The organism is Micromonospora musae, assembly GCF_003626635.1.
In the GTDB taxonomy this organism is placed as follows: domain Bacteria; phylum Actinomycetota; class Actinomycetes; order Mycobacteriales; family Micromonosporaceae; genus Micromonospora; species Micromonospora musae.
In genome coordinates, this window is record NZ_RAZT01000007.1 from 1 (window position 1) to 56,415 (window position 56,415).

General features: G+C 72.4%; 52 protein-coding genes. 33 read left to right on the forward strand and 19 right to left on the reverse strand.

From position 1 onward, the window contains the following. The first annotated feature begins 267 nt into the window (after positions 1-267). The 3 genes from D7044_RS14580 to D7044_RS14590 all read left to right on the forward strand — a co-directional run bounded on the left by D7044_RS14580 (position 268) and on the right by D7044_RS14590 (position 2,877). Positions 268-1,212 (forward strand): ATP-binding cassette domain-containing protein, encoded by a 945-nt coding sequence (locus D7044_RS14580; RefSeq protein WP_120673799.1) that lies wholly within the window; start codon positions 268-270, stop codon positions 1,210-1,212. Then, complete coding sequence (locus tag D7044_RS14585) at positions 1,212-1,952, forward strand: ABC transporter permease (RefSeq protein WP_120673798.1); 741 nt, start codon at positions 1,212-1,214, stop codon at positions 1,950-1,952. The genes D7044_RS14580 and D7044_RS14585 overlap by 1 nt, the downstream gene beginning before the upstream one ends. 88 nt (positions 1,953-2,040) lie before the next feature. After that, positions 2,041-2,877: a DUF4097 family beta strand repeat-containing protein gene (locus D7044_RS14590; RefSeq protein ID WP_120689274.1), complete on the forward strand. Its 837-nt coding sequence runs from the start codon at positions 2,041-2,043 to the stop codon at positions 2,875-2,877. A 3-nt stretch (positions 2,878-2,880) separates the two neighbouring features. Here the strand turns inward: D7044_RS14590 and D7044_RS14595 are convergent, their stop codons facing one another. Then, positions 2,881-6,012, reverse strand: a complete 3,132-nt coding sequence (locus D7044_RS14595; RefSeq protein WP_120673796.1) for a BTAD domain-containing putative transcriptional regulator — start codon at positions 6,010-6,012, stop codon at positions 2,881-2,883. Positions 6,013-6,228: 216 nt separating this feature from the next. On the opposite strand from D7044_RS14595, the gene D7044_RS32150 reads away from it, so the two are divergent. Continuing rightward, a complete protein-coding gene (locus tag D7044_RS32150) occupies positions 6,229-7,017 on the forward strand; it encodes a hypothetical protein (RefSeq protein ID WP_147434669.1) in 789 nt (262 codons plus the stop codon). 56 nt (positions 7,018-7,073) lie between these two features. Here the strand turns inward: D7044_RS32150 and D7044_RS14610 are convergent, their stop codons facing one another. Further along, positions 7,074-8,519 (reverse strand): serine/threonine-protein kinase, encoded by a 1,446-nt coding sequence (locus tag D7044_RS14610; RefSeq protein ID WP_120689447.1) that lies wholly within the window; start codon positions 8,517-8,519, stop codon positions 7,074-7,076. Positions 8,520-8,574: 55 nt separating this feature from the next. Here D7044_RS14610 and D7044_RS14615 point away from each other — a divergent pair, with 55 nt between their 5' ends. After that, positions 8,575-9,123, forward strand: a complete 549-nt coding sequence (locus tag D7044_RS14615; RefSeq protein ID WP_120689277.1) for an RNA polymerase sigma factor — start codon at positions 8,575-8,577, stop codon at positions 9,121-9,123. A gap of 43 nt (positions 9,124-9,166) precedes the next feature. Here the strand turns inward: D7044_RS14615 and D7044_RS14620 are convergent, their stop codons facing one another. After that, the gene (locus D7044_RS14620; RefSeq protein WP_120689278.1) at positions 9,167-10,096 is read right to left on the reverse strand and encodes an NADP-dependent oxidoreductase; all 930 of its coding nucleotides are present in this window, start codon (positions 10,094-10,096) and stop codon (positions 9,167-9,169) included. 50 nt (positions 10,097-10,146) lie between these two features. On the opposite strand from D7044_RS14620, the gene D7044_RS14625 reads away from it, so the two are divergent. Next, a complete protein-coding gene (locus tag D7044_RS14625; protein WP_120689279.1) occupies positions 10,147-10,791 on the forward strand; it encodes a TetR/AcrR family transcriptional regulator in 645 nt (214 codons plus the stop codon). Between the two features lie 93 nt (positions 10,792-10,884). Next, entirely contained in the window at positions 10,885-11,967 is a 1,083-nt protein-coding gene (locus D7044_RS14630) for an NAD-dependent epimerase/dehydratase family protein (RefSeq protein WP_120689280.1), read from the forward strand. Positions 11,968-12,108: 141 nt separating this feature from the next. Here the strand turns inward: D7044_RS14630 and D7044_RS14635 are convergent, their stop codons facing one another. From D7044_RS14635 to D7044_RS14645, 3 genes are all read right to left on the reverse strand, one after another. Next, entirely contained in the window at positions 12,109-13,266 is a 1,158-nt protein-coding gene (locus D7044_RS14635) for a hypothetical protein (RefSeq protein ID WP_120689281.1), read from the reverse strand. Between the two features lie 132 nt (positions 13,267-13,398). After that, complete coding sequence (locus D7044_RS14640; protein WP_120689282.1) at positions 13,399-14,598, reverse strand: GNAT family N-acetyltransferase; 1,200 nt, start codon at positions 14,596-14,598, stop codon at positions 13,399-13,401. Next, positions 14,598-15,320, reverse strand: coding sequence for a PP2C family protein-serine/threonine phosphatase (locus D7044_RS14645; RefSeq protein ID WP_120689283.1), 723 nt, complete (start codon positions 15,318-15,320; stop codon positions 14,598-14,600). The genes D7044_RS14640 and D7044_RS14645 overlap by 1 nt, the downstream gene beginning before the upstream one ends. Positions 15,321-15,382: 62 nt before the next feature. On the opposite strand from D7044_RS14645, the gene D7044_RS14650 reads away from it, so the two are divergent. Continuing rightward, positions 15,383-16,480 carry a response regulator transcription factor gene (locus D7044_RS14650; RefSeq protein WP_120689284.1) on the forward strand — a complete coding sequence of 366 codons (1,098 nt, stop codon included), beginning with the start codon at positions 15,383-15,385 and terminating at the stop codon, positions 16,478-16,480. A gap of 64 nt (positions 16,481-16,544) precedes the next feature. Here D7044_RS14650 and D7044_RS14655 read toward each other — a convergent pair whose 3' ends face one another. After that, on the reverse strand, positions 16,545-17,102 hold the full coding sequence (locus tag D7044_RS14655) for a helix-turn-helix domain-containing protein (RefSeq protein WP_233562890.1): 558 nt from the start codon (positions 17,100-17,102) through the stop codon (positions 16,545-16,547). A 58-nt stretch (positions 17,103-17,160) separates the two neighbouring features. On the opposite strand from D7044_RS14655, the gene D7044_RS14660 reads away from it, so the two are divergent. Next, the gene (locus tag D7044_RS14660) at positions 17,161-18,375 is read left to right on the forward strand and encodes a benzoate/H(+) symporter BenE family transporter (RefSeq protein ID WP_120689285.1); all 1,215 of its coding nucleotides are present in this window, start codon (positions 17,161-17,163) and stop codon (positions 18,373-18,375) included. A gap of 12 nt (positions 18,376-18,387) precedes the next feature. On the opposite strand, the gene D7044_RS14665 is transcribed toward D7044_RS14660, so the two are convergent. The 4 genes from D7044_RS14665 to D7044_RS14680 form a co-directional block, all read right to left on the reverse strand. Next, positions 18,388-18,756 carry a hypothetical protein gene (locus D7044_RS14665; RefSeq protein WP_120673787.1) on the reverse strand — a complete coding sequence of 123 codons (369 nt, stop codon included), beginning with the start codon at positions 18,754-18,756 and terminating at the stop codon, positions 18,388-18,390. Positions 18,757-18,819: 63 nt separating this feature from the next. Continuing rightward, positions 18,820-19,071 carry a hypothetical protein gene (locus D7044_RS14670; RefSeq protein ID WP_120689286.1) on the reverse strand — a complete coding sequence of 84 codons (252 nt, stop codon included), beginning with the start codon at positions 19,069-19,071 and terminating at the stop codon, positions 18,820-18,822. An 81-nt stretch (positions 19,072-19,152) separates the two neighbouring features. Beyond that, positions 19,153-19,611: a large conductance mechanosensitive channel protein MscL gene (gene mscL / locus D7044_RS14675; protein WP_120689287.1), complete on the reverse strand. Its 459-nt coding sequence runs from the start codon at positions 19,609-19,611 to the stop codon at positions 19,153-19,155. A gap of 39 nt (positions 19,612-19,650) precedes the next feature. Next, positions 19,651-20,334 (reverse strand): FadR/GntR family transcriptional regulator, encoded by a 684-nt coding sequence (locus D7044_RS14680; protein WP_120673784.1) that lies wholly within the window; start codon positions 20,332-20,334, stop codon positions 19,651-19,653. Positions 20,335-20,384: 50 nt separating this feature from the next. Between D7044_RS14680 and D7044_RS14685 the strand changes: the two genes are divergently transcribed. Then, complete coding sequence (locus D7044_RS14685) at positions 20,385-21,668, forward strand: MFS transporter (protein ID WP_120689288.1); 1,284 nt, start codon at positions 20,385-20,387, stop codon at positions 21,666-21,668. 10 nt (positions 21,669-21,678) lie between these two features. Here D7044_RS14685 and D7044_RS14690 read toward each other — a convergent pair whose 3' ends face one another. Continuing rightward, the gene (locus D7044_RS14690) at positions 21,679-22,035 is read right to left on the reverse strand and encodes an STAS domain-containing protein (RefSeq protein ID WP_120673782.1); all 357 of its coding nucleotides are present in this window, start codon (positions 22,033-22,035) and stop codon (positions 21,679-21,681) included. A gap of 165 nt (positions 22,036-22,200) precedes the next feature. Here D7044_RS14690 and D7044_RS14695 point away from each other — a divergent pair, with 165 nt between their 5' ends. The 6 genes from D7044_RS14695 to D7044_RS14720 are packed head-to-tail and all read left to right on the forward strand — an operon-like array spanning position 22,201 to position 27,804. Continuing rightward, positions 22,201-23,058, forward strand: coding sequence for an STAS domain-containing protein (locus D7044_RS14695; RefSeq protein ID WP_120673781.1), 858 nt, complete (start codon positions 22,201-22,203; stop codon positions 23,056-23,058). Next, positions 23,058-23,483 carry an STAS domain-containing protein gene (locus D7044_RS14700; protein WP_120673780.1) on the forward strand — a complete coding sequence of 142 codons (426 nt, stop codon included), beginning with the start codon at positions 23,058-23,060 and terminating at the stop codon, positions 23,481-23,483. Before D7044_RS14695 ends, D7044_RS14700 begins: the two co-directional genes overlap by 1 nt. Continuing rightward, entirely contained in the window at positions 23,480-23,899 is a 420-nt protein-coding gene (locus D7044_RS14705; RefSeq protein ID WP_120673779.1) for an ATP-binding protein, read from the forward strand. The genes D7044_RS14700 and D7044_RS14705 overlap by 4 nt, the downstream gene beginning before the upstream one ends. Positions 23,900-23,937: 38 nt before the next feature. Next, entirely contained in the window at positions 23,938-24,909 is a 972-nt protein-coding gene (locus D7044_RS14710) for a SpoIIE family protein phosphatase (protein ID WP_199716638.1), read from the forward strand. After that, on the forward strand, positions 24,906-26,264 hold the full coding sequence (locus D7044_RS14715; RefSeq protein ID WP_120689289.1) for a sensor histidine kinase: 1,359 nt from the start codon (positions 24,906-24,908) through the stop codon (positions 26,262-26,264). Before D7044_RS14710 ends, D7044_RS14715 begins: the two co-directional genes overlap by 4 nt. A 1-nt stretch (position 26,265) precedes the next feature. Further along, complete coding sequence (locus D7044_RS14720) at positions 26,266-27,804, forward strand: response regulator (protein WP_120673777.1); 1,539 nt, start codon at positions 26,266-26,268, stop codon at positions 27,802-27,804. A 574-nt stretch (positions 27,805-28,378) separates the two neighbouring features. On the opposite strand, the gene D7044_RS14725 is transcribed toward D7044_RS14720, so the two are convergent. Continuing rightward, entirely contained in the window at positions 28,379-29,200 is an 822-nt protein-coding gene (locus D7044_RS14725; RefSeq protein WP_120689290.1) for a helix-turn-helix domain-containing protein, read from the reverse strand. A gap of 31 nt (positions 29,201-29,231) precedes the next feature. Here D7044_RS14725 and D7044_RS14730 point away from each other — a divergent pair, with 31 nt between their 5' ends. The 6 genes from D7044_RS14730 (at position 29,232) to D7044_RS14755 (ending at position 35,298) form a co-directional block, all read left to right on the forward strand. Then, entirely contained in the window at positions 29,232-29,804 is a 573-nt protein-coding gene (locus D7044_RS14730) for a TIGR03086 family metal-binding protein (protein WP_120673775.1), read from the forward strand. A 58-nt stretch (positions 29,805-29,862) separates the two neighbouring features. Continuing rightward, positions 29,863-30,417 (forward strand): PadR family transcriptional regulator, encoded by a 555-nt coding sequence (locus D7044_RS14735; RefSeq protein WP_120673774.1) that lies wholly within the window; start codon positions 29,863-29,865, stop codon positions 30,415-30,417. Then, a complete protein-coding gene (locus D7044_RS14740) occupies positions 30,395-31,096 on the forward strand; it encodes an ABC transporter ATP-binding protein (RefSeq protein ID WP_120689291.1) in 702 nt (233 codons plus the stop codon). Before D7044_RS14735 ends, D7044_RS14740 begins: the two co-directional genes overlap by 23 nt. Next, positions 31,093-32,622 carry an ABC transporter permease gene (locus D7044_RS14745; protein ID WP_120689292.1) on the forward strand — a complete coding sequence of 510 codons (1,530 nt, stop codon included), beginning with the start codon at positions 31,093-31,095 and terminating at the stop codon, positions 32,620-32,622. Before D7044_RS14740 ends, D7044_RS14745 begins: the two co-directional genes overlap by 4 nt. 112 nt (positions 32,623-32,734) lie before the next feature. Continuing rightward, positions 32,735-33,157 carry a superantigen-like protein SSL4 gene (locus D7044_RS14750; protein WP_120673771.1) on the forward strand — a complete coding sequence of 141 codons (423 nt, stop codon included), beginning with the start codon at positions 32,735-32,737 and terminating at the stop codon, positions 33,155-33,157. Further along, entirely contained in the window at positions 33,154-35,298 is a 2,145-nt protein-coding gene (locus D7044_RS14755) for a bifunctional polysaccharide deacetylase/glycosyltransferase family 2 protein (RefSeq protein ID WP_233564993.1), read from the forward strand. Before D7044_RS14750 ends, D7044_RS14755 begins: the two co-directional genes overlap by 4 nt. Positions 35,299-35,339: 41 nt before the next feature. On the opposite strand, the gene D7044_RS14760 is transcribed toward D7044_RS14755, so the two are convergent. Continuing rightward, positions 35,340-35,531, reverse strand: coding sequence for a hypothetical protein (locus D7044_RS14760; RefSeq protein ID WP_120689293.1), 192 nt, complete (start codon positions 35,529-35,531; stop codon positions 35,340-35,342). A gap of 156 nt (positions 35,532-35,687) precedes the next feature. Between D7044_RS14760 and D7044_RS14765 the strand changes: the two genes are divergently transcribed. Next, complete coding sequence (locus D7044_RS14765) at positions 35,688-36,641, forward strand: threonine ammonia-lyase (RefSeq protein ID WP_120689294.1); 954 nt, start codon at positions 35,688-35,690, stop codon at positions 36,639-36,641. Between the two features lie 54 nt (positions 36,642-36,695). Here D7044_RS14765 and D7044_RS14770 read toward each other — a convergent pair whose 3' ends face one another. Further along, positions 36,696-38,792 carry a S9 family peptidase gene (locus D7044_RS14770; protein ID WP_120689450.1) on the reverse strand — a complete coding sequence of 699 codons (2,097 nt, stop codon included), beginning with the start codon at positions 38,790-38,792 and terminating at the stop codon, positions 36,696-36,698. Between the two features lie 102 nt (positions 38,793-38,894). On the opposite strand from D7044_RS14770, the gene D7044_RS14775 reads away from it, so the two are divergent. Beyond that, positions 38,895-40,247 carry an FAD-binding oxidoreductase gene (locus tag D7044_RS14775; RefSeq protein ID WP_120689295.1) on the forward strand — a complete coding sequence of 451 codons (1,353 nt, stop codon included), beginning with the start codon at positions 38,895-38,897 and terminating at the stop codon, positions 40,245-40,247. A 178-nt stretch (positions 40,248-40,425) separates the two neighbouring features. On the opposite strand, the gene D7044_RS14780 is transcribed toward D7044_RS14775, so the two are convergent. Together D7044_RS14780 and D7044_RS14785 are read right to left on the reverse strand one after the other, a co-directional pair. Beyond that, positions 40,426-40,857, reverse strand: a complete 432-nt coding sequence (locus D7044_RS14780; RefSeq protein ID WP_147434670.1) for a hypothetical protein — start codon at positions 40,855-40,857, stop codon at positions 40,426-40,428. Between the two features lie 168 nt (positions 40,858-41,025). Further along, positions 41,026-43,089, reverse strand: a complete 2,064-nt coding sequence (locus D7044_RS14785; protein ID WP_120689297.1) for a SpoIIE family protein phosphatase — start codon at positions 43,087-43,089, stop codon at positions 41,026-41,028. A 181-nt stretch (positions 43,090-43,270) separates the two neighbouring features. On the opposite strand from D7044_RS14785, the gene D7044_RS14790 reads away from it, so the two are divergent. Both D7044_RS14790 and D7044_RS14795 read left to right on the forward strand, forming a co-directional pair. Continuing rightward, on the forward strand, positions 43,271-47,635 hold the full coding sequence (locus tag D7044_RS14790; protein ID WP_120673766.1) for a HAMP domain-containing protein: 4,365 nt from the start codon (positions 43,271-43,273) through the stop codon (positions 47,633-47,635). Next, positions 47,632-48,186 (forward strand): response regulator, encoded by a 555-nt coding sequence (locus D7044_RS14795; protein ID WP_120673765.1) that lies wholly within the window; start codon positions 47,632-47,634, stop codon positions 48,184-48,186. The genes D7044_RS14790 and D7044_RS14795 overlap by 4 nt, the downstream gene beginning before the upstream one ends. Positions 48,187-48,337: 151 nt before the next feature. Here D7044_RS14795 and D7044_RS14800 read toward each other — a convergent pair whose 3' ends face one another. Then, entirely contained in the window at positions 48,338-48,673 is a 336-nt protein-coding gene (locus D7044_RS14800) for an STAS domain-containing protein (protein ID WP_120673764.1), read from the reverse strand. A gap of 139 nt (positions 48,674-48,812) precedes the next feature. On the opposite strand from D7044_RS14800, the gene hemL reads away from it, so the two are divergent. The 7 genes from hemL to D7044_RS14835 all read left to right on the forward strand — a co-directional run bounded on the left by hemL (position 48,813) and on the right by D7044_RS14835 (position 55,457). Then, a complete protein-coding gene (hemL, locus tag D7044_RS14805; protein WP_120673763.1) occupies positions 48,813-50,150 on the forward strand; it encodes a glutamate-1-semialdehyde 2,1-aminomutase in 1,338 nt (445 codons plus the stop codon). Positions 50,151-50,155: 5 nt separating this feature from the next. After that, on the forward strand, positions 50,156-50,803 hold the full coding sequence (locus D7044_RS14810; RefSeq protein WP_120673762.1) for a histidine phosphatase family protein: 648 nt from the start codon (positions 50,156-50,158) through the stop codon (positions 50,801-50,803). Next, complete coding sequence (locus tag D7044_RS14815; RefSeq protein WP_120673761.1) at positions 50,803-51,381, forward strand: TlpA family protein disulfide reductase; 579 nt, start codon at positions 50,803-50,805, stop codon at positions 51,379-51,381. Before D7044_RS14810 ends, D7044_RS14815 begins: the two co-directional genes overlap by 1 nt. Continuing rightward, a complete protein-coding gene (locus D7044_RS14820) occupies positions 51,381-52,241 on the forward strand; it encodes a cytochrome c biogenesis CcdA family protein (protein ID WP_120673760.1) in 861 nt (286 codons plus the stop codon). Before D7044_RS14815 ends, D7044_RS14820 begins: the two co-directional genes overlap by 1 nt. Then, positions 52,241-53,905, forward strand: coding sequence for a cytochrome c biogenesis protein ResB (gene resB / locus D7044_RS14825; RefSeq protein WP_120689298.1), 1,665 nt, complete (start codon positions 52,241-52,243; stop codon positions 53,903-53,905). Before D7044_RS14820 ends, resB begins: the two co-directional genes overlap by 1 nt. Then, the gene (ccsB, locus tag D7044_RS14830; RefSeq protein ID WP_120673758.1) at positions 53,905-54,891 is read left to right on the forward strand and encodes a c-type cytochrome biogenesis protein CcsB; all 987 of its coding nucleotides are present in this window, start codon (positions 53,905-53,907) and stop codon (positions 54,889-54,891) included. Before resB ends, ccsB begins: the two co-directional genes overlap by 1 nt. Positions 54,892-55,043: 152 nt before the next feature. Continuing rightward, the gene (locus D7044_RS14835) at positions 55,044-55,457 is read left to right on the forward strand and encodes a carboxymuconolactone decarboxylase family protein (RefSeq protein WP_233564994.1); all 414 of its coding nucleotides are present in this window, start codon (positions 55,044-55,046) and stop codon (positions 55,455-55,457) included. A gap of 35 nt (positions 55,458-55,492) precedes the next feature. Here the strand turns inward: D7044_RS14835 and D7044_RS14840 are convergent, their stop codons facing one another. After that, positions 55,493-56,311 (reverse strand): alpha/beta fold hydrolase, encoded by an 819-nt coding sequence (locus D7044_RS14840; protein ID WP_120689299.1) that lies wholly within the window; start codon positions 56,309-56,311, stop codon positions 55,493-55,495. Positions 56,312-56,415: the final 104 nt, after the last annotated feature.

Sequence of the window (56,415 nt, forward strand, 5' to 3'; positions counted from 1 at the left end):
ACCACCGGTCACCGCCGACGGCAGATACCGCGACAGCGCTTCCCACTCGACGTCAGACAACTCGTAGCGACGACCCACGCGCTACATCATCCGACACCAAGATCCTTTGAAGACACTGCCTAGGGCGGTCGCACGGACCTCGCGCTAGCCCGACGCTAGCCCGATGACCTCCGGTTGAAGGTCCGGACGGGCAGCCCGGTCGTGGTGTCAGGTGCCGTGTCAGGGCGGTGTCAGGGGGGTGGCAGGCCGGGCGCTGAAGGTAGTCGCATGACGAGTTCAGCGATCGCGGCCACGGGGCTGCGGAAGGCGTACAAGGACAAGGTCGTTCTCGACGGCATCGATCTCGACGTCGCCACCGGCACGATCTTCTCGCTGCTCGGCCCGAACGGGGCGGGCAAGACGACGACTGTCAACGTGCTGAGCACGTTGATGAAGGCCGACGGCGGCACGGTACGGGTCGCGGGCCACGACGTGGCGACCGAGACCAAGGCGGTACGGGCGGCCATCGGGGTCACCGGCCAGTTCGCCGCGGTGGACGAGCTGCTGACGGGCCGGGAGAACCTGCAGCTGATGGCGGACCTCAAGCGGTTGGGCTCGGGGGAGAGCAAGCGGGTCGTCGCCGACCTGCTGGAGCGGTTCGACCTGACGGAGTCGGCGCAGAAGCAGGCGGCGAGCTACTCCGGGGGTATGCGCCGGAAGCTGGATCTGGCGATGACCCTGGTCGGCAAGCCCAGCATCATCTTCCTCGACGAGCCGACGACGGGCCTGGACCCGCGTAGCCGCCGGACGATGTGGGACATCATCCGCCGGCTGGTGGCCGAGGGCACGACCATCTTCCTCACCACCCAGTACCTGGAGGAGGCCGATCGGCTCGCGGACCGGATCGCGGTGCTCGACCAGGGCAGGCTGGTCGCCCAGGGCACCCCCGCCGAACTCAAGCGGCTGGTCCCCGGCGGGCACGTCCGGCTCCGGTTCGCGGGCGACCTCGAACTCGACGCGGCGATGCGGGTCCTGCCCGACTCCACCCGGGACGACGACGAGGACCTGATCCTGCGGGTTCCCGGTGACGGCGGCGCGAGTTCGCTGCGCGCCCTGCTCGCCCAACTCGACGCGCACTCCATCGAGGTCGAGGAGTTCTCGGTGCACACGCCGGACCTCGACGACGTCTTCCTTGCCCTGACCGGTCGTACCAACACGAAGGTGAACGCATAATGAGCAGCGCGACGACCATGCTCGGTCGCAACTTCAAGCACACTCTCCGCAACCCGGTCACCGTGTTCAACGCGGTCCTGTTCCCGATCGTCCTGCTGCTGATTTTCGTCTACGTCATCGGCGGCGCCTTCGACATCGCCGGGAACTACATCGACTACGCGACCCCGGGCATGATCGTGATGACGATCTGCTACGGGTTGAGCGCCACCGCGCTCGCGGTGAACTCCGACATGACGAAGGGGATCATCAACCGGTTCAAGGTCATGGACATCTCCCGCAGCGCCGTACTGACCGCACATGTCGCCGAGAGCATGCTCCGTACCGTGATCGCCATCGCCGGCCTCGTCGGCGTGGCCCTGGCGCTGGGTTTCCGGCCGGCGGCGAGTCCCCTCGAATGGCTCGGCGCGATCGGCTTCCTCGTGCTGGTCTCCTTCGCGACCACCTGGCTCACCGTCGCCCTGGGCCTGTCGGCCAAGACCCCGGAGTCGGCGGGGATGGTCTCCGTGCCGCTGATCATGCTGCCCTTCCTGAGCAGCGCGATCGTGCCCGCCGAGACGATGGGCCCCGGCGTGCGGCAGTTCGCCGAGTACCAGCCCTTCACCCCGATCATCGAGACGGTGCGCGGGCTGCTGACCGGCGAACCCGACACCAGCAGCGTGATGGTCGCCGTCGCCTGGTGCGTCGGGATCGCCCTGATCGGATACGTCTGGTCGCTCTCCACCTTCAAGAAGCGCGCCTGACCGGCCAGAGAGCGCGACCGACCGACCGAAGCGTGCCTGACCGACCAGAGCGTCGCACCGGCCGCCGCGAGCAGAAGGAGAAGCTGTCATGCCCACATACGCCACGTCCGGGCCCATCGCCGCCACGGTGGAGGTCGCCGGCGCTCAGGTACGGGTCACCGCGAGCGACCGGACCGACACGGTGGTACTGGTCGAGCCCATCGACGAGGCGAGCCGGAAGGACGTCCGGGTGGCCGAGAAGACCGAGGTCGACTTCGCCGACGGTCACCTGTCGGTCAAGACGAGGGCCGCCGGGGAGAAGGCCGGGTCGGTCGTCATCACGATCGACCTGCCCGCCGGCTCCGACCTGGCCGCTTACCTGGCGCACTCGGACGTGCACACGGTCGGCCCGTTCGGCGCGTGCGAGCTGCGGATGGCCTCAGGACGGGTCGAGCTGGATCGCGTCGACGCCCTGGAGGCGAACATCGCGTCCGGTCAGGTCGCGGTCGGCCACATCGCCGGTCGGGCCAGCATCGACGGCGGTGCGTTCACGATGCGGGTCGGTGCGGCCGACGGCACCGTGCGGCTCTCGAACTCCGGCGGCCACGCCTGGATCGGTCATGCCCGGGCCGACCTCTCCCTCAGCAGCGCCAGCTGCGACTTCGACGTCGACCGCGCCGACGGCAGCGTCACCGCCACGACGGCCAGCGGCGCCATCCGGATCGGCCGGATGGCGAACGGTCACGCGAAGTTGATGAACGGCTCGGGAAACATCGAAGTCGGCATCGGCCGGCACGCCACCGCCCGGATCGACGTCGACAGCGAACGTGCTTCGGTACGCGACTCCGTCACGCCGGCCGGGAACCCCGACCCGTCCGACGACGAGGTCTTCGTCCACGCCCGCACCCGGCACGGCGACATCATCATCCAGCGCGCGGCGAGCTGAAGCTCACAGCGCGAGCGCGACCTCGACCAGCTCGACCGGGCTCGAACCCCCGCCCTCCTGCGTCACCTCGGCGAACCGTGCTTCGCCGAGGTGACGCCGCGTTTCCGTCTCCACCCGACCGGCATCCGGATGAGCACGATCCGGCAGGCCGCGCACCCCGACGCTGGCGGCCAGCAGCCGCGCGGCCAGCTCGTACCGGTCGTGCCGCAGCGCCAGGTCCGCGACACCGACGAGCATCTGGGCGATCAGGAAAGGTTGTCCCGCCTCGGACGCCGCCTGCCAGGCCGCCACCCGGTGCGAACGGACCTCGCGGAGGTCGTCGGTCAGGTAGCCGAGCCGGTCGTGGATGAGCGCGCGGATGTGCGCCTGCTCCGCGTCTTCACCCAGGAGAGCCGTCGCGACCCCGAGTTGGTGGCGCGCCTCCGCTGTGTCGCCGTCCCACCGCGCGAGCTCCGCCTTGGCGAGCGCCAGCTCGACCAGCGCATGCGGCCAGGTGACCCCTTCGGCGCGCCGCTCGGCCTCGGCGAGGGCAGCCGCACCGGCCTCCCGATCACCCCACTGCCAGTACAGCAGGGCCTGCTGGGTGCGGAGCTGGATGACATCCTCGACGGCGCCGACCTCGGTGACGACCGCGATCGCCGCTTCGTAGTGCTCACACGCGCCGGCGAACTCGCCGCGCTGCGCGAGTTGGCCCGCCAGCTCGGAGAGGGCCAGGAACATGCCGAACCGCTCGCCGAGCGTCCGGAACTCGGTGAGCGCCAGCTCCAGGTTGGCCTCCGCCTCCGAGCCGCCCCGGCCGAGCAGGATCCGCATCTTCCCGCTCTGCCAACGGGCCAGGGCGCGTACCCACGGGTCCTCGCTCTCCAGCAACGACTCGAACGCGGAGACCGCAGACTCCGGCTCCCGCAGCATCCGCTCCAGCGGGTTGACCAGCCCCAGCAGCGGATTGCGGTGCCGGCTCTGCTGGCTGAACCGGTACGCCTTGTGGATCCACTCGGCGCCCTGGTGCTCGTCGCCCCGCCCGGAGGTCACGAAGAGCACCACCAGCCCGTACGCCATGGCCCGGACGTCGTCGGTCACCTCGCCGGGAACCTCGGTGGCCGCGATCATCAGGTCGAGCCCCTCGGCCCGGCGCCCGCCGAGCCACCAGTACCACCCGGTGGCCGCCGCGAGCCGCATCGCGGCCTGCGCGTCGCCGGCCGTGATCGCCCCCCGCAGCGCGGCGGCGATGTTGTCGTGCTCGGCCTCGAGCGTGGCGAGCCAGACCAGCTGCTCGGCGCGGCGCAGATGCGGCTCCGCGGCCTCGGTGAGCTCGGTGAAGTAGGCGAGATGCGCCCGCCGGGTCAGCTCCGATTCGCCGGCTTCGGCGAGCCGATCCGCGGCGTACTCCTTGATCGTGCCGAGCATCCGGTAGCGCGGCGTGCCCTCGCCCTCGGTCACCAGAAGGGACTTCTCGGCCAGCGAGGTGACCAACTCCAGCACCTCATCCTGCTCGACGAGGTCGCCGGCGCAGACCCGTTCGGCCGCCTCCAGGCTCGCCCCTCCGAAGAAGACCGACAGCCGGCGCAGCGCCGTCCGCTCGGCGTCGGTGAGCAACTCCCAGCTCCAGTCGACCACCGCGCGCAGCGTCTTGTGCCGCGGCAGGGCGGTACGGCTGCCGCTGGTCAGCAGGCGGAACCGGTCGTCGAGCCGGTTGGCGAGCTGCTCGATGCTCATGGTGCGCAGCCGGGCGGCGGCGAGTTCGATCGCCAGCGGCATCCCGTCCAGCGCCCGGCAGACGCGCACCATCGTCGACAGGGTCTGCTCGTCGACGCCGAGGTCCCGGCGCACGGCGCCCGCCCGGTCGCGGAGCAGGCGGACGGCCGGCGAGGACGCGATCTCGGCAGGGTCCGCGTCGGCCGGCACGGCCAGCGGCTCGACCAGCCACAGCGCCTCACCGGTTATGCCGAGCGGCTCCCTGCTCGTCGCCAGGATCCGCAGCCGCCGGCACTCCCCGAGCACCCGTTCGGCGAACCTCGCCGCCGCCTCGATCACATGCTCACAGTTGTCGAGGATCAGCAGCGCCTCCCGCTCGCGGATCGCGGCGATGAGCCCGTCCGCCGGGTCGGCGCCCGAACCCGCGCCGAGCAGGGCGTCCCGGAGCCCGAGCCCGGTGAGCGTCGCCTGCGCGACGCCGTCGGCGCCGACGGCGGCGAGCTCCACCAACCAGACTCCGTCCGGCAGGTCACCGACCAGCGTGCGCGCGGTCTCCGTGGCCAGTCTGGTCTTGCCCGAACCGCCCGGCCCGATCAAGGTGGTGAGCCGATGCTCCGCCACCAACTCGCGTACGGCGGCGACCTCGGCGTCCCGGCCGACGAAGCTGGTGAGTTCGGCACGCACGTTGGTCTGCCGGCTCTCCTCTCGTCGCCCCAGCTCGCCCCGCAGCAACGCGACGTGCAGGGCCGACAGCTCCGGCGACGGGTCGACGCCCAGCGAGTCGGAGAGCGCCTCCCTCGTCCGTTCGTAGGTGAGCAGGGCCTCGGAGTCGCGGCCGGCCGCCACCAGGGCCCGCATCAGCGCCGCGACCAGCGGTTCCCGCAGCGGATTCGCGGTGACCGCGTCGGTCAGCTCCGCGACCACCTGCGCGCCGTTGCCGAGCGCGACCTCCGCCTCGAAGCGATCCTCCATCGCCGTCAGGCGCAGCCCGTCGAGTCGGGTCACCGCCGCGTCGAACGCGTCGCTCTCCTCCAAGCCCACATCGTGCAGGGCTGCACCGCGCCACAGGCCGAGGGCTTCGCGCAGCAGCCGTACACGCTGGAGACCCTCCTCCTGGCGGGCCCGACCGAGGAGACGTTCGAACCGGAGAGCGTCGACGTCGTCGGGCTCCACCGTCAGCCGGTAGCCACCCGGCTGCCCCTCGACAACCCCACCGGGCAGCGCCTTCCGCAGCCGGGAAGCCAGACGTTGCAGGGCGTTCGCCGCGTCGGCGGGCGGGTTCTTGCCCCAGATCCAGTCGACGAGCATCGACTTCGGAACGGTGCGGCCCGGTTCGAGGGCCAGGGCGATCAGCAGTGCGCGTAACCGGGCGCCGGGCACGTCGGCGGTGCTGCCGTCGTTCGTGCGAACCTCGAATGATCCCAGCATCCCGACCTGCACGCGCTGATTCTCCCACGGTGGCCCGGCCGCGCCGGCCGCCCGTTTCGGGGCCGCCTTCGCAGGGCCACCGATGGTCGTCACCGCAGCCGCCCGAGCATGCCTCGGGCGCCGACGGCTTCGCCGCAGGGGGTATCAGTCGGGCGGCCCGACTCGACCGGGGCCGTGGCAGCGCATGACAGGGTCGGCGCTCGTCGGTCGGCAACCTGACACTTCGCCGTGAACTGGAGCGGGGGACGGCGCATCTCAACCCAGGACAGCCACTTCCACGGAAGGTTTCTCATGCGAACCAATCGCCTGTTGGGCGTCCTCCTCGCCCTCGCGGTCACGGCCGGATGCAGCTCGACCGAGCGGCATCCTGGAGAAGCCGCGCCTGTCGGCTCGCCCGAGGCCGACGTCAGCCCCATCGCTTCCGCCACGCCGTCGGTTACGCCGGCCGAGCCGACGGCGTCGACCAAGCCGCCCAAGCCGCCCAAGTCGCCCAAGCCGACCGCGCCCACCGCGACTGCCACCTCGGGGCGGCCGGGCGGTGGCCCAGGGAGCGTGATCCGCGAGACGCACTGGCGCAACGCCAACGTGCGGCTGTTGCCCTTCTGCGGTGAGTCGGACGACGTCGTCGCGTTCCGCGACGGGTCGAACGGCCACGACATCCCCTGCCGCATTTTGCCCGGCGGGGCACGACCGGTCTACGGGGAGTTCCTCGTCGAGGAACCCGCGAATGCGCAGTCCCGGGAGGATGCGCTCGTGCTCGTCGAACTCGGCAACCCCGGCGCCGCCCGGCAACAGGCGCTCGTGCCGGTCCAGCTCGGATCCGACGGTCAGACCCTGGAGGCGTGGCCGGTCATCAGAGGCGACGCTCCCAGCGCGGCCGGCGACAAGATGATGACCTTCACCTCGTACCGGCTCGCGGGACAGACGGTCGTGACCACCGTCAAGCGGCTCGACGGGAAGACGGAGAACCGGCGGTACCGGCAGGCCGGCATGTACGGCCCGTGGGAGCAATTCTGATCAGGGTCGGCGCCCGCGTCGCGATCTCGGAGACGTCGTTCCGCGCAGATCGGCGGTCACCGTCCGCGGCCGGTGGCTTGTGGCGCGAGCGAACCCCTCACCCGCAGGCTCTCCAGGATCCAGTCGGTCCGGTCGGTCCGATCCACCTGCTTGATCTGGACGTAGATCCCGTAGCCGTCATGGGCCGGAGCCAGCAGCACCTCGCTGAACGAGATCGGCGTACCGCCGCATCCGACCCACCGTCGCACCCAGCCCGTCAGGTCGCCGATCGCAACCGGGCGGGCTGGGTGCGCGGTGCAGTCCGCATGAGCCGGCAGCGCCGGTGCGGGCTGCCCCGAACCGAGCGATCTGCTGGCGCCGGCGAACACCCCGGGCACCCGGCTTGCGGGGTCCGGCCACGCGGCGAGGTCCGGACCGACGAGGAGGCCGGGTGCCTGACCGGACGGGAGACGTACCCTCGCCGGATCCCAGCCGGCGTCCTTCAGCTGCTGCGCCCAGCCGGCGGGGACCGCGATCGTGAGATCGCCGGAGGCGTCGGAGACCCGCACCCAGCCCGGAGCGGTGGATCCGACGGGCCCGGACGAGTCGGCGAGGGTGAGCACGGCGGCGAGGGCGCTCGCGGCCACGGCCATCCGACCGGCGCTACGAATCCTGCGGCCTGCCTTGGCCGAATCCTTGGTGCGAACCGGTCCGCCGGGCTCCGGGGCGCGGTCAGCGGCCTCGTCCAGTGCTTCGGCGAAGGCCGAGGCGGAGGGCCAACGCCGCTCCGGATCCCGGTGCAGCGCCCGGAGTACGACCTTGTCGACGTGTGCCGGTACGCCGGGACGGAGTTTCGACGGCCGGAGCGCGGACCCGCTGCCGGAACTGCCAGCGCCGTGCTCGCCGACGCCGGGGGCTCGTCCGGTGAGCATGTGGTAGGCCAGCGCCCCGATCGCGTACACGTCGGCACGGACATCGAGACCACCGCCGGGCCGGGCCTGCTCGGGCGCCATGTAGCCGGGAGTGCCGGCCACGACCGTGAAGCCCGAGGCCTGCGCGATGGCCTTGGCCAGGCCGAGGTCGGCCACCAGCACCCGCTCGCCGTCGAAGAGCACGTTCGACGGTTTCAGATCCCGGTGCAGGACACCGATCCCGTGCAGCACCGCCACGCTCCGCGCGATGTCGGCCGCCGTTCGCAACGCGGGGTGGATCCGCATCGGCCCGGCGCCGAGCCGCTCCGCCAACGTGCCGCCGGCTGCGTACGTCATGACGAGGTAGGGCCGGCCGTCGGGCAACTCGCCGATGTCCAGCACCCGTACGAGCCGATCCGAGTCGGCGCGACGCATGATCCGCGCCTCCTGCTCGAACCGAGCCCGAATGTCGGCGTGGTGCGCCCAGTTGTCGGCCAGGACCTTGATCGCCACGGACGACTTCAGTGCGTCGTCCTCGGCCAGCCAGACCGTGGCGAAGGCGCCGAAGCCCAGCCGGCTCGTGACGCGGTAACGGCCGATCTGGCGCGGCATCGACACAATCTATAACGTCCTCAGCACAGTCCCAGCGCGGTGATCGGAGGCGCAGGTGACGGACGATCCGCAGACCGAGGAGCTGGCCCGTCTCGCCGTCACCGGTGACGGTGCGGCGCTCGACGCGCTCTTGGCCCGGATCAGCCCCCACGTGCTCCGGCAATGCGCGCGCATCCTGCCGTGCCGGCAGGATGCCGAGGAAGCGTGCCAGGATGCGTTGTTGCAGGTGGCCCGGAGAATCACCAGCTTCGAGGGGCGTTCCCGCTTCTCCACCTGGCTGCACGTGGTCACCGCGAACTGTGCACGTCAGACCTACCGCTCGTTGCGGAGGCGCGCGGCCGAGCAGGCCGGTTCCAAGCTGCCGGTCGAGGTGGTGGACCCCCGGCGGACGAGCGTCATCGCCGGCTCACGGCTCGACCTGCTCGACGCGCTGGAGCGGCTGGAGGCACACCGTCCCGAGTTGGTCGCTCCGCTGGTCCTCCGCGATCTATGCCAGCTCGACTACCCGGAGATCGCGCGGCAGTTGGAGATTCCCGTCGGCACGTTGAAGTCCCGGATCCACCACGCGCGCAGGCACGTCCGTCGCTCGCTGCAGCCCGGGTGACCGCCCGGTCGGCAGCCGACCGGGCGGAGGCTCACGGGCGGCGCTACGGCGTCAGCACGATCTTGCCCCGTGCGTGGCGGGACTCGCTCAACTCGTGCGCGGCGGCCCCCTCGTCGAGGGAGAAGACGGCGGCGATCGGCACCGTGAAGCGACCCTGCTCGGCGAGTGCACCGGCGGCGGCGATTCCGTCGAGCGCCGGTACGTCCGCGCCGGGACCGGAGCCGCGCGACCAGTGCACGCCGTACGCGGCGGCGTTGGCGTCGGCGATGCTCACCACCCGCTCCGGGCTCGCGACCAGGCCGACCAGGTCGGGCAGCGACCCGGAGCCGGCACCGTCGAGTACGACGTCCACCCCGCCGGGCACCAGCGCCTTGACCCGTTCGGCCAGCCCGGGGCCGTAGGTGGTCGGTATTGCCCCGAGCGCGGTGATGAACTCGTGGTTGTGCTCGCCGGCAGTGCCGATGACCGTCGCGCCGCGAGCGACCGCGAGTTGGATCGCGGTCGTGCCGACGCCGCCGGCCGCGCCCTCGATCAGCAGCACGGTGCCGGGTTCGACGCCCAGCCGGTCGAGCACCCGAGTGGCCGTCTCGATGTTGCCGGCCGCGCCGCCGGCCTGCTCCCAGCTCAACGCGGCAGGCTTCGGCGCCCATGCGGCCAGGACCGCGTATTCGGCGTTCGCCCCGCCCATCTGCGCGTAATCGGTGACCCCGAAGACCTCGTCGCCCACTCGAACCGTGGTGACCCCGGCACCCACCTCGTCCACCACACCGGCCGCGTCGACGCCGGGCACGTGCGGCAGGGGTAGCGGGATCCACTCGCGGAACCGGCCGGCCCGGACGTACGTGTCGGCCGGATTGACGCCCGACGCCCGAACCGCCACTCGGATCTGACCCGGCCCGGCGTGCGGCTCCGGCATCTCGCCGACCTTGAGCACACTCGCGGGACCGTACTCGGGAAATTGCAGCGCTCTCATGCCCGCGGACGCTAATCGGCAAAACCCTCCGCCTGGCTAAAGTGAGAGTGGTGACCGACGGTTTGCCTCACCCCCTGCGCTCCGACGCTCTGGGCAATCGCGAGCGCATCATCGAGGCGGCCCGGGCGGTCTTCGCCGCCGAAGGTGTGAACGCTCCGATGCGGCAGATCGCCCGGCGTGCGGGGGTCGCCCCGGCGACCCTGTACCGCCGCTTTCCGACGAAGGAGATGCTGGTCACCGAGGCATTCACCGAGCAGATGCACGCGTGCCACGACATCGTCGACGAGGGGCTCGCCGACCCGGATCCGTGGCACGGTTTCTGTCTTGTGATCGAGAGAATGTGTGAACTGCACGCGCGGGACCACGGCTTCACCGCCGCCTTTGTCGCGGCCTTTCCCAAAGCCGTGGATTTCGAGGCGCGCCGCGAATACGCGCTCACCGGTATCGCTGAACTGGCCCGCCGCGCCATGGCCGCCGGCCGGCTGCGCCCCGACTTCGTCCTGGACGACGTGCTCCTCGTGCTGATGGCCAACAGTGGCATCCGGGCCACCTCACCGGCCGCCCGGATCACGGCTTCCCGGCGCTTCGCCGCGCTCGCCATCCAGGCGTTCCGCGCCTCCCCGGACGCCTCTCCGCTCCCGCCGCTGGCCGGGTTGACGCCTCCGGCCTCGGCGGGTCCCGAGCGAACGAGCTAGCGGGGCGCTCTCACCCGCAGGCCGAGTCGACCGAAGCCGGGGGAGGCGGAGAACCGCACGTATAGGGGCGGTCTGGGCGGGTACGGGGCGGGCATGCGGATCGTGGTGGTCGGGGCCAGCGGCAATGCCGGGACGGCGCTGCTGCGCCGGCTACGCCGGGAGCGGAACGTGGAGCTGGCCGGGGTCGCCCGCCGGATGCCCGGGCCGGACTCGGGGGAGCCGTACGACCAGGTGGAGTGGCACTCCTGCGACATCGGGATGCCCGGCGCGGCCGACCAGCTCGCCGAGGTGTTCGCCGGCGCCGGGGCGGTGGTGCACCTGGCCTGGCAGATCCAGCCCAGCCACGACCAGCGGGTGCTGCACCGGACCAACGTGGGCGGCAGCCGGGCGGTGATCGACGCGGTGGTCCGGGCCAAGGTGCCGGCCCTGGTGTACGCGTCGTCGGTAGGTGTCTACGCGGCCGGCCCGAAGGACCACCCGGTGAGCGAGCGTTGGCCGGCGACGGGGGTGCCCGAGTCGTCGTACAGCCGGGACAAGGCGGAGGTGGAGGCGCTGCTCGACGTGGCCGAGCGGGAGCACCCGGAGCTGCGGGTGGTGCGGATGCGCCCCGGGCTGAACTTCCAACGGGACGCGGCCACCGAGATCAGCCGCTACTTCCTGGGGCCGCTGGTGCCGGTCCAGCTGCTCCGGTTCAACCGGATCCCGCTGGTGCCCACCCATCGCCGGCTGCGGATGCAGGCGGTGCAGACCGATGACGTCGCCGAGGCGTACGCCCGGGTGCTTCTCGGTGACGCGCGCGGCGCCTTCAACCTGGCCGCGGACCCGGTGCTGACTCCGGAGCTGGTGGCCCGGCACTTCCACGGTTGGACGGTGCCGGTGGCCGCCCCGGTGCTGCGCGCTGCCGCCCGGCTGACCTGGTACGCGCGCCTGCAGCCGATCGACGCCGGCTGGGTGCAGCTGGCGCTGAGTGTGCCGCTGCTGTCGAGCGAGCGTGCCGAGAGCGAGCTGGGCTGGCGGCCACGGGTCGACGCGCTCACCGCCCTGCGGGAGCTCTTCACCGGGATGGCGGAACGCGCCCATACCTCCAGCCCGCCGATGTCCGCCGCGCCTGAGCTTCCCGGGCGTCTGGCCGCCCTCCTCCGCGGCACCCCCGCCGGCCACCACAACCCCTACTGACCCTCCCCCCCCCCCGGGGTCCCAGCCCCGGCCGAGGTCCCAGCCCCGTGATCATGAAGTCAGCGTCGCGACACGCCGATGGAACGGGCAATAACCTCATGATCACCGGGCCGGGCCGGGCCGGGCCGGGGTGGGGTGGGGTTAGGAGGTTAGGTGGGCGCCTAGGAAGAAGATGCCGGGGTGGCCGGGCGTCTCGAACTGGCCACTGCGGTTGCGGCGCAGCGTCGAGTTCTCGATGGTCATCGTGCCCGTACGGTCGTTGCTCACGAAGAAGATCGCGCCGCCGCCCTCGTTCGCCTCGTTGTCCTCGATCACCGTGCCGGCGATCCTGACCGTGAAGCGGTTGCCGTCGCAGTAGATCGCGCCGCCGCTGCCGCCGCCGGGCGTACCGGACTTCGCCGGGTTGGCGCCGCTGCCGACCGCCTCGTTGCCGGTGAAGAGGCTGTTCAGCACCGTCCACGAGACGCCGATGCTGCTCAACGCCCCGCCGTTCGAGCAGGAACCGCGATCGAAGGTGCTGCTCACGACGTACACCGGCTTGTTCTCGTACTGGCTCAGCACCCGCAGGGCGGCACCGCCCAGATCCGGCCCGGTGCGGTCGCAGCGGTTGCGGACGAACTTGGCGTTGACCACCTTCACCCGCCCGCCGCGGACGAAGACCGCGCCACCCCCGCCCCCCTCGCCCTGCTCACCGGTGGAGTTGCCGTCGGCGAAGGTGATGTTCTGCAGGGTGAGCTGCGGGTGGTCCTGGTTCTGGCAGTGCGAGGTGGTCCAGCCCTGCGCCTGGTCGCAGGTGTTCATGTAGAGGATCCGCCGCTTGCCCTGACCGCTGAGGGTGACCTTGCCGCCGCCGTCCAGCACCACCTTCGGCCCGTTGGCGTTGCGCACCTTCGCCGTGGCGGCCATCCGGATCGTCACCGGGTCCGGTCCGCAGTCGAAGGTGATCACGCCGCCCGCCGCGACGGCCTTCACCACGGCGGCGGAGGTGCAGCTCACCGGGGTTCCGCTGCCGATCGTGCGGGTCGGCTTCGAGGTGTCCACCGCCCGTGCCTCGGCCGGCACCGGCGCGTGCCCCTTCGCGTTCCCGGCCCGGAGCAACGTGGTGGGCGGCTTCGACGGAGACGGACTCGGGCCGCCGAAGCCGGTCCGGGCGGCCGGGGCCACCTGCTGCGGGGCGGTCGGCGACCCGGCGTCGGCCGACGGGGTGACCGGCGTCGTCGGCGCCGGACCGGCCGTGCCGCAGGCGGAGAGGGCGACGAGGCCGGCGGCGAGGAGGGCGAGGAGGGGTCCGGTGCGCACGCCACGATGCTAGGGGCTGTTCCAGCGGGCCGCGGCCCGGCGATGCCGGGGGACGACGAGCCGCCCGCCCTCCGGAGAGGACGTACGCAGCCGTGCCGGGCGCGGCCGCGGATTGGGACCTGGCCGGAGCCCTCAGAAGTCGGCGAAGAGGTACGGCACCTGGCGCGGGAAGATCCGGCGCAGCTCGGCGGCGGCGTCGGCCCGCACCTGCCCGAGCCCGCGCAGCTGCACCTCGATCGGGTCGAGCACCCCGTACGCCAGCGCGGAGAGCCCGGCCGCGGTGAGCGTGGCCGCCGGCACGGAGGTGGAGGTGGCGGTGGCCGTACCGCCGCGCAGCTCCAGCGAGCCGGTGGTGCCGTCGAGCAGGTGCGTGCCCGCGAGCCAGCGGTCGTCGGTCAGCTCGACGCGGACCCGCCCCGGACCGGCCGGCAGCCCGGCCAGCGCGTCCAGCGTGAGCAGGCGGCCCATCGGGGCCGAGGAACCCGGCCGGGCCGTCAGCGCCTGCACGTGCACGGCCAGGTCGGTGAGCCAGAGCTCCGGCAGCTCGTCGGCGGCCAGCCGGAGGCTGACCCGCTCCACCTGGTCGACGTGCCGGGCGAAGAACTGCAACAGCAGCGACCGGGCGTACGGGTCGGTGAAGAGCAGGTCGTCGGCGACCAACTCGCCACCGTGGTCGTCGATCCGGTACGTCACCGCCCCGGTCAGTGCCCCGTCGACGCGGGCGGTGAGCAGCCACCGGTCGTCGTCGTCGCGCAGCCGTACGTCCCGGTAGTCGGGGAAGACCGCGAAACCGTGCCGCTCCCGCAGGCAGCGTTCGGTGAACTCGCGCCACGCCGGGTAGCCGGTGCCGATCCGCTCCCAACCCACCTCGCCGGGCAGGTCGGCGCGGAGCAGTGGGGCCAGGTCGGCGGGGGAGAAGGTGACCGTGCGCGGCTTGGGCAGCCCGACGTAGCCGAAGCGGGCGTAGAAGCTGGGGCGGAACGGGTAGAGCGCGGTGAGCGCATGCCCCTCCTCGCGCACCTCGTCGAGGAGTTGGTGCAGCAGCGTCCGGACGTGCCCCTGCCGGCGGGCCAGCGGGTGGGTCGCCACCCCGGCGACGCCGGCCATCGGCAGCACCGCGCCGCGCAGGTTCTGCCGCATCGGGATGCTGGTGGCGGCGGCCAGGGTCTCCCCCTCCGCCTCGACGATCAGCGTCCGGTTGCCCTCGTGGTAGGGCAGGTAGCGGGGGAACTCGTCGACCCGGCGCGAGGGCGACGGCTCGAAGGCGTACGCGCTGAGCACGAAGCTGGTGGTCAGACGCTCCTCGGAGCTGATCCGGCGGACGGTTCCCATCAGGCCACCAGGGTGACGTCGGAGACCACCACTGTCACGTTGTCCGGCGCGCCGGCCTGGTGGGCGAGCTTGACCAGCTGCTCACCGCAGAGCTGCCGGTCGCCGTACGCGCCGAGGGCCACCGCGATCGCCTCCTTCTCCACGTAGTCGGAGAGGCCGTCGCTGCAGAGCAGCAGCCGGTCACCGGCCTGGACGGTGAGCGTGCCGATCGTGGGTGGACTGTCCGCGCCCTGCACCGCGCGCGTCACCAGGGACCGCTGCGGATGGTGCCGGGCCTGGTCGGGGGTGAGCGCCCCTTGGTCGACCAGCGCCTGCACGAACGTGTCGTCCCGGGTGAGCTGCGTCAGCTTGTTGTCCCGCAGCAGGTAGCAGCGCGAGTCACCGACCTGCGCCAGCACCAGCGTGTCACCGGCGAGCAGGGCGGCAGTCAACGTCGTACCCATGCCGTCGCGGGCCGGGTCGACGGTGATGGCCGCGTGAATGCGCTGGTTGGCGGTGCTCACCACGGCCCGCAGCGCGTCCGTGGCCGCCTCCGGCTCGGTCGGCGGGGCCAACTCGTCCAGGATCCGGATGACGATCTCGCTCGCCACCTCCCCCGCGGGCAGGCCGCCCATGCCGTCTGCGACGGCGACCAGCCGGTCACCGGCGAGGGCGGAGTCCTCGTTGTTGGTCCGGACCAGGCCGATGTCGTTGAGGATGGCCGAGCGGAGGATGAGCGTCATGCGCTTAGCTTGCCAAGAACACCCCGCCCGCGTCTCTACGCACTACTGCGTAGGGTTGAGGAATGATGCCGGTGTCCCTGGTCGGACGGGCCAGTGAGCTGGCCGAGTTCGACCGGGCCTGGTCCTTGGTGGTTGCCGGGCGGCGGGCGGCACCGACCGTGGCGGTGGTCACCGGAGACGCCGGAGTGGGCAAGAGCCTGCTCGTCGCCGCGGCCCTGGAGGCGCTGACCCCGCGTCCGGCGGTGGTGCTCTCCGGCGCCGCGCGGGTGCACAGCCCCGCCCCGTACGACTGGCTGGCGGCGGTGCTCAGCGGACGGGACACCAGCGATCTCGACCTGCCGCCGGACGCGCTGGCCTGGTTGGCCCAGCATCCGACCTCGCCGCGGGAGCGGTACACCCCCGGCGCCCTGCTGCGTCTCGCCGTCCGGACGGTGCGGCTGCTCGTGGGCGCCGGACCGGCCGTGCTGGTGGTGGAGGATCTGCACGCGCTCGACCCGGCGAGCCTGAACCTGATCGGCGAGCTGGCCACCGCCGCCGAGCTGCCCGCGCTGCTCGTGGTCGCCACCCGGCCCGCCGGGGAGGCCGTCGCGCCGGATCTCGCGGTCCGCGCGCTGTCCCGGCTCTGCGGCGTACGCGGCGTCGTGCGCCAGCACCTCGGGCCGCTGCGGGCCGCCGAGGTCGCCGAGGTGCTGAGCCAGGTGTACCCCGGTGCGCGCCCGTCCGGGCGGCTGGTGAGCGCGGTCTGGCGGCGGACCGGCGGCAACCCGTTCGCGTTGACGGAGTTGCTCGCCGCGCACGCCGGTCACCCGCTGGAGGCGCTGATCCGGCCGCTGCCCACCCCCGCTCCTCGGCAGTCGACCCGTTCGGCGGGCTCCCGCCGCGCGGCGGAGTCGGCTCGGCCCGCGCTCCGGGCCGGCCATCCGGTCGCGACGTCCGGCGTACGGGAGGCGGAGCTGACCGGTCGGGAGGTCGAGGTGCTCGGCTGCCTGGTCGCCGGGATGTCGAACAAGCAGGTCGCGAAGGCGCTCGGCATCTCCGTGCGCACCGTCACCGTGCACGTGTCCAATCTGCTGCGCAAGACCGGGGCGGCCTCCCGGACGGAGGTCGCGCTCTGGGCCGTACAGCGGCGGCTTCCGGTGCCCGTGCCCGTCGAGCGCTGAGCCGGCGCGCGGCGCTCAGCGGCGGGTGCTCGCGCCCGTCGAGCGCTGAGCCGGCGCGCGGCGCTCAGCGACGTGGGTAGCGCAGCAGCAGGCTCGCGTCGACCTCCTCGTCCCCGACCGCCGCGTAGCTATGCGGCACGTCGGAGACCCAGCGCAGGTACCCGCCGGCGGGGGCGGTCGACGGCGCGTCGGCCGGCCCGGCCCGCAGCACCCCGGAGAAGACCGTGACGTGCTCGGTGACGCCGGGCTGGTGCGCCGGGGAGAGCTGACCGGTCCCCGGGCGGACCCGCATCCGGTAGAGCTCGTAGGTCGCGTCGGTGTCGGTGAAGACCTCCAGCAGGGTGGCGTGTACCGCCGCGCCGTGCACGGTCGGCGTCGCGGCCGGTTCGGCGAGCACCGCGGTCAGCGGCACGCCGAGCTGGGCGGTGATCGCGTAGAGCGTCTCCAGCGTGGGATTGCGGACGCCGTTCTCCAGCCCGGAGAGGGTCGCCTTGCCCACGCCGGCGAGCCGGGCCAGGGCGGAGAGCGAGATGCCCTTCTCCTCGCGCAGGCCGCGTACCCGGGCACCGATCATGCTCGGGTCGGCGTCGAGCCGGCGGCGGCCTGGTGGTGGCTGGGGCACCCCGCTATGGTGCTACAAACCATCGTTCCGTAAACGGAACGGCTTACGAGGAGGCGGTGTGGCGGGACGACTCCAACCGGTGCTGGCGGGCGTGGTCACCGCGCTGGTCGGCTTCGCCAGTTCGTTCACCGTCGTGCTGGCCGGCCTGCGAGCGGTCGGGGCTGACACCGGCCAGGCCGCCTCGGGGCTGCTGGCGCTCTGCGTGGCGTCCGGGCTCGCCGCCGCCTGGCTCGGCCTGCGCCACCGGATACCGATGAGCGTCGCCTGGTCCACCCCGGGCGCGGCGTTGCTGGTCGCCACCGGGCCGCTCCCCGGCGGCTGGCCCGCCGCCGTCGGGGCCTTCCTCGTCTCCGGCGTGCTGATCGTGGCGGCCGGGCTGGTCCCGCCGCTCGGTCGAGCGGTGGCGGCCATCCCGAAGCCGATCGCCGGCGCGATGCTCGCCGGGGTGCTGCTGCCGCTCTGCGTGGCGCCGGTACGCGCCCTGGTCGAGGTGCCCCGGCTGGCCGGTCCGGTCGTCGTCGCCTGGCTGCTGCTGCACCGGTACGCCCGCCCCTGGGCGGTGCCCGGAGCGCTGGTGGTCGCGGTGGTGGCGCTCGCGTCGACCTCGGCCGGCGCCGGCCTCGGCGCGGTCGGGCTGCGCCCCGTGGTCGAGCTGACTCCGCCCTCCTGGAACGTGCCGGCCCTGATCGGGGTCGCGCTACCGCTCTTCCTGGTCACCATGGCCGCGCAGAACGTGCCCGGCATGGCGGTGCTGGTCGGCTACGGCTACCGCCCGCCGTTCACCGCCGCGCTGCGGGCCACCGGCGTCGCCGGTCTGCTCGCCGCCCCGGCCGGCGGCCACGGGGTGAACCTCGCCGCGATCACCGCCGCGCTTGCCGCCGGTCCGGACGCCCATCCGGACCCGGACCGGCGCTGGATCGCCTCGGTGACGGCGGGGATCGGGCTCGCCCTGCTCGGGCTGGGCGCCGGGGCGGCGACCGCGCTGGTGGCGATCGCGCCACCGGTGCTGATCGAGGCGGTCGCCGGGCTGGCGCTGCTCGGCGCGCTGGCCACCGCGCTGACCTCGGCGGTGACCTCGGCCGTGGCCGAGCCGGAGCGGCGCGAGGCCGCCGTGGTCACCTTCGTGGTCACCGCCTCCGGGGTGACCCTGCTCGGCGTCGGCGGCGCATTCTGGGGCCTGGTCGCGGGCTGCCTGATGCTGCTGCTCTTCCGCCGCCGCCGGGCCGAGCCAGCTCCGGCACCGGAGGCCGAACCGGCGTTGACCCGGCGCTGATCCGGCGGCCGGTCACTCCTCGGCGGGCAGGTCGGCGGCGGGCACGTCGAGGCGTACCCGGCCGTCGGCGACGGTGGCGATCCAGTCGGCGGGTACGTAGACCGCCCCGAGGTCGGCGAGCCCGCCGCTCACCTTCAGGTATCCGCCGTGCAGCAGGCGGGCGGCGAGATCCGCCGGAACACCCGGCTCCTCGACCGCGGTCGACTCGATCAGCTCGTCCAGGCTGCTGCCCGGGTCGGCGGTCGGCGCCTGCACCGTCACCGCGTTCGGGTCACCCCGTTGGACGAGATCCACCGTGCCGATCTCGACTCCGTCGGCGTCGATCACCGGCATCCCGGTGGTGATCCGGGAAATGGTCTGCTGGTCGCCCTGCTGCCTCATTCCGACGCGGTTCCCGGGGCGGCGCGACGCTAAACGCCGCCCCGGGCCGACCCGCCGTGCGGGTCAGCCGTTCGACGCCCCCCAACCACCCGGCGGGCGGGGCGACAACTCCCGCCAGCCGTCCGCCCCTTCGAGCAGCGCGCGGACCGTCGCCTCGGCCTCGTCGGCACTGTCGTACTCGTAGAAACGGGAGACCCCCTCGGCGCCGCCGGCCCGCTGCTCGATGTGCCACCGGTCGCCGTCCACGCGGAGGAACACGTCCCGCCGCGCCAGCCGCCCCCATTTCCCGTTCCACCAGTGCTTCCGCTGCTCCATGCGCGGACTCTATCGAACATACGTACGAGAATGTGCGGCCCCCACGGGGATCCCGTGGGGGCCGATGTGCCGCTGCCGGGTTCAGCGCGCGGTGGGCGGTTCCTGCCGGCCGAGCACGTCGTCGAGCGCGCCGCGCTGCTGCGCGGGCGTCCGGTGACCCGCCGCGACCAGCGCGTCACGGATCTCGGTGAGCAGCTTGACCTCCTCGCTGGGCGCGGCCGGCGGCGGCTCCTCGCCCCGCCGCCGTCGCTCGGCCAGCTTGTTCATGGGAAACACCACGAGGAAGTAGAGCACCGCAGCGGTGAGCAAGAACGTAATCAGGGCATTGAGGAAATCCGCCCAGGTGACGAAATTGCCCTTGCTGATCTCCCAGGCGCCGGCGAACTGATCCTCGCCACCGCCCACGAACTTGATGATCGGCTTCAGGAACGAGGTGGTGAAGGCGGTCACCACGCCGGTGAACGCGGCGCCGATGACGACGCCGACCGCCAGGTCGACGACGTTGCCCCGCATGATGAAGTCTTTGAAGCCCTTGAGCATCCGTACTCCCGCGCTGTCCGGTTTTCCGTCCGGGACAACCTAAGCCCTGGGCGCTGCCTCCAGGTAAGCCCCGGCCTCGCGGGCCGCCCGCTCCGGATCACCGGCCCGGATGGCCTCCACCATGCGGGCGTGGTCGATGTACTGCTCCGCCGTGAGCGCCCCGCCCATCGTCTCGACGAGGCTGCTGCGCAGTGCGGCGCCGAACGAGGCGTACAGCTCGGCGAGCAGACGGTTGTGCGCGGCGGCGATCACCGCCGTGTGCAGCACGACGTCGGCCTCCACGAACTCGTCGGCCCGGCCGCCGTGCCACGCCGCCTCGCGGGCCGCGAGCGCGTCGTCGAGGGCGACCAGATCCTCGGGCGTACGCCGGAGCGCGGCGAGCCGGGCGGCCTCCACCTCGAAGGCGCGGCGGACCTCGATCACCTCGGTCACCCGGTCGCCGGTGAGCTGACGGGCCACCACGGGAGCGAGTTCGTCGGTCGAGACCACGTACGTCCCGGAGCCCTGCCGGCACTCGAGCACACCGGCGTGCTGGAGCGCCCGGACCGCCTCGCGGACCGTGTTGCGCCCGACCCCGAGCGCCGCGACCAACTGCGGCTCGGTGGGGATGCGGCTGCCGACCGGCCACTCGCCGGCCAGGATCCGCTCCCTGAGCTGGGCGATCGTCTCGCGTATCCGCTGCCCGCGCGGGGGCGGCGGTGGGGAATTCGCCGACCGTGGCACTGGTTACATCACCGGCCCGAAATTCATCCCATGATTGTAGGTTCGACGGTATGACTCCGCCACCACCCCCTACCAGCACCGCCGAGCCGACAGTCGTTCCCGCCGACACCGCGCCGGCCGGCCCGCGCTCGACGCCGACCCGGCCGAGCGGCCCGATGGCCGGCGCCGCCCTGGTGCTGGTCGGGATGCTGCTCGTCGCGCTCAACCTGCGCGCCGCGATCACCAGCCTGGGCGCCCTGCTCGACGAGGTCCGCGACGGTATGGGGCTCTCCGGGGCGATGGCCGGCGTCATCACCACCCTGCCCGCCATCGCCTTCGGCGTCTTCGGCGCGCTCACCCCCCGGCTGGTCCGGCGCTACTCGCCCCCGAGACTGCTGGCGGCGGCGATGGTGCTGCTCGCCGCCGGGCAGCTGGTCCGGGTCGGCACCACCTCCACGGTGGTCTTCCTCGTCGGCAGCGCCGCCGCGCTCGCCGGGGTGGCGGTGGCGAACGTACTGCTGCCGCTGCTGGTCAAGCAGTACTTCCCGCACCGGATCGGGCTGGTCACGGGGGCGTACTCGATGACGCTCACCGCCGGCGCGGCGACCGCCGCCGCGACCACCGTGCCGATCGCCCACCTGCTGGGCTCCTGGCGGGCCGGGCTCGCCGTCTGGGCCGGGCTGGCCGCGGTGGCCGTACTCCCGTGGCTGCCCCTGGCGCTGCGGCGCGGCACGACCCGGCGGGCCGCCACCACGACCGAGCCCACCCCGGCCCGGGTCCGCCCGGCGCGAACCCGGCTCGGCTGGGCCATGGCCGTCTACTTCGGGACGCAGTCGCTCAGCGCGTACGCGATCATGGGCTGGCTGGCCCAGCTCTTCCGCGACGCCGGTTTCCAGCCGGAGCAGGCCGGTCTGCTGCTCGCCGGGGTGACCGCGCTCGGTGTGCCGATCGCGCTGCTCATGCCGACCTTCGCCGGTCGGCTCCGCTCACTGCGCCCGCTGATGCTGGCGCTCTCCGCCGCGATGGCGATCGCCTACGTCGGCGTGGCGCTGGCGCCGCACCGCGGCGCGCTGCTCTGGGTGGTGCTGCTGGCGATCGGGCAGAGCGCGTTTCCGCTGGCGCTGGCGATCATCGGGATGCGGGCCCGGACGACGGAGGGGACGGTGGCGCTCTCCGCGTTCACCCAGAGCACCGGCTACCTGATCGCGGCCATCGGCCCGCTGCTGGTCGGCATTCTCTACCAGGCGACCGGGGGCTGGACCGTGCCGATCGGCTTCCTGGCGGTCGCGCTCGTCGTGCAGACGGCCGCAGGCATGATCATCGCTCGTCCCCGGCACGTCGAGGACGAGCGATGAACGAGAGCGGTCAGGAGGAGGCGGGCGTCGGATCCCCGGCGACCGCCTGGTCGACCGTCGGGTACGTCTGGAGCACCTCGACCAGGCCGCTGACCTCGAGGATGCGCAGCACGCCCCGCTGAGGCGCGGCCAGCCGGACCACGCCCCCGACCTCGTCGCTGCTGTTCTTGGCCCGTACGAACACCGACAGCCCGGTGGAGTCGCAGAACGAGACCTCCGCCAGGTCGAACACCAGACGGCTGCGCCCCTTGTCGAGCAGGTCGGTGATCTGGTCCTGCAGCTGCGGTGCGGTCGCCATGTCCAACTCGCCCGCGACCGACACGACGACCACGTCGCCGCGTTGTTCCGTCTGCACCGTCAGGGACATTCGCCAGACCTCCTGTTATCGGTGGAACGGTATCCCACGATCCTGGCCGTGCGCAGAACGGGCGCGGCCATCTGGTGGCCATCATCATTCCGTTGCCTTGCGGCAAGTAGTTGGGCAGGTTCCGGTGATAGAGTCCGCCCGGTCCGGGTCGAGGGGGGTTTGATAATGGCACTGACTGCCGAGGAGAGCGGCCGGCTCGCAGCCCTGCTGAGCGAGCACGTCGACCAGGTCACGCAGCGTTGGACGGAGACGGTGGCGGCGTCGCTGCGCGGCCGGCTCAGCCAGGTCGAGCTGCGCTCGCAGCTCCAGGAACTCCGCCAAGCCATCGTCACGACGGCCGAGAACGGGATCGTCGACCTCGACGCCGAGTACGCCGCCGAGCTGCGCGCCGTGCTCGCCGAGCTGTCCCGGGGACGGGCCCGGCAGGGCTTCTCCGCCACCGAGACGGCGATCAGCGTCTTCGCGCTCAAGGAGGTGCTGCTGGAGCTGCTGGAGTCCCACGGTGGCGAGAGCACCCTCCGCGACTATGTGGCGTTCTCCGCCCTGATCGACACGATGGGCCTGTTCACCTTCGAGAGCTACGTACGCACCCGGGAGGGGCTGATCGCCGACCAGGCGGAGCAGCTGCTCGAGCTCTCCACCCCGGTCGTCAAGCTCTGGGAGGGCGTCGTCGCCGTGCCGCTGGTCGGCACCCTCGACTCCGCCCGGGCCCAGGTGGTGATGGAGCGGCTGCTCCAGACCCTGGTCGACACCGGCTCGCCGTACGCGATCATCGACATCACCGGCGTGCCGGCGGTGGACACCCAGGTCGCCCAGCACATCCTCAAGACCGTGGTGGCCGCGCGGCTGATGGGTGCGGACTGCATCATCTCCGGCATCCGCCCGCAGATCGCCCAGACGATCGTGGCGCTCGGCATCGAGTTCGGCGACATCGCCACCAAGGCGAGCCTCGCCGACGCGCTGCGCCACGTACTGCGCCTCACCGGCGTCGAGACCACCCGCCGCTCGCGCAGGGGGGCCTGATGGAGCGGGTGCCGATTCTCAAGATCGGTGAGATCCTGCTGGTCTCGATCCAGCTCGACATGTCCGATCAGACGGCGCTCCAGCTCCAGGAGGACCTCGCCGAGCGGATCGTCGCCACCGGCTGCCACGGCGTGATCATCGACATCACGGCGCTGGACATCGTCGACTCGTTCGTCGGGCGGATGCTCTCCAGCATCGCGTCGATCTCCAAGGTGCTCGACGCCGAGACCGTCGTGGTGGGGATGCGCCCGGCGGTCGCCATCACCCTGGTCGAGCTGGGGCTGTCGCTCAACGGCATCCGGACCGCGCTGAACGTGGAGCGCGGCATGGAGCTGGTCGCCGACGCCCGCGCCGACGAGTTCCCGTACGACGACGAGCTCGCCGACGGGTCCGACGACGATCCCGAGACGACGAGCTCACCGTGACCGCAGGCATCGACCTGGATCAACCGCACGCGCAGGCGATCCGGAGCGACGAGGACGTGGTACGCGTCCGGCAGCTGGTCCGTACGGTCGCGGTGGCCGCGAAGCTCTCCCTGGTCGACCAGACCAAACTGGTCACCGCGGCGAGCGAGCTGGCCCGCAACACGCTGGTCTACGGCGGGGGCGGCGGCGTCGAGGTCGCGACTGTGGACAACGGGCGACGCCGCGGGGTGCGGATCATCTTCGCCGACTCCGGTCCGGGGATCGCCGACCTCAACCTGGCGCTCACCGACGGCTACACCACCGGCGGCGGGCTCGGCCTGGGGCTCAGCGGCGCCCGCCGGCTGGTCGACGAGTTCGACATCGACACCGGAGTCGGCAAGGGCACCCGGATCACCGTCATCAAGTGGGCTCGGTGACCGACGACGCGGTCGGTGACCGCGGCGTCTGGTTCCGGATGGAGTCGGGGAGCACGGGCAGCGCTGTACGCCGCGCCGCCGAGCGCCTCGGCAAGCGGCTCGAGCTGGGCGAGACGCGGACGGCGGACCTGGCCATCGTCGCCGCCGAGCTGACCAGCAACCTCGTCAAGCACGCCGAGGAGGGCGCGCTGCTGCTCCGCCCCGTGCGCCGCGAGCGTGAGGCGGGCGTGGAGCTGATCGCCGTGGACTCCGGGCCGGGCATGGCGGACCTCGCCATCTCCTCCCAGGACGGACACTCGACGGTCGGCACGCTCGGCATCGGCCTCGGCGCGATAGTCCGGCAGGCCAACTGGTTCGACGGCTACTCGCGACCCGGCCGGGGCACTGTTCTCGCCGTCCAGATCTGGCCCTCGGAGATCGACGAGACACCCTGGGCCGCTGGGCTGACCCGGCCGCTGAGCGGTGAGCCGGTCAGCGGGGACGGGTACGCCGTCCGGACGATCGAGGGTCGCCACCAGGTGCTGGTCGCCGACGGGCTGGGCCACGGCCCGCTGGCCTGCGTGGCGAGCGACGCCGCGATCGCCGCCTTCCACGCCGCCCCGCCCGGCTCCCCGGCGGCGGTGGTGCACCACCTGCACCGATCGATGTCGCACACCCGGGGCGCCGCGCTGGCGGTGGCCGAGCTGCCGCCGTCGACAGGCGTCCTGCGCTACGCCGGCCTGGGCAACATCGCCGCGCAGGTGGTCACGCCGGACGGGCGGCAGCGGGGCCTCGTCTCCCTGCCGGGTATCGCCGGCCACCAGCGTCCCGTGATCCGCGAGTACGAGTACCCCTTCGAGGCCGACGCTCTGCTCGTGATGCACAGCGACGGCGTGGTCGACCGCTGGCGGCTCGACGACCTGCCGGGGCTCGTCGACCGCTCCCCGCTGGTGGTCGCCGCGACACTGCTGCGGGACGCGGGCACCCGCCGGGACGACGCCTGCGTGCTGGTGGCGAGGGCGTCGGCATGAGCACGGTGCCCGACCGCCCGCCGCTGCTCCAGATGGCGCTGCGCGTCGAGCACGACATCTTCGTGGTGCGCCAGCGGGGCCGGGAGGTCGCCGCGGCGGTGGGCCTGGAGCACCAGGACCAGGTGCGGGTCGCCACCGCGCTCAGCGAGGTGGCCCGGGACCTGCTGGGCATGGTCGGCGGCGCGGATGTCACGTTCCACCTCGACGAGACCCCCGACGGCCGACGCCACCTGCGGGTGGACCTGCTTCCGGTCCGACCGCTGCCCGCCGGCCGGTACGAGCCGCAGTCCGGCGCGGTGGCACGGCTCGTGGACAGCCTGGGCGCGATCGGGGTCGGCCGGGATACGGTCGTGAGGATGTCGCGACGTGTCCCGGTCACCGCGCAGGCGCTGACCCCGGAGCGCCTCGCCGAGCTCCGGACCGAGCTCGGCCAGAGCACCCCGGGCAGCGCCCTGGACGAGTTGGCGGCGCAGAACCAGCAGTTGATCGCGACTCTCGACGAGGTGCGGGAGCAGCGCGACGAGCTGGCGGTGCTGAACGAGGAGCTGCAGGAGACGAACCGGGGCGTGCTCGCGCTCTACGGGCAGCTCTCGGAGGAGCTGGAGGAGACCAACCGGGGCGTGGTGGCGCTCTACGCCGAGCTGGACGAGAAGTCGGCCCAGCTGCGGGCGGCGAGCGAGTCGAAGAGCCGGTTCCTGGCCAACGTCAGCCACGAGCTGCGGGCGCCGGTGACGGCGATCATCGGTCTCGGCCGGCTGCTCGCCGACTCGGCGTCCGACCCGCTCACCCGGGAGCAGGCCCAGCAGGTGGAGCTGATCCGCTCGTCGGCGGCCGACCTGCTCACCCTGGTCAACGAACTGCTCGACCTGGCCAAGGCGGAGTCGGGGCGGATCGAGGTGAACTGGTCGGAGGTCGACCTGCGGCCGATCTTCGGGCAGCTGCGCGGCACGCTGCGTGCGCTCGCCGCCGGTCGCCCGGTGGAGCTGGAGGTGGAGGAGCCGCCGTCGGCCACGCTGCGTACCGATGAGGTGCTGCTCGGCCAGGTGCTGCGCAACCTGTTGCACAACGGGCTGAAGTTCACCGAGCGCGGCGAGGTGCGGCTGCGCGCGCACCTTCGGGACGACCGCTGGGTGCTGACGGTCACGGACACCGGCCCGGGCATCGCGCCCGAGCTGCACGACCGCATCTTCGAGGAGTTCTACCAGGTGCCGGGGGTGACCCGGGCCGGTGGCACGGGCCTCGGGCTGCCGTACGCGCGCCGTCTCACCACGCTGCTCGGCGGCACCCTGCAGCTGACCAGCGAGCCGGGTCGGGGCAGCACCTTCACTGTCACCCTGCCGGTGGGCGGAGCCTGAGGTGCCCGCCCAGGCGACCGTGCTGGTGGTCGACGACAGCCGGACCAAGCGATACCTGCTGGTCAGCTGGTTGACCCGGGCCGGGTTCCAGGTGATCGAGGCGGAGAACGGCGCCGACGCGTTGACCCGGGTCGATGATGACCACGTGGACCTGGTGGTGCTCGACGTGCGGCTCCCCGACGCCAGCGGTTTCGAGGTGTGCGAGCAGATCAAGAGCCGGCACCCGGCCATGCCCGTGATCCACGTGTCGGCGCACGCGGTGGACGTCGTGGACCGGACCCAGGGGCTGACCCGGGGCGCGGACGCGTACCTCGCCGAGCCGATCGAGCCGGACGAGCTGATCGCCACCGCGCACGCGGTACTCCGTTACTACCAGGCCCGGCAGCGCGCCGAGCTGCTCGCCGCTCGGATGCTCGCGCTCGCCGACACCACGGTCGCGGCGCACGCCGCGTCGACGTTCCGGCAGCTGCTCGAGGCGGCGGCGTCCGGTGCCGCCGAGATCTTCAAGAGCCCGGCGGTGGTGGTCGGGGAGACGGCCGACGGCGAGCGTCTCGCCGGGGTGGCTGCCGGTCAGGGGCTGGGCGCGTCGACGGTGCCGTGGACGGTCGAAGACGACAGCGCGGTGCCGGTCGGCACCACGGTCCGGGTCACCGACCCGGCGCAGTGGGCGCTGCTGGACTGGCCGGCCGGCGACACGGTGACGGTGGCCGCCGCCCGGCTGCGGGAGGACCGGCCGCCGCTCTACGTCGTGGTCCCCACCAAGACCCAGACCGAACGTACGCCGGCGCTCGTGCAGTTGGTGCAGGCGGTGGCCGCGGCGGTGGAGGCCCAGCGGTCGTACGACGAGGAGCACCGCATCGCGGTGACGCTCCAGCGCAGCCTGCTCCCGCAGCGGATCCCGGAGATCAACGGTCTCGACCTCGCGGTGCGCTACGAGCCGGCCAGCGCGCGGACCGAGGTGGGGGGCGACTTCTACGAGCTGGTGATGCTCGACGGGCACCTGCTGCTCGCCGTCGGCGACGTGGCAGGGCACTCGCTGCACGCGGCGACGGTGATGGCCGAGCTCCGGCACGCCGTCCGGGCGTACGCGGTGGAGGGCCACCAGCCCGGCGCGATCCTGCATCGGGTCAACGAGCTGATGCGCACGTTGCTGCCGAACGAGTCGGCGACGCTCTGCGTGTTGCTGCTGGATCCGACGACCGGGCGGGTCCGGCTGGCGAGCGCCGGTCATCTGCCGCCGGTGCTCAACGTCGACGGCAAGGTCGAGTTCGTCCAGCACTCCGCGCCGCTGCTCGGGGTCCGCGCCGAACGCCCGGCGGATCTGGAGTTCGTGCTCCCGCCCGGGGCGACGCTGGTGTTCTACACCGACGGCCTGATCGAGCGCCGGGACGCGACCATCGACGAGGGGCTGGCAGCGCTGGCCGACGTCGCCGCGCAGGTGGACGAGGACCTGGACCGGTTCTGTGAGCGACTGCTGGTGCAACTCACCCCGCCCGAGATCAACGACGACGTCGCAGTGGTCGTGCTGCGTCGCAGATGACCGTGCGCTCGGTGCCGGTGTTCGTGATCGTGCCGCGCCTCTGATCGTGCCGAAGCCGCTGATCGTGCCGACTCGCTGATTGTCTCGGGTCGCTGATTGCGCAGGGTGACCATCGCGCGCCGAATACGCAGCGTCACTCTCGGCATGGGGCGGCTACTACCCCTTCGCTCGCTTTGCTCTGCACCCCTATACGCACCACCAAGCTAAGCTGCGAATCCTCTGGGGACCTTGAGCGTCCGACCGCGAGCGGCAGTTACTTTCGGTTATTGGCGCGTATGGGGGTGCAGAGCAAAGCGTCCACAGGGGTGTGTCCGCCGGAGCGCCGATATCACGCAGGGTGAGGTCCGCGCCAGGGAACGTGGGCGCGCTCGCGCAGGCTGCCCCCGTGGTGGACGCTCCCCGGCGTTGATCGGCCCAGGCGGGCCGAGATGCAGGCCCCGGCGGCGTCCGACCGACGTGCGGGCCCGGGCCGACCGGCGTGCGGGCTGCGCGCGGGCCCGGGCGACAGGTCTGCGGTTCCGATCGAGCGACGCGCAGGCCGGTGCGGGGCGGGCGGGGTCGGGCGGGGGCCGGATCAGGCGAGCGAGCGGGCGTAGGCGGCGGGGGAAGTTCCGGTGACCGCGGTGAACTCCCGCACGAGGTGCGCCTGGTCGCTGTAGCCGAGATCGGCGGCGAGTCGCGCCCAGTCCGGCGGCGGCCCGCCGGTGGCCTGCTCGATGACCTCCTGGATCCGGTACCGGCGGATCACCCACTTCGGACCGACGCCGACCCGCTCCAGGAAGAGGCGTTGCAGACGGCGGGTGGTGAGGCCGTGCCGCCGGGCGAACGCGTCCACCCGAAGCACCGTGCGGTCGGTGCGGATCTCCTCGACCAGGCGGATCACCTCCTCGGTGACGGGGTCCGCCCCGGCCTGCGGCGCCCAGCCGGTGAGCAGCGCGTCGAGGCGGCGGCAGCGGTCGGCGTCCGTACCGTCGCAGGTGTCGCCGGTCGGTTCGCGGGCCGGCGGCCAGCGCTCGGCGAGGTCGGCGAGGGGCCGGCGGCGGCCGGTCAGCTCGGCGACCGAGCCGCGCCAGAACGGGTGGAAGCCGCCGGGCCGGAACTGGACGCCGCTGACCCGGCCGACTCCGGTGAGAGTGATCGAGAAGAGCGCCAGCCCGACCCCGGCGACCTCACCGCAGGCCGGACCGTCGCCGTCGCGACGGAAGACCAGGTTCACCGCGGGATGCGGTACGACGTGCTGCGCGAACGGCTCGGTGAGCTCCCAGTCGACGAACCAGTAGTGCTCGATCCACGGACGCAGCAGCGCCGCCGGCAGATGCCGGCGGAACCGGACCTGTCGCAGCATCCGGTCGGGGGCGAGAATTCCCCGGCTGTCGCCACGCGGTCGCTGTCGCATTTTTTCAAGACCACCCTCATAAGCTCGGTCTATGGCCACAGAGACTAGTGATTTGCTGGCGGCTGCGGCGCCGCCCACGATCGCGGTGGTGCGCGGCGTCGCCGACGACCAGCTGCACCTGCCGACGCCGTGCCGCGACTACTCCGTACGTGATCTGCTCAACCACCTCTTCGAGGTGGTGGTCAACTTCCGGGACCTGGCGGCGAAGCGCCCGGTGACCTGGGCGGAGAAGCAGGACTTCCTCACCGACGACTGGCGGAGCCGGTTCGAGGTGGAGACCGAGCGACTGATCGCCGCCTGGGCCGATCCGACGAGCCTGGAGGGCGTCTCGCCCGGCATGGGCATGCCGCAGACCATGGTGGGCGGCATGGTGTTGCTGGACTTCACCGTGCACGGCTGGGACCTGGCCGTCGCCACCGGCCGGCCGTACGCCCCGGCGCCACAGGCCACAGTCGCGCTGCAGCAGCTGACCGAAGAGCTCGGCCCGACAGCCCGGCAGATGGGTGTCTTCGCCGAACCGGTGCCGACCGGTCCGGCCGTGCCCGACCTGGACCGACTGCTCGGCCTCACCGGGCGCGACCCCCGCTGGACCGCCGTCGGCTGACGCCGGCACCGGGCACGGCCCGTTGACACGGATTATTCGCCGAGTGAATAGTGGACGGGTGTCCACGCCGCACGTTCTGCTCGGGCTGCTCGCAACGGGCGACAAGCACGGCTACGAGCTCAAGCGTGCCCACGACGAGCGGCTTCCGCAGGCCCGACCCCTGGCCTTCGGCCAGGTCTACGCGACCCTGAGCCGGATGCAGCGCGACGGACTGGTGACCGTCGCCGGTCAGGAACGCGACGGCGGGCCCGACCGGACCACCTACGCGCTGACCGGCGAGGGGCGGGCGGCGCTGGACCGGTGGCTGAACGACGTCGAACCGCCCTACCCGTACGTGACCAGCACGCTGCTCGCCAAGATGGCGGTGGCGCTGCTGGTCGCCGACGTGGACCGGGTACGCGCCTGCCTCGCCGCCCAGCGCCAGGCGCACACCGCGCGGCTGCGCGAACTGACCGTGCTGAAGCACGCCCCGTCGGCCACCCTCGACGACGTCGTGGCGGCCGACTTCGCCATCGCTCACCTCGACGCCGACCTCAAGTGGCTGGCGACCACGTTGAGCCGTGTCGCCGACTGGCACCGGGAGGTGCGGCATGAGCCAGCTCCAGGCCCGTGACCTGACCAGGTCGTACGGGCGGACACCCGCGTTGCGCGGCGTGACGCTCGACGTCGACGAGGGAGAGATCGTCGCGGTGACCGGGCCGAGCGGCTGCGGCAAGTCGACCCTCCTGCACTGCCTCGCGGGGATCCTGCGGCCCGACGCCGGCGAGGTGATCTGGCGCGGTGAGCGGCTCGACACCCAGCCCGAGGCCGCCCGGTCGCGGCTGCGCCGCACCGAGTTCGGTGTGCTGTTCCAGTTCGGTCAGCTCGTGGCCGAGCTGACCGCGGCGGAGAACGTCGCGCTTCCGCTGCTTCTCGCCGGCACGGGGCGGCGAGCGGCACGGGAGACGGCGTTGAGCTGGCTGGAGCGGTTCGGTGTGGCGGAGTTGGCCGACGTCCGGCCGGGTGAGATGTCCGGCGGGCAGCAGCAGCGGTGCGCCACCGCCCGATCGCTGGTCACCGGACCGCGGGTGCTCTTCGCCGACGAGCCGACCGGTGCGCTGGACACGCTCACCGGCGAGCAGGTGCTCACCACACTGGTCCGGCTGGCCCGGGAGCAGCGCACCTCGGTCGTGCTGGTCACGCACGAGCCGCGCATCGCCGCGTACGCCGACCGGGAGGTGACACTCCGCGACGGGGCGGTCGAGCACAGCGGCCTCGAGCTGAACGTGCCGTCGACCGGCGGTGCCCGGTGAGACCGTCCGCGCTGCTCCGGCTCGCCCTGGCCGGGACCCGCACCGACACGGTACGGGTGCTGCTCACCGCGGTCAGCGCGGCGCTCGCGGCGCTGGCCGCGTTCGCGGCGCTCACCGTGCTCGCCATCCCGACGCCACCGGCCACCGCCGACAACATGGTCCGCTGGTCCGAGCAGTACTCCAACGCGCTCCTGCGGGAGCCGGGGCTGCGGGGCGGCACGGCGTTCGCCCTCGTACTGCTCATGGTTCCGGTGCTGGCCCTGGCCGGGCAGTGCGCCCGGCTCGGCGCCCCGGCCCGGGACCGCCGGCTCGCCGCGCTCCGGCTCGCCGGCGCCACCCCGGGACAGGTCACCCGGCTCGCGATGCTGGAGACCGGCGTCGCCTGCCTCTTCGGCACACTCTGCGGGCTCGCCCTCTACCTGGTCGGCCGCGAGCTGCTGCACCGGCCGGACGAGCGCGGTCAGCTCGCCCTCCCCACCGACGTTCTGCCGCACGCCGGCGCGCTCGCCGCGGTCGTGGTCGGCCTGCCGCTGGTCGCCGGGCTCGCCACCGCACTGATGCTGCGCCGAGTGATCACCACGCCGTTGGGCGTGACGCGCCGGGCGGCTCGGGAACGCGGTCCCGGCCCATGGGCGGGAGTGCTGATCGTCGTCGGCGTGGCGGCGTTCATCCTCGGGTGGCCGGTCCTCCTGCGACGGACCGTGGACGGGCCGTTCGTCGGACTCGCGCTGTTCCTCATCGCCGCGGGCGGGCTCGCCGCCATCCTCGGCACCGTGACGGGTACCGGCTGGATCTCGCACACCACCGGTCGGCTGCTGCGCCGGTACGCCCGGCACCCCGCCCCGTTGCTCGCCGCCGGCCGGCTGATGAGTGATCCGTGGGCCGGCAGCCGTGCCTTCGCCGCCCTGCTCGCGGCGGTGACCTTCGGCGCCGGAGCGGCCGGGCTGCGCTCGCACTTCGTCACCGAGGACCGGCTGGCACGCCAGCAGAACCGACTCGCGGGCGTCGAGGCGGGCGCCAACCCGTTCTACCTGAACACGATCAGCCTGGTGGACCTCGCGGTGACCGTCGCGGTGTTGATCGCCGCCGCGGGTCTGCTCGTCGCCGTCGTCGAGGGCGTCGTGGCGCGGCGGCGAGCGTACGCCGCGCTGACGGCGACCGGTGTGCCGCGAACCACGCTGGCCTGGTCGCTCGTCTGGCAGGCGGTGCTCCCCGCCGTACCGGCGATCCTGTTGGCGTTGACCGTCGGTGCGGTCCTGGCCCGGGCCCTCTTCGGCGACGCCGACCGCGGCCCGTCGACGACCTCCGTCTGCGACGCCGGCGCGCAGCTCTGCGCCGACCCGGCGACGCGGGAGCAGTACACCCGGATCACCGAGAGCCCGGCGGTGCACGCGGTGCCCGACGTACCGCTGGAACAGTTGGCGCTGCTCGGGGGCGGCGCCCTCGCCGCGGTGCTCGCCACGGTCTTGGTCGGTCTGCTCTTCCTGCGACCGAGCACCGCGGTAGAGGAACTCCGGGCCACCTGACGGTGTAACACCCCGACTCCGGGGGGCGCTTTGAGCCTCGGGGCCCGGGATGTCGGGCCTCTCACCGAGGGTCGGACGGGCCTCGGTGCAGTCGGCCGTGGGAGTTCACCAGATGCAGAACCAGCCGGGTGCCGCGCCGCCGGTGTTCGTCGACCGGAGCGGTCGCCGCCGTCGGCTGACGGTGATCGCCGGTACAGCCATGGGCCTGGGTCTGCTCACCAGCATCGCGCTGATCCTCGCCGGTCTCTTCTTCGACGCCCCCGTGCCGGTGCCCGGCTGGCCGGACTCGCGGCCCGCACAACCCGTCGAGGCGGGGCTGGACGACCGTGCGGGCCTCGGGGAATCCCCCTCCGTGAGCCCCACTCCGATCACCCCCTCGACCGCACCCGCTCCGACGCCCGCCCGCTCGGTGAGTCCGGACGCCACCGGAACGACCCCGCGCACCGCCCAGCCCGCCCGGACCGACCATCCGGGTCAGGGTGACGAGCACCGCAGCACGGCGAAGCCGAACAGGTCCCCGGGCAAGCCGCAGTGACTCCGCCCCCTCGACACGCGGCCCGACGGGACCCCCGGGCGCACTGGTTCCTCCTCCTGCTCGGCGTGCTGATGCTGCTCGCCACGCTCACCGTGCACGGTCTGGTGACCGGACTCGGTGGCGGCTCCGGCCGGACCGTCCAGGACAGCACGACCGACCGGATGGCCCCGCCGAAGAGCGTCACGGGAGCCGGACCGGTGCTCCGGCTGGATCGGCCCGAACCGGTCAGCCGGGCGATGCCGGACCGGACCATCGCGCTCACCTTCGACGACGGGCCGGACCCGCGCTGGACGCCACAGGTGCTGGATGTGCTGCGGCGGCATCACGCCCACGCCACGTTCTTCGTCGTCGGCGCCCGGGTCAACGAGCACCCCGAGCTGGTGCGGCGGATTCTCGCCGAGGGACACGAGATCGGCTCGCACACCTTCACGCACGCGGATCTCGCCGCCGCGCCCGCCTGGCGCCGGGAGCTGGAACTCTCCCTGACCCGCAAGGCGATCGCCAGCGCCACCGGGCAGCAGGTCACCCTGCTGCGACCCCCCTTCTCCTCGGTCCCGTCGGCGCTGACCGGGGCGGACTACGACGCGCTGCGTACCGCCGCCGGCAGCGGCCATGTCGCCGTGCTCGCCGACCTGGACACGCGTGACTGGCAGCGCCCCGGCGCCGCGCAGATCGTCGAGGCGGCCACACCGGCCGGCGGCCGTGGTGCGGTGGTGCTCATGCACGACGGGGGAGGCGACCGCGATCAGACGGTCGCCGCGCTGGACCGGCTGCTGCCGGAGCTCACCCGTCAGGGGTACCGGTTCACCACCGTCTCTGCGGGGATCGACGCGCCCGAGTCGGCCGTTCCGGCGGGCCCCGGCACTCGGATCAGCGGCACACTGGTGCGCTGGACCCAGGTTGCGGCCGGCTGGGTGGCCAGCGGAATGAACCTGCTGCTCGGCATCGCACTGGTGCTCGGCGTGGCCCGGCTCGCCGTCCAGGTGTTCTGCGCCCAGCGGCACGTCCGCCGGGTGCGCCGGCGCGCCGATCACCGAGACCGGCCCGAGGTGCGTGCACCGGTTTCGGTGATCGTGCCGGCCTACAACGAGGCTGCGAACATCGCCGCGACGGTCCGGTCGCTGATGGCGAGCGACTATCCGGCGCTGGAGGTGATCGTGGTGGATGACGGGTCCACCGACGGCACCGCGGACATCGTCGAGCGGATGCGGCTGCGCGACGTACGGGTCATCCGGCAGTCGAACGCCGGCAAGCCGGCGGCTCTGAACACCGGGATCCGGGCCGCGCGCGCCGGACTGCTGGTCCTGGTGGACGGAGACACGGTGTTCCAGCCGGACACCGTGCGCCGGCTGGTGCAGGGGTTCGTCGACCCGACGGTGGGTGCCATCTCCGGCAACACGAAGGTGGCCAACCGCCGACGGCTGCTCGGCCGCTGGCAGCACCTGGAGTACGTGATCGGCTTCAACCTCGACCGCCGGATGTACGACGTGCTGGAGTGCATGCCGACGATTCCCGGCGCGATCGGCGCGTTCCGCCGTGATGTGCTGCGCTCCGTGGGCGGGGTGCCGGGGGACACCCTGGCGGAGGACACCGACCTCACCATGAAGGTGCTGCGGGCAGGTTGGCGGGTGGTTTACGAGGAGAGCGCGATCGCCTGGACCGAGGCGCCGTCCACGCTGCGGCAGCTGTGGCGGCAGCGGTACCGCTGGTGTTACGGCACGATGCAGGCGATGTGGAAGCACCGCCACGCGCTGCGCGAGCCAGGAGCAGGCGGCAAGCTGGGCCGGCGGGGCCTGCCGTACCTCACGGTCTTCCAGCTCCTACTGCCGTTGACCGCTCCGGCGGTCGACGTCTTCGCCCTCTACGGCCTCCTCTTCCTGCCCTGGTCGACGCTGGCCCTGTCCTGGTTCGGGCTGCTGCTGCTCCAGGCGTTGACCGCCGGCTACGCGCTGCGGTTGGACCGCGAACGCCTCGGCCCGCTGTGGGCGCTGCCGCTGCAGCAGGTCGTCTACCGCCAGGTGATGTACCTCGTCGTGGTGCAGTCCGTGGTCACCGCGGTGATCGGCAACCGGCTGCGCTGGCATCGCATGGTGCGTACCGGCGAGGCGGCAGCCCTGCTCACCACGGGCCGCTCGGGCTGACCGGTCCCGACGTCGGGCGCTCGTCGTCGGCCCCGACGTGCTCAGCCCGGTGGGTGGAACAGCCCCGCCGACCAGGAGATGAGCAGACCGACCAACGCCGAGCAGCAGCAGACGAAGACGGCGGCCACGACCACCGCGAGGATGACCAGCGCCGGCCGCCGTCCGGCGGCTCCGGGTTCCGCCCCTTCCGCGGGTACGTCGGCCCCGTCCGGCTGCTCGTCGGCCTCGCTCACCGAGGCAGTCTAGGTGGCGCACGGCTGCGGCACGCCGAGGTCGGATGATCGCGCCCGGGTGGTGGAGCTGGTCTCCGCCGGGATGGTCGGGTTTCTCTGGGGCGGGTGCGTTCGCGGCGGGCAGCGGGCGATCAGCGGTAGGGGCAACATGGGGCGATGGAGCTGATCTCGATCGAGGACGTCCGGGCCGCCGCGACCGACATCGCCGGCACCGTGACCCGTACCCCGCTGCTGCCCGCGCCGTGGGACGCCCAGGTGTGGCTCAAACCGGAGAGCCTGCAACCGGTCGGGTCGTTCAAGCTGCGCGGCGCCACACACGCGGTCACCCGGCTCGACCCGGTGGTCCGCGCCCGCGGCGTGGTCACCCACTCGTCCGGCAACCACGGGCAGGCGCTGGCGTACGCGGCCCGCTCGGCGGGCGCGCCCTGCACGGTGGTGGTGCCGGAGGGCGCGCCGCTCGTGAAGGTCGACCGGATCCGGGCGTACGGCGCCGAGGTCGTGCTCGTCCCGCCCGCCCGGCGGCTCATCGAGGCGGAGCGGATCGTGGCGGAGACCGGCGGTGCGCTGGTGCCGCCCTTCGACGATCCGCACGTCATCGCCGGTCAGGGCACCGTCGGGCTGGAGATCGTCGATGACCTTCCCGAGGTGGACGTGGTGCTGGTGCCGGTGGGCGGCGGTGGGCTCGCCTCCGGCGTGGCCACGGCGGTGAAGGCGCTGCGCCCGTCGGCCGCGGTGATCGGCGTCGAACCACTGCTCGCCGCCGACGCCCGGGAATCGCTCGCCGTCGACTCGGTGGTGGTGTGGGACGTCGAGCGGACCCACCGGACGAGCGCCGACGGGCTGCGCACGAACCTCTCCGAGCTGACCTTCGCGCACCTGCGGGAACGTCTCGACGGCATCGTGACCGTGACCGAGGAGGAGATCGCGGCCGCGATGGGGCGTCTGGTGCGCGACGCCCGGCTGGTGGCGGAGCCGAGCGGGGCGGTCGCGCTCGCCGCCCGGCTCTTCCACCGCGACGAACTGCCCCAGGGCCGCACGGCCGTCGTGGTCACCGGCGGGAACGCCGACCCGAGCGTGCTGGCCGGGGTGCTGACCGACGGGCCGGGCTGACGGCGACTGTGGCATCGGGAAGGGGCCCTCGGGCGAGGGCCCCTTCCCCGCACGTCAGGCGCGACCGAGCCGATCGAGGATCCAGGCGTTGATGAACGCCTCCTCGCGCCAGGAGTCGTACCGTCCGCTCGGGCCGCCGTGGCCCGCGCCCATCTCGGTCTTCAGCAGGTAGTCGCCCTGCGGCGCGGTGGCCCGCAGTCGCGCGATCCACTTCGCCGGCTCGTGGTACAGCACCCGGGTGTCGTTCAGGCTGGTCACCGCGAGGATCGCCGGATAGTCGACGGCCGTCACGTTCTCGTACGGCGTGTACGACTTCATGTACGCGTACACCTCGGGATCGTCGAGCGGGTTGCCCCACTCCTCCCACTCGGTGACGGTCAACGGCAGCGACGGGTCGAGGATCGAGGTGAGCGCGTCCACGAAGGGCACCTGCGCGACGATCCCCGCGAAGGCGTCCGGGGCGATGTTGGCGACCGCGCCCATCAGCAGCCCGCCGGCGGACGCGCCGCGCGCCACCAGCCGGTCGTCCGCCGTCCAGCCCGACTCGACGAGGTGCCGGGCGCAGGCCACGAAGTCGGTGAAGGTGTTCTTCTTGGCCAGCAGCTTGCCCTGCTCGTACCAGCGCCGGCCCAGCTCGCCGCCGCCCCGGATGTGCGCCACCGCGAAGACGACTCCCCGGTCCAGCAGGGAGAGCCGGGCCACCGAGAACCACGGGTCCATGCTCGCCTCGTACGAGCCGTAGCCGTAGAGCTCGCAGGGGGCGGAGCCGTCGCGCGGGGTGCCCTTGCGCAGGACCAGCGAGATCGGTATGCGGGTGCCGTCGTCGGCGAGCGCCCAGTCCCGGTGCTGCTCGTAGGCGTCCGGGTCGTACGGCCGCCCGTCCGGCCCGGGAAGCACCGGCTTCTGCTTGCGCAGCACCATCTGCCGGGTCACCAGGTCGTAGTCGTAGACCGAGTCCGGGGTGATCAGCGAGGAGTAGTGCAGCCGGATCCGCCCCGTCCGGTACTCGGGGTTCGCGTCCAGGCCGACGCTGTAGAGCGGCTCGGGGAAGTCGATGTCGTACCCGTCGCCGCCGCCGATCGGCAGCACCCGCAGCCCGGTCAGCCCGTCCGTACGAAGCGAGACCACCAGGTGGTTCTCGAACGCGTCCACCGCCTCCAGCCGGGTACCGGGGGAGTGCTCGATGAGCGGCACCCAGTCGCCCGGCGTGTCCGCCGAGGTGTACGCCAGCGCGAAGTCCTCCGCGCCGTCGTTGTGCAGGATCAGGAAGCGGTGGCCGTGGTGCTCCACCGTGTACTCGACGCCCTGCCGGCGGGGCGCGACGGCGGCCGGCAGCCCCGTCGGGTTGCCGGCCGGGATCACCAGCACCTCACTGGTGATCTTGCTGTGGATGTCGATGACGATGAACTTCTCGGAACGGGTCAGCTCGACGCCGACCCAGAACCGCTCGTCGTCCTCCTGGTGCACCACCACGTCCTCGGCGGAGGGCGAGCCGATGGTGTGCCGCCAGACCCGGTACGGCCGCCAGGCGTCGTCCACGGTGACGTAGAAGAGCACCGACGCGTCGCTGGACCAGGCGGAGCCGTAGAAGGTGTCCGGCACCTCGTCGGGGAGCAGCTCGCCGGTGGTCAGGTCCTTGACCCGCAGGGTGAACCGCTCGTCCCCGGAGAAGTCCGTCGAGTACGCGAGCCAGCGTCCGTCCGGGCTCACGTCGAACGCGCCGAGCGCGAAGAAGTCGTGCCCCTCGGCCAGCTGGTTGCCGTCGAGCAGCACCTCCTCGCCGTCGAGCGGTGCGCCGTCGACGCTCACCGGCGGCTCGGTCTCGCCGTCGCGAACGGCGCGCCGACACTGCACGCCGTACTGCTGCCCCTCGACCGTGCGGGCGTAGTACCAGTAGCCGCCCTTGCGGGTCGGCACCGACAGGTCCGTCTCCTGGGTGCGCCGCCGGGTCTCCTCGAACAGCTGCTCGCGGAGCTCGGCCAGGTGTGCCGTGCGCGCCTCGGTGTAGTCGTTCTCGGCCGTCAGGTAGGCGATCGTCTCGGGGTCGTCCTTGGTCGCCAGCCAGGCGTACTCGTCGATGACGGTGTCGCCGTGGTGCTTGCGCTCGGCGGGCACCCGCTTGGCCTGGGGCGGGGAAGTGTCGGTGGTCACGGCCGCCACGTTACCGGCCGAGCAGCGATCGTCGCCGGGTACGCGCACCGCCTCCGCCGCGATTCCCCACCACGGCATTCGAACACATGTACGATGACCGGCATGGCGGCTGCAGCGAGTTCGATCGACAGGTCCGGAGCGCTCGAGATCACCCAACGGCTCACGGAGATCTGCGGCCCGCCGTTCGCCCGGTTCGCCGGCCCGGCCGACGAGGTGGCCGGGCGCGCCGCCCGCTGGGTCGCGGTGCCGGGCGGCCCGCAGGCGGCGGCCGAGGTGCTCCGGCTCGCAGCGAGGCACGGTCTCACGGTGGTTCCCCGGGGCGCCGGCACCAAGATCGACTGGGGTGCGGCACCGGAGCAGGTCGACATCATGCTCGACACCGGCCGGCTCGCCGGGATCGGCCACGAGCCGGTCGGTGCGGCCGTGGCCGAGGTGGGGGCCGGCACACCGCTGCGGGCGGTGCAGGCGACGCTCGACCGCACCGGCCAGCGGCTCGCCGTCGACGCGCCCTCGCCCGGTGCGACCCTGGGCGGCGTGCTCGCCGCGGGCGAGGCCGGGCCGCTGCGGCACCGGCACGGCACGCCCTGCGACCAGCTGGTCGGCGTGCGCTACCTGACCGCCGACGGCGAGCTGGTCAGCGCCGGCGGTGGCGCGCCCGGGCTCGACCTGGCGCGCCTGCTCTGCGGATCGCAGGGGGCGCTCGGCGTGCTGGTCTCGGCCACGCTGCGGGTGCAGGCCGTGCCGGCCACCCGACTCTGGGTCTCCCGTCCGGTCTGGACGCCGCTCGAGGTGCACGACCTGGTGCGCACGATCCTCGCCGCGCGCCTCGATCCGGCCGCGATCGAGCTGGACCTACCCGCCCTGCCCCGGCCCCGTCGCCCGATCGACCCGACCGGTCCGGCCGCTGCGGCCCGCGCTCGCCACCCCTCGATGGGTGGGCGGGCGGACGCCCCGCCCCGGGCGGGCAGCGTCGTGGTGCTGCTCGAAGGTGGTCCGGCGGAGGCCGTCGAGCGGGCCGAACGCCTGGTGTCCCTTCTCGACGGCGCCCTGGTCGCCCACTCGGCCCCGCCGTGGTGGCGGCGTTACCCGTTCGGGCCGGGCGACACCGCGTTGCGGATAGAGGTGCCGATCACCGACCTGCATGCGGCCGTCTACGCGCTGCGTGACGCGGCGGGTGCCCCGGTGCCCGTACGCGGCTCCGCCGGCCTCGGCGTGGTGCACGCGGCGCTGCCCGGCTCGCTCCCCGCCGACCGGATCGCCTCGATCCTGGCCGCCGTCCGGGGCGTGCTGCTGGCGCGCAAGGGGCGGTGCGTGGTCCTGTCGGCGCCCACCCCGGTGCGCCGCGCGGTCGACCTCTGGGGCGAGCTGACCGGGCTGCCCCGGCTGCGCGCCGCGAAGGCGCACCTCGACCCGCACCACCGGCTCGCCCCCGGCCGCCTCCCCGGCGGCGGCTGACCCCACCGTGAACTCTGGTCCTTGATCGACTCGGGATCCTTGAAGTCGGGCTGTCCGTACGACTCGGACACCCCGACCTCAGGGAAGACGAGTCGATCAAGCCGCGCGGGCGAGCCGCACTTCCGGGCCGGCTCCCGTCATGGACGGGCGAGTTCCGTCCTGGATTTGCCCGGCGGAGTCAGTCGAGCCACCAGCGGTGCATGTCGGCGGCGACCGGGGTGAACCGGATGATCAGGAGCAGCGTCGTGACGCCCGCGCCGACCAGCAGAAGCGTCCGGACGCGCCGGGAGAGCAGGTCGGTGTCCCGGGCGGCCACCGCCGCGGCGTAGACCGCCATCGGCAGGGTGAGCACGGCGCCCACCACGTACAGGAGCGAGACGGCGGCGTACAGCCAGAAGAACGGGTTCGCGGCGTGCAGGCCGTACGGAACAAGATCCTTCGGGTCGTACGCCCCGGTCAGCATCTCGGCCGGGCCGACTCCGGCGGTCGCCATCCGTCCGACGTAGAGCGCCGCGACCACGACGAAGGCGACGGCCACCGCCAACTGGGCGACCAGGACGGTACGGACCAGTCGCGGCACGCCGGCGACAGCATTCACGGCAGTCGACATACGGGCCAACCTACGGCCCGCCGCCCGTCCGCGGTGCCCGCGTCGAGCCCGTGGAGCGACCCCGGTCCTTGATCGACTCGGGATCCTTGAGGTCGGGGCGTCCGTGAGCAGCGGACACCCCGACTTCAATGAAGACGAGTTGATCAAGCCACGCGCGCTGGCGCCCGGTCAGGCGGCCTCGTTGCGCAGGACGAGGATCGCGATGTCGTCGCGCGGCGCCTCGACCGAGAAGCCGAGCGCGGTGGCCCGCAGCCGGGCGGCGACCACGTCGGCCGAGTAACCGGCCAGCGGCGCGGCGGCCTCGCGGAGCCGCTCGGTGCCGAAGAGTTCCCGGCCGCGCCGCCGTTCGGTGACGCCGTCGGTGTAGAAGACCAGCGCGTCGCCCGGGGCGAGCGGCACCTCGGCGGTGGGGGTACTGATCCGGTCGAGCAGGCCGAGCGCCGTGCCGCCGGTGCCGACGAAGCCGCCCCCGCCCCCGCCGCGCAGCAGCACCGGCCGGTCGTGGCCCGCCAGGTGCAGGGAGACGTCGAGCCGGCCGCCGACGACCGGGCCGACCGCCGCGAGCGCCAACGTGCAGTACCGGCCGCCGCCCCGCTCGACCAGGGTCTCGTTGAGACGGGCCAGCACCTCGGGCAGCGGCTTGCCGTCGCCGACCAGCACGCGGATGACGTCCCGGACCAGCCCGGTGACCGCGGCGGCCTGCACGCCCTTGCCGGAGACGTCCCCGATCACCACGAGCCACCGCCCGTCCGGCAGCGGCACCACGTCGTAGAAGTCGCCGCCGACGTCGGCGTCGCCCCCGGTCGGTACGTACTCGGCCGCGAAGCCGATCCCCTCGACCACCGGCAGCACGGGCGGCAGCAGCGACTGTTGCAGCGTCTGCGCCACCCGGCGGCGCTCGGCGTGGATCCGGGCGTTCTCGATCGCCAACGCGGCCCGCCGGGCGACGTCCTCCAGCACCGCGACCTCGTCCGGGTCGTGCCGGTGCCGCTGGTGCCGGCCGACGGCCAGGGTCCCCAGCCGCTGGCCGCGGGCGATCAGCGGTACGGCGAAGCCCTCCATCGGCCCGCCCAGTGGCACCTGCGCGGCGCTGCGGGTCGCCTCGCGCAGCCGGGCCTGGACCGAGTCCGGGCCGGTCTCGGCGAGCACCTTGTGCAGCTGCGGCAGGACCGACTCGTCGGCGTGGCTGGCCGCCGCGAGCCGGAGGCGCCCCCACTCGTCGGTCGTGTGCACCGCGCACCACTGGCCCAGCCGGGGCACCACCAGCTGCGGAATCAGCGCCATGGTCAACTCGACGTCCAGCGACTGGGCGAGCAGCTCGCTCGCCTCGGCGAGGAACGTCAGCCAGGCCTGCCGGCGTACGTCGGCGCGGCGCAGCCGGTCGTTCTCCAGGTGCAGCGACAAGCGTTCGGCCGCGAGCACGGCCAGCGGCCCGGCGTACGCCGACGGCGCGGCGTCCAGCTCCAGCTCACCGGCGTAGGGGCGGTGCACGGTCAACGGCACGTGGAGCAGCTTGTTCCCCGCTCGGGGCTGCCGGCCGTAGCGGGCCAGCACCTGGGGGCCCGTGCCGTCGCCCCGGTCCAACCGGATCAGCCCGCCGGCCGCGCCGACCATCTCGGCCACCCCGGTGAGCAGGTGGGTGGCGAAGTCCGGCAGCGGATCGTCCGCGTACGCGTCGGGGCTGATCTTCATCAGCTCGCTCACCGCGGCGGCGCTCGGGGCGGCGGTGGCCGGCTGCGGGTCGCCGCTCGGTGTGCCGTGGGCGGCGTGCTCCGGCCCGGCGTCGGCATCCCCCGACCGGTCGAGCCGGAACCAGACGCCCTTGCCGGTGGGCAGGTAGGTGGTGCCCCACCGGCTGGCGAAGTGGTCGACGAGCAGCAGCCCTCGGCCGCGCTCGGCCACCTCGGTGATCTCGTCGGCCTCGTTGCGTACGCCGACGATCAGCTCCTCGACGGGACCGGACGCGAAGTCGGAGACCGTGACGGTCAGCCCGATCTCATCCGCGGTGACCTCGATGTCCAGGTCCGTGCCGGCGTGCTCCACCGCGTTGGTGGTGAGCTCGGTGGTGAGCAGCAGGGCCTCGTTGAGCAGTTCGTCCAGGTGTGCCTCGGTCAGCACCGAGCGCACGAGGGCGCGGGCCGCCGCGGGCGTACGCCGATCGGCGGGCAGGCGCACGCGCCGGACGTGCCCGTCCGGGCCCCCGGCCGTAGCGGGCCTCGTCTCCGCCGACACTCTCGTATCCTCCACCGCCACCCGGGCGACTGCCAACCCGCACCCACATCGGCACCGCTCACCGTGCTGTCGGGGCGTGGCGGGCGGCCACGCGCCCTGGCAACGGCGCGTCCGCGGGCACAATATGGGATGGCCGGCATCTCGGCACGAGCCGGTGGCCCCCGAGCTGAGACGAGGAAGAATGACCACGGTGAAGCAGTCGGTGGCGGACTCTTCCGCGCCCGACCACGAGGCTCTCCTCGATGAACTGACCGAGGCGCTGCGGCGGGTGCGCCGCGGTGATCTCAAGGTGCGGTTGCCCCGACGCGCCGGGCGGGTCGGGGAGGTCGCGGACGCCTTCAACGAGGTGGTCTCGCTCCAGGAGCGGCAGTATCTCGACCTGCGGCGGATCAGCCGGGTCGTGGGCCGGGACGGCCGGCTCACCGAGCGCCTGGACGAGGAGGGGCTGGACGGCTCCTGGGCCGAGGGGAACCGGGCGGTCAACTCGCTCATCGACGACCTGGGCCGGCCGAGCACCGAGATCGCCCGGGTGATCGTCGCGGTCGCTGACGGCGATCTCTCCCAGCACATGGCGCTGGAGATCGACGGGCGACCGCTGCGCGGTGAGTACCTGCGCATCGGGCGCACGGTCAACACGATGGTGGATCAGCTGTCGTCGTTCGCCGACGAGGTGACCCGGGTGGCTCGCGAGGTGGGCACCGAGGGCAAGTTGGGTGGCCAGGCCGACGTTCGGGGCGTCGCGGGCACCTGGAAGGACCTCACCGACTCGGTGAACACCATGGCGTCGAACCTCACCGGTCAGGTTCGGTCGATCTCCCAGGTGGCGCGGGCGGTCGCCAAGGGCGACCTGTCGCAGAAGATCACCGTCGGGGCGCGCGGTGAGGTCGCCGAGCTGGCCGACACCATGAACTCGCTCACCGACACGCTGCGGCTCTTCGCGGAACAGGTGACCCGGGTGGCCCGTGAGGTGGGCACCGAGGGGAAGCTCGGCGGTCAGGCGGAAGTGCCGAACGTGGCGGGCACCTGGAAGGACCTGACCGACAGCGTCAACTCGATGGCCTCGAACCTGACGGCGCAGGTGCGCAACATCGCCCAGGTCTCGACGGCGGTGGCGAAGGGTGACCTGTCGCAGAAGATCACGGTGGCGGCGCAGGGCGAGATCCTGGAGCTGAAGAACACCGTGAACACGATGGTGGATCAGCTGTCGTCGTTCGCCGACGAGGTGACCCGGGTGGCCCGTGAGGTGGGCATCGAGGGGAAGCTCGGTGGTCAGGCGCAGGTACGCGGCGTCTCTGGCACCTGGCGGGACCTCACCGAGAACGTGAACCAGCTCGCCGGCAACCTGACGGCGCAGGTGCGGAACATCTCACAGGTGTCGACGGCGGTGGCGAAGGGTGACCTGTCGCAGAAGATCACGGTGGACGCGCAGGGCGAGATCCTGGAGCTGAAGAACACCGTGAACACGATGGTGGATCAGCTGTCGTCGTTCGCCGACGAGGTGACCCGGGTCGCGCGTGAGGTGGGTACCGAGGGGAAGCTCGGTGGTCAGGCGCAGGTGAAGGGTGTTCTGGGTACCTGGCGGGACCTGACGGACAACGTGAACTCGATGGCGTCGAACCTGACCAGCCAGGTGCGGAACATCGCCTCGGTGACCACCGCGGTCGCGAAGGGTGACCTGTCGCAGAAGATCACGGTGGACGCCCGGGGCGAGATCCTGGAGCTGAAGTCGACGGTCAACACGATGGTGGACCAGTTGTCGTCGTTCGCCGACGAGGTGACCCGGGTGGCCCGTGAGGTGGGCACCGAGGGGAAGCTCGGCGGTCAGGCCCAGGTGCGCGGCGTCGCGGGCACCTGGCGGGACCTGACGGACAACGTGAACTCGATGGCCTCGAACCTGACGGCGCAGGTGCGCAACATCGCCCAGGTCTCGACGGCGGTGGCGAAGGGTGACCTGTCGCAGAAGATCACGGTGGACGCGCAGGGCGAGATCCTGGAGCTGAAGAACACCGTGAACACGATGGTGGATCAGCTGTCGTCGTTCGCCGACGAGGTGACCCGGGTGGCCCGTGAGGTGGGCACCGAGGGGAAGCTCGGTGGTCAGGCGCAGGTGAAGGGGGTCTCGGGTACCTGGCGGGACCTGACGGGCAACGTGAACTCGATGGCGTCGAACCTGACGGCGCAGGTGCGGAACATCGCCTCGGTGACCACCGCGGTCGCGAAGGGCGACCTCGGCCAGAAGATCACCGTGGACGCGCAGGGCGAGATCCTGGAGCTGAAGAACACCGTCAACACGATGGTGGATCAGCTCTCCTCCTTCGCCGACGAGTTGACCCGGGTCGGCCGGGAGGTCGGCATCGAGGGCAAGCTCGGTGGTCAGGCGCAGGTGAAGGGGGTCTCCGGCACCTGGCGGGACCTCACCGAGAACGTGAACCAGCTCGCCTCCACGCTCACCACCCAGCTGCGGGCCATCGCCGAGGTCTCCACCTCCGTCACCCGGGGGGATCTGACCCAGCGGATCAACGTCCAGGCGCAGGGCGAGGTCGCCGAGCTGAAGGACAACATCAACCAGATGATCGTCACCCTCCGGGAGACGACGAAGAAGAACGCCGAGCAGGGCTGGCTGGACTCGAACCTCGCCCGGATCAGCGGCCTGCTCCAGGGGCAGCGCGACCTCGGCGAGGTCTGCCGCATGATCATGGTGGAGGTGACTCCGCTGGTGGACGCGCAGCTCGGCGCGTTCTTCCTGGTGGACAACTCCGACGGCAGCATGCGGCTGCGGCTCACCGCCTCCTACGGGTACGTGGCCCGCGGGCACGACGTCACGTTCGGGCCGGGTGAGGGGCTGGTCGGCCAGGCGGCGCTCTCCCGCCGGACCATCCGGGTCAGCACCGCCCCGGACGGCTCGCTGACGCTGCGCTCCGGGCTGGCCAGCACGCCCCCGGCCGATCTCGTGGTGCTCCCCGTGCTCTTCGAGGGCGAGCTGCTCGGCGTGATCGAGTTCGCCAGCGTCGTCCCCTTCTCCGAGCTGCACCTGTCGTTCCTGGAGCGGCTGGTGCTCACCATCGGCATCGCGGTCAACACCATCCAGGCCAACCGGCGTACGGAGGAGCTGCTGGCGCAGTCGCAGCGGCTCGCGCACGAGCTCCAGGAGCAGTCGGCGGAGCTGCAGCGGACCAACGCGGAGCTGGAGGAGAAGGCCACGCTGCTCTCCGAGCAGAAGGGCAACATCGAGGTCAAGAACCGGGAGATCGAGCTTGCCCGGCTGGGCCTGGAGGAGAAGGCCCAGCAGCTCACCCGCGCCTCGGCGTACAAGTCGGAGTTCCTCGCGAACATGAGCCACGAGCTGCGTACGCCGCTGAACTCGCTGCTCCTGCTGGCCCGGCTGCTGGCGGAGAACTCGGAGCAGAACCTGACCCCGAAGCAGATCGAGTTCGCCCGGACCATCCACGGCGCGGGCTCCGACCTGCTTTCTTTGATCGACGACATCCTGGACCTGTCCAAGATCGAGGCGGGCCGGATGGACGTCGAGCCGACCGAGGTCCGGTTCGGCGACATCCGGGGCTACGTCGAGCAGGCGTTCGCCCCGCAGGCGGAGGAGAAGGGCCTCGACTTCCAGGTACGCGTGAGCAAGGACCTGCCGGGGTCCGTGGTCACCGACGCGCAGCGGTTGCAGCAGATCCTGCGCAACCTGCTCTCGAACGCGGTGAAGTTCACCGACAACGGCGCGGTGACGCTGCGGATCGCCCCGGCGGCCGAGAGCGCGGTCTTCGACGTACCGACGTTGACCAACGCGCAGCACGTGATTGCGTTCACCGTGATCGACACCGGCATCGGCATCTCGGACGACAAGCTGTCGATCATCTTCGAGGCGTTCCAGCAGGCGGACGGCACGACCAGCCGCAGGTACGGCGGTACGGGTCTCGGCCTGTCGATCAGCCGTGACCTGGCCCGCCTGCTCGGCGGCACCATCACCGTCACGTCGGCGCCGGGACAGGGCTCGACCTTCACGCTCTTCGTTCCGGACGTACTGGCCCCGGACGCGGTGGTGGCTCCGCTGCCGCCGTCGCCGGCCCGGGCCGGACTGCCGTCGTCGCTGCTCATGCCGCCGCTGGAATTGCCGGAGCCGGCCGCGGCCCCGGTCAGCCGACGGCTCGACGGGGCGACCGTGTTGATCGTCGATGACGACGTCCGGAACGTCTTCGCGCTGACGAGCGCATTGGAACTGCACGGGATGACCGTGTTGTACTCGGACAACGGGGCGGACGGCGTCCGCCTGCTCGCCGAGCACCCGGAGGTGGACATCGTGCTGATGGACGCCATGATGCCCGACCAGGACGGGTACGAGACGACCCGGCAGATCCGCCGGAACCACCGGTTCGCGGACCTGCCCATCGTCTTCCTGACCGCGAAGGCGATGCCGGGCGACCGGGAGTCCGCCCTGGCGGCCGGTGGCAGCGACTACATCACCAAGCCGGTCGACCTGGACGAGCTGATCGAACTCATGTCGTCCTGGATCAGCGGCAGCCGGACCGAGGAGAGCTCGTGACCCAGATGGCCAAGGCGCTGTTGGTGGACGACCGTCGGGAGAACCTGATGGCCCTGGAGGCGATCCTCCAGGGTCTGCCGGTCCAGGCGGTGGCGGTGGAGAGCGGTGAGGCGGCGCTCAAGCAGCTGTTGGTGGACGACTTCGCGGTGATCCTGCTGGACGCCCAGATGCCGGACATGGACGGCTTCGAGACGGCGGGCCACATCAAGCGGCGTGAGCGGACCCGGCACGTACCGATCATCTTCCTCACGGCCGCCGACCGGGACGCCCAGCTGGCCCTGCGCGGCTATCAGGTCGGCGCGGTCGACTACCTCACCAAGCCGTTCGACCCCTGGGTGCTGCGCGCCAAGGTCTCGGTCTTCGTGGAGCTGTGGGTCAAGACCCGCCAGCTGGCCGCCCAGTCCGATCTGGTGCGGGAGCGGGACACGCAGTGGCGGCTGTTGACCGACGCGGTCGACGAGGCGACGGCGCTGCTGCGCGGTGACGACCCGGAGGCCCGCGACCGCGCTGTCGAACTGCTCGAACAAGCCCGCTGGGGCACCCCCACCTGACCCACCCACCCCACGCCCACACCCCCACTCGGGGGCCGGGCGACTTGTTGATCATGAAGTTATTGCCGACATGTCGGGCATCGAGCGGCAATAACTTCATGATCAACCGAGAGATCGGCCGGGGCCAAGGCCGGGGAGGGGCGGGCTGGGGTTAGCTGGCGGGTTGGTCGTTGCGGATCATCAGGGCCGAGCGGAGGCCGGTGATGTCCAGGACGCGGAGCAGGAAATCGCCCACGTGGGTGAGGATCAGCAGGCTCTGCGCGTGACTCGCCTTGCGGCTGAGAACGACCAACGTGCCCAGCCCCTGCGAGTCGCAGAAGGTGACCCCGGCGAGGTCGAGCACGATCCGGGCCGGCGGCTCGGTGAGCACCTCGTTCACGACGGTCGATAGCTGGGCGGCCGTGAGCATGTCGATCTCACCGGCGAGGCGCAGCACGGCCTCGTCACCCGCCCGGTGTAGCGTGATGGACAGTTCGGCGCGATCCACCGGGCCAGCCTAACCCGATCTGATCGACCCGGCCCGCCGAGGAGTCGTCGCCCCGCCATCCGTTTCCCGGGTGAGCCGGGTAACCCCGGGCCGGGGTGCCTGCCGGTTCACCTGCCGGCGCTGACACAATGACGGCATCGTGACCGATACCTTTTCCGCCGGATCCGGCCGCTACCCGGCCGACGCTCCGGCCTCCGAGGCCCTCTTCGACCGCGCCCGCGCCATCGTGCCGGGCGGGGTGAACTCCCCCGTGCGCGCCTTCCGCGCGGTCGGGGGCGCCCCGCGCTTCATGGTCCGGGGGGAGGGCCCGTGGCTCTACGACGCCGACGACCGGCGCTACGTCGACCTGGTCTGCTCCTGGGGCCCGCTGATCCTCGGTCACGCCCACCCGGAGGTGGTCGCCGCCGTGCAGGCCGCCGCCGCCCTCGGCACCAGCTTCGGCACGCCGACGCCGGGTGAGGTGGAGCTGGCCGCCGAGATCGTGGACCGGACCCCGGTCGAGCAGGTCAGGCTGGTCAACTCCGGCACCGAGGCCACCATGTCGGCGATCCGGCTGGCCCGGGGCTTCACCGGCCGATCCAAGATCGTCAAGTTCGCCGGCTGCTACCACGGACACGTGGACGCGCTGCTCGCCGCCGCCGGCTCCGGCGTGGCCACCCTCGGCCTGCCCGACTCGCCCGGCGTCACCGGCGCGGCGGCGAGCGAGACCATCGTGCTGCCGTACAACGACCTGCGCGCGGTGGAGGAGGCCTTCGCCGCCGAGGGACAGCACATCGCGGCGATCATCACCGAGGCGGCCGCCGGCAACATGGGCGTGGTCGCCCCGCGTGACGGCTTCAACCAGGAGCTGGCCCGCATCGCGCACGCACACGGCGCGCTGCTCGTCGTCGACGAGGTGATGACCGGGTTCCGGGTCTCCCGCTCCGGCTGGCACGGCCTCGACCCGTCCGACGCGGACCTCTGGACGTACGGCAAGGTCATGGGGGGCGGCCTGCCCGCGGCGGCGTTCGGCGGCCGTGCGGAGATCATGGCCCGGCTCGCCCCGGCCGGCCCGGTCTACCAGGCCGGCACGCTCTCCGGTAACCCGTTGGCCTGCGCCGCCGGCCTGGCCACCCTGCGGCTGGCCGACGACGCGCTCTACCGCAAGCTGGACGACACGGCCGCCTTCGTGGGCAAGCTGGCGTCCGACGCGCTGGCCGCCGCGGGGGTCGCGCACCGGCTGTCGTACGCGGGCAGCATGTTCTCGATCTTCTTCACCGACGCCGACGTGGTCGACTACGACAGCGCGCGGACTCAGCACGTGCCGGCGTTCAAGGCGTTCTTCCACGCCATGCTCGCCGCGGGTGTCTACCTGCCGCCGAGCGCGTTCGAGTCCTGGTTCGTCTCGGCGGCGCTGGACGACGCCGCCCTGGAACAGATCGCCTCGGCGTTGCCGAGCGCGGCGCGGGCAGCGGCAGCGGCGGGTCACGGGGGGTAGGTGCGGTGAGCAGTACGGTCGTTCACGTGCTCCGGCACGGTGAGGTGCACAATCCGGACAAGATCCTCTATGGGCGGCTGCCCGGTTACCGCCTCTCCGAGCTCGGTGTGCAGATGGCCAAGGCCGCCGCGCAGGGGCTCGCCGAGCGGAACGTCGTGCACGTCGTCGCCAGCCCGCTGGAGCGCGCGCAGCAGACCGCCGAGCCCATCGCCGGGCAGTTCGGGCTGCCGGTCGGGGTGGACGAGCGGCTCATCGAGAGCGCCAACTGGTTCGAGGGCAAGCGGGTCTCCCCGGGTGACGGATCGTTCCGTGACCCGCGTAACTGGTGGGTGCTCCGCGACCCGATCACCCCTTCGTGGGGCGAGGCGTACCAGGCGATCGCGGAGCGGATGTTCGCCGCGCTGCACGCCGCCCGAATCGCCGCCGAGGGGCGTGAGGCGGTGCTGGTCTCGCACCAGCTGCCGATCTGGACGCTGCGCCGGTACGTCGAGCGCAAGCGGCTCTGGCACGACCCGCGCCGGCGGCAGTGCTCCCTGGCCAGCCTCACCTCCTTCCACTTCGACGGGGCGAAGGTGGCCGGCATCGGCTACTCCGAACCCGCCGCGCACCTGGTCGCCATGTCGCCGACCGCCCGGACGGCCAAGGGGGCCTGATGACGCGCGCCCGGAGGTGGACCGCCGGTCTGCTCGCCACCGTCGCCGCGGTGGCGCTCGCCGGTTGCACCTCGCCCAGCGAGGAGAAGGCCTGCGGTACCAGCCCGGAAGGCGTCATCGAGTGCGCGCCCGACCAGCGGTCGGCACCCCCGAAGGTCGCCGGTGAGCTGCTCACCGGTGGGAACTACGACGTCTCCCAGGCCCGGGGCCAGGTGGTCGTACTCAACTTCTGGGGCTCGTGGTGCGCGCCGTGCCGGGCCGAGGCCGACGACCTGGAGGCCACCTACCAGGCGACCAAGGCCAGCGGAGTGACCTTCCTGGGCATCAACGTCCAGGACAACAAGGACAAGGCGCTCGCGTTCGAGCAGAGCTTCGGGGTCACCTACCAGAGCCTCTTCGACCCGGCCAGCCGGATGGCGCTCGCTCTGGACATCCCGCCGAACACCATCCCGGCGACGGTGGTGCTCGATCGTGAGGGCCGGATCGCGGTGGTGATCCGGGCCGCGGTCAAGCAGGAGGGCCTGAAGCCGATAGTCGAGCGGATCGCCGCCGAGCAGCCGACCAGCGGTCCGAACTGATGGGCGAGACGTTCCGGCAGGTAGCCCTCTCCGGGCCGCTGCTGCTCGCCATCGGCGCGGCGGTGCTCGCCGGCGTCGTGAGCTTCCTCTCCCCGTGCGTGCTCCCGCTGGTCCCCGGCTACCTCTCCTACGTCACCGGCCTGGCCGGCGCCGACCTGGAGGGCCGGGCGCGGCAGACGCCGCCGGTGGGTGGCGTCGACGTGCCGGACGGCGGCGGCTCCGGCGGCGGGGTCGCCGTCGCGGCGCCCCGCCTGGCGACCCCCCGCAGCGCGGTGGCCGCGGTCAAGGGCCGGGTGCTCGCCGGGACGATGCTCTTCATCGCCGGTTTCACCGTGGTCTTCACCGCCACCGCGGTCCTCTTCGCCAGCGTGGGGAAGGTCTTCTTCGAGTACGAGCGGACGCTGGAGATCGTCATCGGGGCGCTGATCATCCTGATGGGGCTCGCCTTCGTCGGCATCGTCCCCGGTATGCAGCGCGAGTTCCGGATCCACCGGCTGCCGGCCGCCGGCCTGCTCGGGGCGCCCGTCTTCGGCGCGGTCTTCGCGCTCAGCTGGGTGCCGTGCGTCGGCCCGACGCTCGCCGCGGTCACCGGGATGGCCACGGTCAGCGGGCAGGTCGACCGGGCCGTGGTGCTCGCCGTGGCGTACTGCCTGGGGCTGGGGATCCCGTTCGTCGTCTTCGGGCTGGGTTTCCAGCGGCTGCTCGGGGTGTTCCGCGCCATCCGCCGGAACAGCCGCTGGGTCACCCGGGTCGGCGGCGCACTGCTGATCGTGATCGGCCTCGCGCTGGTCACCGGCGGTTGGACGAACGTCGTGATCTGGCTGCAGACCACCGTCGGCGTTGGTGAGGTGAGCATCTGATGACCGTCCTGGACGAGCGGCCCGCTCCCCCGGCCGAGGCGCCGCGTCGCCGCCCGAACCGTCTGCTGGCCCTGCTGCGCAACTCGTGGCGGCAGCTGACCAGCATGCGTACGGCGCTGGTGCTGCTCTTCCTGCTCGCGATCGCGGCGATTCCGGGCTCGGTGCTCCCGCAGCGCAACGTCAGCCCGGAGAAGGTCAACGAGTACTTCACCGAGCACCCCGACCTGGCACCGAGGCTGGACCAGATCGGCGGCTTCGACGTCTTCGGCTCGGTCTGGTTCTCGGCGATCTACCTGCTGCTCTTCACCTCGCTGATCGGCTGCATCACGCCGCGGCTGCGCGACCACTTCCGGGCCCTGCGGTCGAAGCCGCCGGCCGCGCCGAAGCGACTCGACCGGCTGCCGCAGCACTCGGTGCTGACCCTCCCGGCCGGGGGCGTGGCGGCGATCGCCGAGGTGCTGCGCCGCCGCCGCTGGCGGGTGACGGTCCGGGGCAACGAGGTCTCCGCCGAGAAGGGCTACCTCAAGGAGACCGGCAACCTGATCTTCCACACCTCGCTGCTGGTCGTCCTGGTCGGCGTCGCGCTCGGCCACTGGTACGGCTGGAGCGGCAACCGGCTGCTCGTCGCCGGCGAGGACAAGTCCTTCTGCAACACCCGCCAGCAGTACGCCGAGGCGAAGCTCGGCCCGCGGGTGGACACCGGGAATCTGCCCGGCTTCTGCGTGACCCTGGACGAGTTCCACGCCCGGTTCCTCGAATCGGGGCAGCCGTCGTCCTTCAACGCCACGGTGACCGTGGACGAGCCCGGTAAGTCGACCCGGACCGCCGACTTCTCGGTCAACTCGCCGCTGCGGCTCGACGGCGCCAACCTGTACCTGCTCGGTCACGGGTACGCCCCGATCATCCGTTACACCGACCGGTACGGGCGCAGCCAGACCAGCGTGGAGCCCTTCCTCACCACCGGTGACATGGGTCTGACCAGTGAGGGGCTGGCCGCCTTTCCGGACGCCAACCTCGACCCGAAGACCGGCAAGAAGGACTCGAACCAACAGGTGGCCTTCACCGGTCTCTACCTGCCGACCGCGCCGGACGCCCCGCCGTACGTGCGCTCGGAGTATCCGACCGAGCGCAACCCGTTGCTCAACCTGGTCGCCTACCGGGGCGACCTCGGCCTGGACGCCGGCATCCCCGGCTCGGTCTACCAGCTCGACCAGCGGCAGGTCCGGATGGGCAAGGTCAAGCAGGTCGGCGACAAGGTGCTCAAGCAGGGCGAGAGCTGGAAGCTCGACGACGGCAGCACTGTCGAGTTCCTCGGCACCCGGCGCTACATCACGCTCTCCGTCCGGCACGATCCCGGCTCGGGCGTACTGCTGGTGAGCTGCGGCTTCCTGCTGGCCGGGCTGATGGGGTCGCTCTTCGGACGGCGACGTCGGGTCTTCTTCCGGGTGACGTCCGGTGGATCCGCGGACCCCACAGGCGAAACTCCGACGGCCGGTAGTAGTTTGGTCGAGGCCGGTGGGTTGCCGCGCACCGACTATCCAGGGTTCGTCGACGAGTTCGCGCAGCTCGTCGCCGCGGTCAGCGGTGACGGGCGGCCGGACGAGCGGGCCGGCACGGATCGCGACGGAAGCGATCGGGCCGGGATGCGGGAAGGGACCGACTGATGTCCGCACTCTCCGACCAGCTGGTGACGTTCGCGATCCTGGCGTACCTGGTCGCGATGATCAGTCACGCCGTCGAGTTCGCCCTCGGCAACGGCCGGGTCCGGGCCGCCGCGGCACCCCAGCGGGAACGGGAGCTGGTGGGCGCCGGTGCCGGCGCGCCCGGTGGGATGATCGTCAAGTCCGCCGAGCCGACGCCGCCGGTGACGCCCGTGGCCGACCGCGCCGCCGGTCGGGCCCGGCTGGCCGGTCTGGTTGCCGTGGTGGCCACCGCGGTCGCCGCCGTGCTGCACCTCGTCGCACTGGTCACCCGCGGCCTCGCCGCAGACCGGATGCCGTGGGGCAACATGTACGAGTTCGTGCTCACGGTTACCTTCATCGGTGTCGCCGCCTGGCTGGTGGTGCTCGTCAAGCGGCCGTCGCTGCGCAAGCTCGGCCTCTTCCTCACCCTGGTGATGGTGCTGCTGGTGGCCACCGCCGAGCTGGTGCTCTACGTGCCGGTGGTGCCGCTGGTCCCGGCGTTGAACTCGTACTGGTTCGTCGTCCACGTCTCGACCATCGTGTTCAGCTCCGGCATCTTCCTGCTCGGCGTGGTGCCGGCGGTGGCGTTCCTGATGCGCCGCGGGTACGAGGCGGGCAAGCGCAGCTTCCCGTACACCCTGGCCAAGCGGCTGCCGGCGGCGGCCGCGCTGGAGCGGCTCACCTTCGTGCTGCACGCCTTCTCGTTCCCGATCTTCACCTTCGCGGTGATCGCCGGGGCGATCTGGGCCGAGGCGGCCTGGGGCCGCCCGTGGGGCTGGGACCCGAAGGAGACCTGGGCGTTCATCTCCTGGGTGGTGTACGCGGGCTACCTGCACGCCCGGGCCACCCCGAGCGTCAAGCGGAACGTGGCGACCTGGATCGCCGTGCTCGGCTTCTTCACCATGCTGATGAACCTGTTCGGGGTGAACATCTTCTTCACCGGCCTGCACTCGTACGGCGGCCTCTGAACCGAGGCGCTACGCGGGCGGGTGGCGGCCACGTGATCGGCCGCCCCGCCTGCTGAGCAGCTCGTCGATCCGTAGGGGGTCGGTCCGCGCGGGGCTGGGTCGGTCCGCGCGGGGCTGGGTCGGTCCGCGCGGGGCTTGATCGACTCGACTTCATGGAAGTCGTGGCATCACGGTGGGCGGGACACCCCGACTTCAAGGAACCCGAGTCGATCATCGACCGCCGAGGCCGACTCGCCATGCACACCGCCACCCTGACCCGGCACCGCGCCGCCCCCGAGTTGATCGCCGCGCTGCGCGCCGGCACCGCCCTGCCCGGCGACCGGCTCGAGGCCCTGCGGCGCTTCACGCTCGCCGTGCTCGACCGGCGGGGCGCCGTCCCGGAGGAGGAGCTGACCGCCTTCCTGGCCGCCGGCTACCTGCCTCGCAACGCCCTGGACGTGGTGCTCGGCGTCGGGACGTACACCATCTCGACCTTCGCCAACCGGCTCGTCGACGCGCCGCTCGACCCGCCGCTGGCCGCGTACGCCTGGACGCCGGCCGATCCCGTACCAACGGCCTCGGCCTAGGCCTCGACGGAGTTGAGGGCCGCTGAGCGGGCCGGTCAGCCGGCTTCGGTCGCCACCCGGTCGAGCCACTCGCCCATCAGGGCGTCGAAGAGCGCGGGCTGCTCGATCTGGAGGTTGTGACCCGCGACGTCGAGCGCCGCGAACGTCGCCCGTGGGTAGTGCGGCAGCAGCGCGAACTGGTCGAGGTAGCCCGTGGCGTGGTCCTGCCGCCCGGTGAGGATCAGGCTCGGGCGGGTGAACGGCGCGCCGCCCTCCGGGTCCTCGGTGAGCGTCCACCGCTGCCGGATGCGGGCCATCGCCGTGGTGTCCGCGACGTCGAGACCGGCCAGGACCTCCTTACGGAACCGGCGCAGCGTCTCCGGGGTCTGCACGACCGCCAGGTCCGCGAACTCGGCCGCCGTCCGGGCGTCGGTCGCCGCGAGCAGGTCGGGGTCGGGCCGCAGCACCGTGGGCTGCGGCACCCGGCGCTCCTCCTTCTCCACGGCCGTGCCGACGGGGCAGATCAGCGCCAGCCCCAGCACCTGCCTCGGCCGAGACCGGGTCAGGGCGCGGGCGAGGTAACCGCCGTAGGACTCACCGACGAGCAGGAAGGGTGTGTCGCCGAGGAGGTCGTCCACAAGGTCCTGGAGGGTGGCGAGCACGTCGTCCGAGCCGGCGATCTCCGGCGGAGCCGGTGACTTGCCCATGCCGGGCAGGTCCGGATACAGGCGGCGATAGCCGGGGCGGGCGGCGAAGACCGGTTCGAGGCAGCCGAGCATCAGCCGGTGGTCGGGCGTCCAGCCGTGCAGCGCCAGCACCGGGACACCCGGGCCTCGCTCGACGACGTTCAGCGAGACGGACGTGCGACGCGGCATCGTGACTCTCCTTCGCTCGGCTACGGGGCAACGTATGGTGCCGGGGCGCACCGACATGATCACCCCCTTCGGCGCTGTGATGTGGGGGAGCCCACACCGGGGCG

What these genes read in the sequence shown, in the direction of transcription:
- D7044_RS14685 (WP_120689288.1), top strand. Translation starts at nt 20,385, where the DNA reads ATGACTCCGCCACCACCCCCTACCAGCACCGCCGAGCCGACAGTCGTT.
- D7044_RS14700 (WP_120673780.1), top strand. Translation starts at nt 23,058, where the DNA reads ATGGAGCGGGTGCCGATTCTCAAGATCGGTGAGATCCTGCTGGTCTCG.
- D7044_RS14670 (WP_120689286.1), bottom strand. Translation starts at nt 19,071, where the DNA reads ATGGAGCAGCGGAAGCACTGGTGGAACGGGAAATGGGGGCGGCTGGCG.
- D7044_RS14750 (WP_120673771.1), top strand. Translation starts at nt 32,735, where the DNA reads ATGCAGAACCAGCCGGGTGCCGCGCCGCCGGTGTTCGTCGACCGGAGC.
- D7044_RS14695 (WP_120673781.1), top strand. Translation starts at nt 22,201, where the DNA reads ATGGCACTGACTGCCGAGGAGAGCGGCCGGCTCGCAGCCCTGCTGAGC.
- D7044_RS14780 (WP_147434670.1), bottom strand. Translation starts at nt 40,857, where the DNA reads ATGTCGACTGCCGTGAATGCTGTCGCCGGCGTGCCGCGACTGGTCCGT.
- D7044_RS14585 (WP_120673798.1), top strand. Translation starts at nt 1,212, where the DNA reads ATGAGCAGCGCGACGACCATGCTCGGTCGCAACTTCAAGCACACTCTC.
- D7044_RS14690 (WP_120673782.1), bottom strand. Translation starts at nt 22,035, where the DNA reads ATGTCCCTGACGGTGCAGACGGAACAACGCGGCGACGTGGTCGTCGTG.
- D7044_RS14630 (WP_120689280.1), top strand. Translation starts at nt 10,885, where the DNA reads ATGCGGATCGTGGTGGTCGGGGCCAGCGGCAATGCCGGGACGGCGCTG.
- D7044_RS14765 (WP_120689294.1), top strand. Translation starts at nt 35,688, where the DNA reads ATGGAGCTGATCTCGATCGAGGACGTCCGGGCCGCCGCGACCGACATC.
- D7044_RS14610 (WP_120689447.1), bottom strand. Translation starts at nt 8,519, where the DNA reads ATGCCGCGCCAGATCGGCCGTTACCGCGTCACGAGCCGGCTGGGCTTC.
- D7044_RS14835 (WP_233564994.1), top strand. Translation starts at nt 55,044, where the DNA reads ATGGAAGTCGTGGCATCACGGTGGGCGGGACACCCCGACTTCAAGGAA.
- D7044_RS14715 (WP_120689289.1), top strand. Translation starts at nt 24,906, where the DNA reads ATGAGCACGGTGCCCGACCGCCCGCCGCTGCTCCAGATGGCGCTGCGC.
- D7044_RS14640 (WP_120689282.1), bottom strand. Translation starts at nt 14,598, where the DNA reads ATGGGAACCGTCCGCCGGATCAGCTCCGAGGAGCGTCTGACCACCAGC.
- D7044_RS14815 (WP_120673761.1), top strand. Translation starts at nt 50,803, where the DNA reads ATGACGCGCGCCCGGAGGTGGACCGCCGGTCTGCTCGCCACCGTCGCC.
- D7044_RS14775 (WP_120689295.1), top strand. Translation starts at nt 38,895, where the DNA reads ATGGCGGCTGCAGCGAGTTCGATCGACAGGTCCGGAGCGCTCGAGATC.
- mscL (WP_120689287.1), bottom strand. Translation starts at nt 19,611, where the DNA reads ATGCTCAAGGGCTTCAAAGACTTCATCATGCGGGGCAACGTCGTCGAC.
- D7044_RS14580 (WP_120673799.1), top strand. Translation starts at nt 268, where the DNA reads ATGACGAGTTCAGCGATCGCGGCCACGGGGCTGCGGAAGGCGTACAAG.
- D7044_RS14740 (WP_120689291.1), top strand. Translation starts at nt 30,395, where the DNA reads ATGAGCCAGCTCCAGGCCCGTGACCTGACCAGGTCGTACGGGCGGACA.
- D7044_RS14650 (WP_120689284.1), top strand. Translation starts at nt 15,383, where the DNA reads ATGATGCCGGTGTCCCTGGTCGGACGGGCCAGTGAGCTGGCCGAGTTC.
- resB (WP_120689298.1), top strand. Translation starts at nt 52,241, where the DNA reads ATGACCGTCCTGGACGAGCGGCCCGCTCCCCCGGCCGAGGCGCCGCGT.
- D7044_RS14665 (WP_120673787.1), bottom strand. Translation starts at nt 18,756, where the DNA reads ATGAGGCAGCAGGGCGACCAGCAGACCATTTCCCGGATCACCACCGGG.
- D7044_RS14730 (WP_120673775.1), top strand. Translation starts at nt 29,232, where the DNA reads ATGGCCACAGAGACTAGTGATTTGCTGGCGGCTGCGGCGCCGCCCACG.
- D7044_RS14590 (WP_120689274.1), top strand. Translation starts at nt 2,041, where the DNA reads ATGCCCACATACGCCACGTCCGGGCCCATCGCCGCCACGGTGGAGGTC.
- D7044_RS14725 (WP_120689290.1), bottom strand. Translation starts at nt 29,200, where the DNA reads ATGCGACAGCGACCGCGTGGCGACAGCCGGGGAATTCTCGCCCCCGAC.
- D7044_RS14645 (WP_120689283.1), bottom strand. Translation starts at nt 15,320, where the DNA reads ATGACGCTCATCCTCCGCTCGGCCATCCTCAACGACATCGGCCTGGTC.
- D7044_RS14710 (WP_199716638.1), top strand. Translation starts at nt 23,938, where the DNA reads ATGGAGTCGGGGAGCACGGGCAGCGCTGTACGCCGCGCCGCCGAGCGC.
- D7044_RS14820 (WP_120673760.1), top strand. Translation starts at nt 51,381, where the DNA reads ATGGGCGAGACGTTCCGGCAGGTAGCCCTCTCCGGGCCGCTGCTGCTC.
- ccsB (WP_120673758.1), top strand. Translation starts at nt 53,905, where the DNA reads ATGTCCGCACTCTCCGACCAGCTGGTGACGTTCGCGATCCTGGCGTAC.
- D7044_RS14790 (WP_120673766.1), top strand. Translation starts at nt 43,271, where the DNA reads ATGACCACGGTGAAGCAGTCGGTGGCGGACTCTTCCGCGCCCGACCAC.
- D7044_RS14620 (WP_120689278.1), bottom strand. Translation starts at nt 10,096, where the DNA reads ATGAGAGCGCTGCAATTTCCCGAGTACGGTCCCGCGAGTGTGCTCAAG.
- D7044_RS14840 (WP_120689299.1), bottom strand. Translation starts at nt 56,311, where the DNA reads ATGCCGCGTCGCACGTCCGTCTCGCTGAACGTCGTCGAGCGAGGCCCG.